The 48,579-nt window shown below is 65.4% G+C and carries 51 protein-coding genes and 1 pseudogene; 34 read left to right on the top strand and 18 right to left on the bottom strand.

What is annotated here, in order from left to right; translation table 11 throughout:
• Together VGN62_RS16120 and VGN62_RS16115 are read left to right on the top strand one after the other, a co-directional pair.
• Positions 1–382: acyl-CoA dehydrogenase family protein (locus VGN62_RS16120; RefSeq protein ID WP_327455719.1), on the top strand; the 382-nt coding region annotated here is incomplete at its 5' end.
• Positions 383–447: 65 nt separating this feature from the next.
• A complete protein-coding gene (locus tag VGN62_RS16115) occupies positions 448–1,011 on the top strand; it encodes a cupin domain-containing protein (RefSeq protein WP_327455717.1) in 564 nt (187 codons plus the stop codon).
• On the opposite strand, the gene VGN62_RS16110 is transcribed toward VGN62_RS16115, so the two are convergent.
• Together VGN62_RS16110 and VGN62_RS16105 are read right to left on the bottom strand one after the other, a co-directional pair.
• On the bottom strand, positions 968–1,279 hold the full coding sequence (locus VGN62_RS16110) for an alkylphosphonate utilization protein (RefSeq protein ID WP_327455715.1): 312 nt from the start codon (positions 1,277–1,279) through the stop codon (positions 968–970). The two genes, VGN62_RS16115 and VGN62_RS16110, sit on opposite strands and share 44 nt — an antisense overlap.
• A 3-nt stretch (positions 1,280–1,282) precedes the next feature.
• Positions 1,283–2,032: a methyltransferase gene (locus VGN62_RS16105; protein WP_327455713.1), complete on the bottom strand. Its 750-nt coding sequence runs from the start codon at positions 2,030–2,032 to the stop codon at positions 1,283–1,285.
• Between the two features lie 140 nt (positions 2,033–2,172).
• Between VGN62_RS16105 and VGN62_RS16100 the strand changes: the two genes are divergently transcribed.
• Positions 2,173–3,912, top strand: coding sequence for a D-aminoacylase (locus VGN62_RS16100; protein WP_327455711.1), 1,740 nt, complete (start codon positions 2,173–2,175; stop codon positions 3,910–3,912).
• Between the two features lie 16 nt (positions 3,913–3,928).
• On the opposite strand, the gene VGN62_RS16095 is transcribed toward VGN62_RS16100, so the two are convergent.
• Both VGN62_RS16095 and nhaA read right to left on the bottom strand, forming a co-directional pair.
• Entirely contained in the window at positions 3,929–5,272 is a 1,344-nt protein-coding gene (locus VGN62_RS16095) for a hypothetical protein (RefSeq protein WP_327455709.1), read from the bottom strand.
• A complete protein-coding gene (gene nhaA, locus VGN62_RS16090) occupies positions 5,272–6,555 on the bottom strand; it encodes a Na+/H+ antiporter NhaA (protein ID WP_327455707.1) in 1,284 nt (427 codons plus the stop codon). The genes VGN62_RS16095 and nhaA overlap by 1 nt, the downstream gene beginning before the upstream one ends.
• Positions 6,556–6,692: 137 nt before the next feature.
• Here nhaA and VGN62_RS16085 point away from each other — a divergent pair, with 137 nt between their 5' ends.
• From VGN62_RS16085 to VGN62_RS16065, 5 genes are all read left to right on the top strand, one after another.
• Positions 6,693–8,114: a glycosyl transferase family protein gene (locus tag VGN62_RS16085; protein ID WP_327455705.1), complete on the top strand. Its 1,422-nt coding sequence runs from the start codon at positions 6,693–6,695 to the stop codon at positions 8,112–8,114.
• Positions 8,115–8,331: 217 nt separating this feature from the next.
• The gene (locus VGN62_RS16080) at positions 8,332–9,240 is read left to right on the top strand and encodes a hypothetical protein (RefSeq protein ID WP_327455703.1); all 909 of its coding nucleotides are present in this window, start codon (positions 8,332–8,334) and stop codon (positions 9,238–9,240) included.
• Positions 9,241–9,345: 105 nt separating this feature from the next.
• Positions 9,346–10,254, top strand: a complete 909-nt coding sequence (locus tag VGN62_RS16075; RefSeq protein WP_327455701.1) for a sulfite exporter TauE/SafE family protein — start codon at positions 9,346–9,348, stop codon at positions 10,252–10,254.
• Positions 10,251–11,021 (top strand): TIGR02186 family protein, encoded by a 771-nt coding sequence (locus tag VGN62_RS16070; RefSeq protein WP_327455699.1) that lies wholly within the window; start codon positions 10,251–10,253, stop codon positions 11,019–11,021. The genes VGN62_RS16075 and VGN62_RS16070 overlap by 4 nt, the downstream gene beginning before the upstream one ends.
• Positions 11,022–11,110: 89 nt before the next feature.
• On the top strand, positions 11,111–12,820 hold the full coding sequence (locus VGN62_RS16065) for an ATP-binding protein (protein ID WP_414713291.1): 1,710 nt from the start codon (positions 11,111–11,113) through the stop codon (positions 12,818–12,820).
• A gap of 59 nt (positions 12,821–12,879) precedes the next feature.
• On the opposite strand, the gene VGN62_RS16060 is transcribed toward VGN62_RS16065, so the two are convergent.
• Together VGN62_RS16060 and VGN62_RS16055 are read right to left on the bottom strand one after the other, a co-directional pair.
• Positions 12,880–13,266, bottom strand: a complete 387-nt coding sequence (locus VGN62_RS16060) for a VOC family protein (protein WP_327455697.1) — start codon at positions 13,264–13,266, stop codon at positions 12,880–12,882.
• A 42-nt stretch (positions 13,267–13,308) separates the two neighbouring features.
• Positions 13,309–14,448, bottom strand: a complete 1,140-nt coding sequence (locus VGN62_RS16055; RefSeq protein ID WP_327455695.1) for a cell wall hydrolase — start codon at positions 14,446–14,448, stop codon at positions 13,309–13,311.
• A 163-nt stretch (positions 14,449–14,611) separates the two neighbouring features.
• Between VGN62_RS16055 and VGN62_RS16050 the strand changes: the two genes are divergently transcribed.
• A complete protein-coding gene (locus VGN62_RS16050; RefSeq protein WP_327455693.1) occupies positions 14,612–15,124 on the top strand; it encodes a hypothetical protein in 513 nt (170 codons plus the stop codon).
• Positions 15,125–15,156: 32 nt separating this feature from the next.
• On the opposite strand, the gene dmeF is transcribed toward VGN62_RS16050, so the two are convergent.
• Together dmeF and VGN62_RS16040 are read right to left on the bottom strand one after the other, a co-directional pair.
• Positions 15,157–16,077 carry a CDF family Co(II)/Ni(II) efflux transporter DmeF gene (dmeF, locus tag VGN62_RS16045; protein WP_327455691.1) on the bottom strand — a complete coding sequence of 307 codons (921 nt, stop codon included), beginning with the start codon at positions 16,075–16,077 and terminating at the stop codon, positions 15,157–15,159.
• Positions 16,078–16,087: 10 nt separating this feature from the next.
• A complete protein-coding gene (locus tag VGN62_RS16040) occupies positions 16,088–16,363 on the bottom strand; it encodes a metal/formaldehyde-sensitive transcriptional repressor (protein WP_327455689.1) in 276 nt (91 codons plus the stop codon).
• A gap of 180 nt (positions 16,364–16,543) precedes the next feature.
• On the opposite strand from VGN62_RS16040, the gene chrA reads away from it, so the two are divergent.
• The 8 genes from chrA to VGN62_RS16000 all read left to right on the top strand — a co-directional run bounded on the left by chrA (position 16,544) and on the right by VGN62_RS16000 (position 24,779).
• A complete protein-coding gene (gene chrA / locus VGN62_RS16035; protein WP_327455687.1) occupies positions 16,544–17,725 on the top strand; it encodes a chromate efflux transporter in 1,182 nt (393 codons plus the stop codon).
• Positions 17,726–17,869: 144 nt separating this feature from the next.
• On the top strand, positions 17,870–18,415 hold the full coding sequence (rimP, locus tag VGN62_RS16030) for a ribosome maturation protein RimP (RefSeq protein ID WP_327455685.1): 546 nt from the start codon (positions 17,870–17,872) through the stop codon (positions 18,413–18,415).
• Positions 18,415–20,040, top strand: coding sequence for a transcription termination factor NusA (gene nusA / locus VGN62_RS16025; protein WP_327455683.1), 1,626 nt, complete (start codon positions 18,415–18,417; stop codon positions 20,038–20,040). The genes rimP and nusA overlap by 1 nt, the downstream gene beginning before the upstream one ends.
• Complete coding sequence (locus VGN62_RS16020; RefSeq protein ID WP_327455681.1) at positions 20,021–20,791, top strand: DUF448 domain-containing protein; 771 nt, start codon at positions 20,021–20,023, stop codon at positions 20,789–20,791. Before nusA ends, VGN62_RS16020 begins: the two co-directional genes overlap by 20 nt.
• Before the next feature lie 17 nt (positions 20,792–20,808).
• Entirely contained in the window at positions 20,809–23,370 is a 2,562-nt protein-coding gene (gene infB / locus VGN62_RS16015) for a translation initiation factor IF-2 (RefSeq protein WP_327455679.1), read from the top strand.
• A gap of 36 nt (positions 23,371–23,406) precedes the next feature.
• The gene (locus tag VGN62_RS16010) at positions 23,407–23,958 is read left to right on the top strand and encodes a DUF1697 domain-containing protein (RefSeq protein ID WP_327455677.1); all 552 of its coding nucleotides are present in this window, start codon (positions 23,407–23,409) and stop codon (positions 23,956–23,958) included.
• Between the two features lie 3 nt (positions 23,959–23,961).
• Entirely contained in the window at positions 23,962–24,372 is a 411-nt protein-coding gene (gene rbfA, locus VGN62_RS16005) for a 30S ribosome-binding factor RbfA (RefSeq protein ID WP_327455675.1), read from the top strand.
• A complete protein-coding gene (locus tag VGN62_RS16000) occupies positions 24,369–24,779 on the top strand; it encodes a hypothetical protein (protein WP_327455673.1) in 411 nt (136 codons plus the stop codon). Before rbfA ends, VGN62_RS16000 begins: the two co-directional genes overlap by 4 nt.
• On the opposite strand, the gene VGN62_RS15995 is transcribed toward VGN62_RS16000, so the two are convergent.
• From VGN62_RS15995 to VGN62_RS15985, 3 genes are all read right to left on the bottom strand, one after another.
• Positions 24,757–26,184 (bottom strand): wax ester/triacylglycerol synthase family O-acyltransferase, encoded by a 1,428-nt coding sequence (locus VGN62_RS15995; protein WP_327455671.1) that lies wholly within the window; start codon positions 26,182–26,184, stop codon positions 24,757–24,759. The two genes, VGN62_RS16000 and VGN62_RS15995, sit on opposite strands and share 23 nt — an antisense overlap.
• 64 nt (positions 26,185–26,248) lie before the next feature.
• Positions 26,249–26,620: a DUF1971 domain-containing protein gene (locus tag VGN62_RS15990; protein ID WP_327455669.1), complete on the bottom strand. Its 372-nt coding sequence runs from the start codon at positions 26,618–26,620 to the stop codon at positions 26,249–26,251.
• On the bottom strand, positions 26,601–27,092 hold the full coding sequence (locus VGN62_RS15985) for a group III truncated hemoglobin (RefSeq protein WP_327455667.1): 492 nt from the start codon (positions 27,090–27,092) through the stop codon (positions 26,601–26,603). The genes VGN62_RS15990 and VGN62_RS15985 overlap by 20 nt, the downstream gene beginning before the upstream one ends.
• 79 nt (positions 27,093–27,171) lie before the next feature.
• Between VGN62_RS15985 and VGN62_RS15980 the strand changes: the two genes are divergently transcribed.
• From VGN62_RS15980 to pnp, 8 genes are all read left to right on the top strand, one after another.
• Entirely contained in the window at positions 27,172–27,603 is a 432-nt protein-coding gene (locus VGN62_RS15980; protein WP_327455665.1) for an Rrf2 family transcriptional regulator, read from the top strand.
• 42 nt (positions 27,604–27,645) lie between these two features.
• Entirely contained in the window at positions 27,646–28,248 is a 603-nt protein-coding gene (locus VGN62_RS15975; protein WP_327455663.1) for a thymidine kinase, read from the top strand.
• Positions 28,241–28,780, top strand: coding sequence for a GNAT family protein (locus tag VGN62_RS15970; RefSeq protein WP_327455662.1), 540 nt, complete (start codon positions 28,241–28,243; stop codon positions 28,778–28,780). The genes VGN62_RS15975 and VGN62_RS15970 overlap by 8 nt, the downstream gene beginning before the upstream one ends.
• 2 nt (positions 28,781–28,782) lie before the next feature.
• The gene (locus VGN62_RS15965) at positions 28,783–29,118 is read left to right on the top strand and encodes a hypothetical protein (RefSeq protein WP_327455660.1); all 336 of its coding nucleotides are present in this window, start codon (positions 28,783–28,785) and stop codon (positions 29,116–29,118) included.
• 143 nt (positions 29,119–29,261) lie between these two features.
• Complete coding sequence (locus VGN62_RS15960; protein WP_327455658.1) at positions 29,262–29,669, top strand: DUF6491 family protein; 408 nt, start codon at positions 29,262–29,264, stop codon at positions 29,667–29,669.
• An 85-nt stretch (positions 29,670–29,754) separates the two neighbouring features.
• Entirely contained in the window at positions 29,755–30,711 is a 957-nt protein-coding gene (gene truB / locus VGN62_RS15955) for a tRNA pseudouridine(55) synthase TruB (RefSeq protein WP_327455656.1), read from the top strand.
• Between the two features lie 25 nt (positions 30,712–30,736).
• Positions 30,737–31,006: a 30S ribosomal protein S15 gene (rpsO, locus tag VGN62_RS15950; RefSeq protein ID WP_327455654.1), complete on the top strand. Its 270-nt coding sequence runs from the start codon at positions 30,737–30,739 to the stop codon at positions 31,004–31,006.
• Positions 31,007–31,198: 192 nt separating this feature from the next.
• Complete coding sequence (gene pnp, locus VGN62_RS15945; protein WP_327455652.1) at positions 31,199–33,493, top strand: polyribonucleotide nucleotidyltransferase; 2,295 nt, start codon at positions 31,199–31,201, stop codon at positions 33,491–33,493.
• An 88-nt stretch (positions 33,494–33,581) separates the two neighbouring features.
• Here pnp and VGN62_RS15940 read toward each other — a convergent pair whose 3' ends face one another.
• The 4 genes from VGN62_RS15940 to VGN62_RS15925 all read right to left on the bottom strand — a co-directional run bounded on the left by VGN62_RS15940 (position 33,582) and on the right by VGN62_RS15925 (position 35,844).
• Positions 33,582–34,046 carry a nucleoside deaminase gene (locus tag VGN62_RS15940; protein ID WP_327455650.1) on the bottom strand — a complete coding sequence of 155 codons (465 nt, stop codon included), beginning with the start codon at positions 34,044–34,046 and terminating at the stop codon, positions 33,582–33,584.
• A gap of 152 nt (positions 34,047–34,198) precedes the next feature.
• Complete coding sequence (locus VGN62_RS15935; RefSeq protein WP_327455648.1) at positions 34,199–34,732, bottom strand: SRPBCC family protein; 534 nt, start codon at positions 34,730–34,732, stop codon at positions 34,199–34,201.
• Entirely contained in the window at positions 34,729–35,115 is a 387-nt protein-coding gene (locus tag VGN62_RS15930; RefSeq protein ID WP_327455646.1) for a metalloregulator ArsR/SmtB family transcription factor, read from the bottom strand. The genes VGN62_RS15935 and VGN62_RS15930 overlap by 4 nt, the downstream gene beginning before the upstream one ends.
• A gap of 48 nt (positions 35,116–35,163) precedes the next feature.
• Positions 35,164–35,844 (bottom strand): hypothetical protein, encoded by a 681-nt coding sequence (locus VGN62_RS15925; protein ID WP_327455644.1) that lies wholly within the window; start codon positions 35,842–35,844, stop codon positions 35,164–35,166.
• A gap of 125 nt (positions 35,845–35,969) precedes the next feature.
• Between VGN62_RS15925 and VGN62_RS15920 the strand changes: the two genes are divergently transcribed.
• The 9 genes from VGN62_RS15920 to ligA all read left to right on the top strand — a co-directional run bounded on the left by VGN62_RS15920 (position 35,970) and on the right by ligA (position 46,358).
• The gene (locus VGN62_RS15920; protein ID WP_327455642.1) at positions 35,970–38,030 is read left to right on the top strand and encodes a TonB-dependent receptor domain-containing protein; all 2,061 of its coding nucleotides are present in this window, start codon (positions 35,970–35,972) and stop codon (positions 38,028–38,030) included.
• Positions 38,030–39,148 (top strand): PepSY-associated TM helix domain-containing protein, encoded by a 1,119-nt coding sequence (locus VGN62_RS15915; RefSeq protein ID WP_327455640.1) that lies wholly within the window; start codon positions 38,030–38,032, stop codon positions 39,146–39,148. The genes VGN62_RS15920 and VGN62_RS15915 overlap by 1 nt, the downstream gene beginning before the upstream one ends.
• A 53-nt stretch (positions 39,149–39,201) precedes the next feature.
• Entirely contained in the window at positions 39,202–39,924 is a 723-nt protein-coding gene (locus VGN62_RS15910; RefSeq protein ID WP_327455638.1) for a peptidylprolyl isomerase, read from the top strand.
• A gap of 61 nt (positions 39,925–39,985) precedes the next feature.
• Complete coding sequence (locus tag VGN62_RS15905; RefSeq protein ID WP_327455636.1) at positions 39,986–40,780, top strand: outer membrane protein assembly factor BamD; 795 nt, start codon at positions 39,986–39,988, stop codon at positions 40,778–40,780.
• Between the two features lie 47 nt (positions 40,781–40,827).
• Entirely contained in the window at positions 40,828–42,498 is a 1,671-nt protein-coding gene (gene recN / locus VGN62_RS15900; protein ID WP_327455634.1) for a DNA repair protein RecN, read from the top strand.
• Complete coding sequence (locus VGN62_RS15895) at positions 42,495–43,181, top strand: GNAT family N-acetyltransferase (RefSeq protein ID WP_327455632.1); 687 nt, start codon at positions 42,495–42,497, stop codon at positions 43,179–43,181. Before recN ends, VGN62_RS15895 begins: the two co-directional genes overlap by 4 nt.
• On the top strand, positions 43,178–43,576 hold the full coding sequence (locus VGN62_RS15890) for a putative quinol monooxygenase (protein ID WP_327455630.1): 399 nt from the start codon (positions 43,178–43,180) through the stop codon (positions 43,574–43,576). The genes VGN62_RS15895 and VGN62_RS15890 overlap by 4 nt, the downstream gene beginning before the upstream one ends.
• Positions 43,573–44,181 carry a hypothetical protein gene (locus VGN62_RS15885; RefSeq protein ID WP_327455628.1) on the top strand — a complete coding sequence of 203 codons (609 nt, stop codon included), beginning with the start codon at positions 43,573–43,575 and terminating at the stop codon, positions 44,179–44,181. The genes VGN62_RS15890 and VGN62_RS15885 overlap by 4 nt, the downstream gene beginning before the upstream one ends.
• Positions 44,178–46,358 carry an NAD-dependent DNA ligase LigA gene (gene ligA, locus VGN62_RS15880; protein ID WP_327455626.1) on the top strand — a complete coding sequence of 727 codons (2,181 nt, stop codon included), beginning with the start codon at positions 44,178–44,180 and terminating at the stop codon, positions 46,356–46,358. Before VGN62_RS15885 ends, ligA begins: the two co-directional genes overlap by 4 nt.
• 353 nt (positions 46,359–46,711) lie before the next feature.
• Here ligA and VGN62_RS15875 read toward each other — a convergent pair whose 3' ends face one another.
• From VGN62_RS15875 to VGN62_RS15865, 3 genes and pseudogenes are all read right to left on the bottom strand, one after another.
• On the bottom strand, positions 46,712–47,533 hold the full coding sequence (locus tag VGN62_RS15875; RefSeq protein ID WP_327455624.1) for a hypothetical protein: 822 nt from the start codon (positions 47,531–47,533) through the stop codon (positions 46,712–46,714).
• Positions 47,478–48,344 carry a hypothetical protein gene (locus VGN62_RS15870; protein ID WP_310088291.1) on the bottom strand — a complete coding sequence of 289 codons (867 nt, stop codon included), beginning with the start codon at positions 48,342–48,344 and terminating at the stop codon, positions 47,478–47,480. Before VGN62_RS15870 ends, VGN62_RS15875 begins: the two co-directional genes overlap by 56 nt.
• 54 nt (positions 48,345–48,398) lie before the next feature.
• Positions 48,399–48,579, bottom strand: a pseudogene (locus tag VGN62_RS15865) (DNA polymerase III subunit epsilon); the annotation flags it as partial.

Below are 48,579 nucleotides of genomic sequence, written 5' to 3'. Positions count from 1 at the left end.
CGGCGAGGCGCTGGCGAAGAACCAGGCGATCCAGTTCCCGCTCGTCGAGCTCGCGACGCAGGCCGAGATGCTCCGCCTGCTCATCCGCAAGACCGCGTGGGACATGGACAACACGGAGCACAAACAGGTCGAGCGCACCCTTTCCGACAAGGTCAGCATGTGCAACTACTGGGCGAACCGCCTCTGCTGCGAAGCCGCCGACCGCGCCATGCAGGTCCATGGCGGCATCGGATACTCGCGCCACAAACCGTTCGAGCACATCTATCGCCACCACCGCAGATACCGCATCACCGAAGGCGCCGAAGAAATACAAATCCGGAAAGTCGCTGCCTATCTGTTCGGATATCTGGGGCCAGGAAAAGATACGATCGGAAAGCTTTGACCGGGATGGACTCTCCTTGTCCGGTTGCGGCATGATCGGCGCAACGAACGGATGAGGAGAGAGCCATGGCCGAAGCCGACCGCGCGAAGGATGCGACGTCGTTCCGGGTGTTTCGCGGAGCCGACGCGCCCGACCTCAACGAAACCGACAAGATGACGCTCGCTGGACTGACGCCGATCGTCGAGGCGGGCATCGGCCGCTGGGTCGAAGCCGGCGTGGGCGAAGGCAATATCACGAAGGTGCTGTTCTCGCTCCCGCATATGAGCCTGACTTATGCCTGGTTCAAAAGCGGCTTCGCCCTGCCGCTGCACAGCCACAATGCCGACTGTCTCTATTATATCATCGCGGGCTCGTTGAAGCTCGGGACCGAGGAACTGGGCGCAGGCGACGGCTTCTTCGTCGGCAGCGACGTGCCTTACACGTACAAACCTGGCCCCGATGGCGTCGAGGTGCTCGAATTCCGGACGGTCGAAAGCTTCGACATGAAATTTCAGGGCCGGACCGAAGCCTATTGGGACAAGGTCGTTGCCGGGATGGATCCGCGCGGCCCAACTGGAATTCGGAAACCCCGCCTTCCGGGCGTGCCTAGCGCTTCCGCACAAATTCCGCGCGCAAGACCAGTCCCTTGATGCCGTCGTGGCGGCAGTCGATTTCCTGCGCGTCGCCGGTCAGGCGGATCGATTTGATCACCGTGCCGACCTTCAACGTCTGCCCCGCGCCTTTGACGGTCAGATCCTTGACCAGCACGACCGAGTCTCCGTCGGCCAGCAAATTGCCGACCGCATCACGCACCTCGGGACCGGCGGCTGCGGTGGCGTCGCGCGCGGCGATATCGCCGGCGGACATCCACTCGCCGCTTGCCTCGTCATAGACATAGTCTTCGTCGTCGCTGCTCATCTCTTATCCCGGTTTGCGAAAGCGCAGCGTGAACTGGTCCGTCTTGCCGCGAATCTTGTCGTCGAAGACATTGGCGCTACGCGGATCGGCGGGGCGGCGATAGAGGTCACTTTCGGCTTCGAGCTTGAAGCCCGCCTTTGTCAGCGTCGCGACCACCGCATCCTTGTCGATCCGGTGCAGGCTGTCGGACAAGGTCGTGCCGGTGCCTTTTGCGGCGCTATGGTCGACGACGACCAGCGTGCCGCCGGGCTTGAGCGCCGCGAACAGCGCCGCGCTCGCCTTGTCCCCGGTCCCTGCGGGGAAGGGCTTGAGGTACAGGCCGTGGAAATTCTGCACCGTGATGATCGTGTCGAGCGGTTCGGGAAAGGCGGGCGCCGCGAACGGCCCGGCGACGGCGTCGACATTGACATAGGCGGCGTCGACCGCGGCCTGATCGTCGCCATATTGTTTCTTGAACGCGATGAATTCGGCGGGCTGGAAACCATAGACCTTGCCCGACGGGCCGACCGCCGCGGCGAGCAGGCGGGTGACATAACCGCCGCCCATTACATAGTCGCCGACCTTCTGCCCGGGCTTGACCTGCGCGAAGGCGAGCAGTTCGGCGGGCTTGCGCGCCGCGTCGCGGGTCCGGTCGGCGGCGGGGCGTGCCGGATCGGCTAGCGCAGACTTGTGGCTGGGGGCGGCCGACTCTTTGGCGGCGAGCGGGATCGCCGAAACGGCGAGCATCAGGGCGAGGGTAAGCGGGCGGATCATGACAGCGACTCCCATGCTGTTGATCAGGTCATCATAGCGGTTTGCCGCGCGCCCCGCGCGCATATTTGCATCTCGCGATTTTGATGATAGGTTTCTTCGTGAAACTAAAAAATCTGGCCAAAAAGCTTGGGAGAGCGGACATGCATGATCTGGTGATTCGCGGCGGCACCGTCGTCGATGGTTCGGGCGGAGCGCCCTTTGTCGCCGATGTCGCGATCGATGGCGACCGCATCGTCGCGGTCGGCGAAAACCTCGGCGCGGCGCGCGAAGAGATCGACGCCGCCGGCAAGATCGTTACCCCCGGCTTCGTCGACGTCCACACCCATTATGACGGGCAGGCGACATGGGATGCCGAAATGGCGCCGTCGAGCTGGCACGGCGTCACCACCGTCGTGATGGGCAATTGCGGCGTCGGCTTCGCTCCCGCCAAGCCCGACCGCCACGACTGGCTGATTTCGCTGATGGAGGGTGTCGAGGATATTCCCGGCACCGCGCTCGCCGAAGGCATGTCGTGGGACTGGGAGACCTTCCCCGAATATATGGATGCGCTCGAACGGCTGCCGCGCACGGTCGATGTCGCGTGCCACGTCCCGCACGGCGCAGTGCGCGCCTATGTGCTCGGCGACCGTGAAAAGCCGGGCGCGATCCCGACCGACGAGGACATTGCCGAAATGTCGCGCATCGTCGAGGAAGGCGTTCGCGCGGGCGCACTCGGCTTCTCGACCAGCCGCACCGTGCTCCACAAGTCGATCGACGGCGAGCTCGTCCCCGGCACGACCGCGACCGCCGAGGAGTTGATCGCGATCGGCCGCGCGATGGGGCGTGTCGGTTATGGCGTGTTCGAGATGGCGAGCGACATGAAGCGCGAGTGGAACGAGTTCCAGTGGATGGGCGATTTGAGCCGCGAGACCGGATTGCCGGTGACCTTTGCGGCGCTGCAATCAATCGCCAAGGAATTGCCGCTCGAGGAACAAATCTCGGAAATGCGCAAACAAAATGCGACCGGCGCGAATATCGTTGCGCAGATCGCGCTGCGCGGCAACGGCGTGATCATGGCGTGGCAGGGGACGGTGCATCCGTTCCGCTTCAAGCCCGCGTGGAACGAGATCATCGACCTGCCGTGGGAGCAGCAGCTCGCGAAACTGAAAGACCCGGCGTTCAAGGCGCGGATGATCGAAGAGGAGAATATCTGGCCCGAAAGCGACATCATCGACTTCCTCAAGGTCGTCGCGCTCGGTTGGCCGGTGCAGTTCGAGATGGACCCCGATTTCAACTATGAGCCGAAGATGGACGAGAGCATCGCGGGCCGCGCCGCGGCGGCGGGCGTCTCGCCGGCCGAATATGCCTATGACCTCTTGATGAAGGACGACGGCAAGGGCTTCATCTATTTCCCGATTTTGAACTACCGCGACGGCAACCTCAATTTCCTCGAGGACCTGCAGGCATCGGACGACACGGTGAACAGCCTCTCGGACGGCGGCGCGCATTGCGGCACGATCTGCGACGCCGCCTCGCCGACCTTCATGCTCCAGCACTGGGTGCGCGACCGCAAAGGCCATCGCATCGCGCTTGAACATGCGGTGAAGCGCCAGTGCCGCGATACCGCGTTGCTCTATGGCCTCGAAGATCGCGGCGTGCTGGCGCCCGGTTATCTCGCCGATTTGAACGTGATCGACATGGACGCGATCAAGCTCGGCAAGCCCTGGCTCGCGTTCGACCTTCCCGCGGGCGGCAAGCGCCTGCTGCAAAAGGCCGACGGTTATGTCGCGACCGTGAAGTCCGGGGTCGTGACCTTCCGCGATGGCGCGATGCAGGGGCCTACCCCCGGCGGCGTCATCCGCGGCCCGCAGCGCGTCGAAATGGCGATGGCGGCGGAGTAATCCGCCGCCTCGGGCGTCACCGCCCCAGCAAATCCGAAGGCAATGTCGGTTCGCTGACGATCTTTGCCATGCGCCGCCACATTTCGTCGCGCGACGGTTTGCCGCGCTCGACATAAGCGCGGACCATCGTCTCGCCGAGGCCGTAGTTGATCACATAGCTGCGATACTGGTCGGTGAAGCTCACCGACTGTTCGGCGCGCTTGGCCGAGACGAGCAGATATTTCTGCGTCAGCGCGACCGCGGTCGGGCGGTCGATTTCGCCGTCGAGATATTGCTGCGCGATTGTCAGCCGCGCGCCCGACGCGCGTTTGATCGCGGCGAGCAGCTGCCAGTAGCGATTGTCGGACGGCACCGCGATCTCGGCAATCGGCATCAGTACATCGCGTTCGGTGTCGGCCTTGCTGCTTTCGGGGAAGGCGAGGTCGATGCCGTAGTTGGCGCTTCCCTCGGCGATCAGGCTTTGCGGGCTGTAGAGCGGATAGACGCTGAACTCGCTCCAGCCGCGCTCCTTCACCAGCTTTTCCTCGAGCTTCATGTTGAGGAGGTGATGACCGGGGTAGCCCTCGTGACAGCCGAGATCGAGCGCGCGCGACAGGCGGATTGGCAGGTCGGTGTTGACCTGGATCAGGCTGTGATAGCCGCCCTGGTAATAATTATAGCCGCTCCAGCTCTTGCCGGTGACAAATTCGAGCCGGAAGCTCTCGCCTTCGGGCATTGGGATATGCGCCATGCTGCGCCCGCGGCAACGCGCGATCGCCGCGTCGAAGGTCTTTTGCAACCGCTCCTTCGGGATGGTGAAGGCGTCGAGATAGGCCTCGACGCGATCCGGGAGGGCGCCGTTGCCGGGCACGAGCGCCTCGATCTTCGCGAGTTCGGGGTCGTAGCTTGCGAGCGGCTTCAGCCGCGGCCGCACGCCGAACAGCCTTTCGGCTTCGTCGGCGAAGGCGAAGCGCGTACCCTGCATCATCTGCAGCCGCGTTTCGGCGGCGCGAAGCTGGGCGCGCAGGAACGTCGCGCGGCGGCGTTCGAGCGGGTCGGGGATGCGCCGCGCCGCGAGGTCGATCTGTGCCATCAACTCGCGCGTTGCGGCGAGCAGCGCAGGCTTGTCGCGCGGTGCGGCTTCGGCGGCAGCTTTGAGTTCGGGCGGACCGTAATAGGCGTCGATATAGCCCGCCTCGTGCGTCCCGATTTCGAGCGTCAGGCGCAGATAGGCGGCCGCAATCTCGTCGAGCGCCTTGGTCGAGGCGGCGGTGCGGCGCACGTCGAGCGTCGCGACCCCGGGTTTCGGCGGCGTTTTTGTTTCGTTTGCGGCACAGCCCGACAGGGCGGCAAGCAGCGACAGGATGACGAATTTGCGCATCAGTCCGCCATAGCGCGCGTTTCGGAGGTGTCACGCACATCGCCGTCTGCGGCGATCTCGGCATCCGATTCGCTTTCGACTGCCCCATGTTCGGGATGCGGCGGCGCGAAGCGGAGCACCGCGAAGCCCGCCAGTGCTGCCGCGAGCGACCCCATCAGGATTCCTATCTTCGCCTCTTCGACCAGCAGCGCGTCGCCGGGGAAGGCAAGGCCGCCGATGAACAGGCTCATCGTGAAGCCGATGCCGCACAGCATCGCGACGCCATAGACCTGCAGCCAGGTCGCGCCGCGCAGCTTGCCCGCGATGCCGAGCTTGACCGACAGCCAGACGCTGCCGAAAATGCCGATCTGCTTGCCGAGGAACAGCCCCGCCGCGATGCCGAGCGGCAGCGGCGCAAAAAGCTGGTCGACCCCGATCCCGCGGATATCGACCCCGGCATTGGCGAAGCCGAACAGTGGCACGATGGCAAAGGCGACCCACGGGTGGAGGCCATGTTCGAGCCGGTGGAGCGGCGAGGTCGCGCTGTCGGGGGCGCCGGGGGTGTGCTCGAACGGGATCGCCATCGCGGCGAGCACCCCGGCGATCGTCGCGTGCACGCCCGACAGCAGCATTGCGTACCAGAGGAAAACGAACATCAGCAGGTAGAGCGGCAGGCTCCGCACGCGCATCCGGCCCATCGCGAACATGACGCCGAGGATGGCCGCGGCGGCGGCCAGGGCAACGAGGTTGATCTTCGCTGTGTAGAACAGCGCGATGATCGCGACCGCGCCCATGTCATCTACGATCGCGACAGTGACGAGGAAAAGCTTGAGCGAGGTCGGGGCGCGCTTGCCGAGCAACGCGAGCACCCCCATCGCAAAGGCGATGTCGGTCGCGGCGGGGATCGCCCAACCCTGCGCGAGGCCGGGCGTGCCGCCGGCAAAGCCCATATAGAGGACTGCGGGCACCGCCATCCCCGCCGCTGCGGCAATGAAGGGCAGCCGCCGCCGGTCCCAGCTCGCGAGCCGCCCGTCGACGAACTCGCGTTTGATCTCCAGCCCGACGAGCAGGAAGAAAATCGCCATCAACCCGTCGTTGATCCACAGGTGGACGGTCATCGGTCCGAGCTTGTCGGTCAGGACGGGGCCGGTTTCGGCGTGAATCGCGTCGTGATACAGCGTTCCGAGCGGCGAATTGGCGACAATCATCGCCAAAATGGCTGCGAAAATGAGCAGCATGCCGCCCGCACTTTCGCTTTCGAGAAAATCGCGCAACGCGGAGCGGGGCGGAAAATCGCGGCTCATGGGTGAAGTCATTCCTTGGTTCGTTCCGGGACGGCGAGGTTAACTAACGAGGGCTACCCCGCTTTACAAATTCCCGTCGGTCATTAGCACTATCGGCTTGGATGACGTCATGTCACCGGTGGGGGCGGGCTAGCAGGGTGGAGCTGTCGACCGCATGGCTGGAATGGCTGGTGCTCGGGGCTGGCTACGAACTGATGCTGTTCGCGTCGGTCGGGATCCTGCTGATCGGGCTCGACGACCTGCTGTTCGACGCATTTTGGATGGCGACGCGCCGCCGCGGGATCGACCGCGTCGATACACCGCCGCTCGACGGCCGGTTCGCGGTCTTCATACCCGCGTGGGACGAAGCCGCGGTGCTGCCCGCGATGCTGCGCCGTACTCTCGGCGCATGGGACGGAGAGGATGTCCGCCTTTATGTCGGCTGCTATCCCAACGATGCCGCGACGCTCCTTGCCATATCGCCGCTGATTGCTCGCGACCGGCGGCTGCGGCTCGTCATCGGGGGCCGCGACGGGCCGACGACCAAGGGCGATAATCTCAACCGCTTGTGGGCGGCGCTGGGCGAGGACGAGCGCGCGGAGGGCATGCGCTTTGCCGCCGTGGTCCTCCACGATGCCGAAGATCATGTCCATCCCGGCGAGCTCGCCCTGTATCGCCGCCACCTTGGCGAAAATGCCATGGTGCAAATTCCGGTGGTGCCGCTCGTCGCGCGCGGCTCGCGCTGGGTCGGCGGGCACTATGGCGACGAGTTTGCCGAAGCGCATGGCAAGGAACTGGTCGTTCGCTCACGCCTCGGCATGCCGCTGCCGTCGGCGGGGGTCGGCTGCGCGCTGACGCGCACCGCGCTGGCGCTGCTGGCGATTGAGCGCGGCGGCGATCCCTTTCGCTGCGACAGCCTGACCGAGGATTATGAGGTCGGCATGGTGATCGGTGCCTATGGTCTTGGCGCGCGCTTCGTCGAAGCGACCGGGCCGGCGGGCGACCGGATCGTGTCGCGCGGCACCTTTCCCGGCTTGGTCGATGCCGCGGTGAAGCAGAAGGCGCGCTGGGTCGCGGGGATCGCGCTGGCGGGCTGGGATCATCTCGGCTGGCCGGGATCGCGGCAGGCCGGGGACAGGCTTTCTTCCGGTCGCGCATGGCTTGCGCGCTGGATGTTGTGGCGCGATCGCCGCGCGCCGCTCGCGGCGCTTGTCCTGCTCGCCGCTTATGCCGGGCTGATTGTCACCGCGATCGGTTGGGCGGGGCAGGAGCTGCTGAGTTGGACGGCAGCCCCGCTCGGCGACGGCATGCGGTTGCTATTGGCGTTCAACGCGATGCTGCTTGGCTGGCGCATGGCGATCCGCGCCCATTTTACGGCGCGCTGGTACGGCTGGCGCGAAGCGGCGCTGGCGCTGCCGCGCGCCTTCGTCGCCAATGTGATCGCGATGCTCGCCGCGCGGCGCGCGGTCGTGCTCTACTGGCGGATGCTGCGGTCGGGCGAGGTCGTCTGGGACAAGACCCCGCATGAGGACAATGAGGGCGCGCCCGGCGACGCGCTCGCACGGGTGGTGGTGCGATGATGGTGCGCCGCGCCGACGCGCGCCGCGATGCGCCGGCATTGCGCTTCCTGCTGCTGTGCGTCGGCGGCTGGATTGTCCTGCGGGTCATGATGCTGTGGAATCCCGCCCTGTCGTTGCCCCCCATGCGGCAACGGCGCCATGGATGCCGCCTTCCCCCTTTGCGGTCAGTACCGTTCCATACGACCGGCCCCCAATATCCGGGACGCGGGCGCCGGCAGTGACGGCGCGACCGGTTGCGATTTCGGTGCCGCCTTCCGCGATGGCCAGCGTACCCGCGCCGGTCGATGACGAAGCCGTCTTGAGGGGACTCGGGGCCGACCGTCACAGTCTTCGCCTCGCGCTGATGGCGCGGCTGTTGCCGCCGGCGCCCGGCGGCGCAACGCGTGCGGCCGTCGGAACCGGCAGCGCCTTCTTCCCCTTTTCCCCAGCGACGCGGGTGGAGCCGGGGCAGGGCAAACCCTTCTGGATCCGGCGACAGCTGTCGAGCTGGTCGCTCGGCAGTTGGCTCTATCTGCGCGACGGGTCGGGCAATGCGCCCGATGCGATCGGCGCGGCGAGCCAGCTTGGCGGAAGCCAGGCCGGGCTGCGCCTCGCCTATGGTTTTGGCGAGACGGGTCGGGCGCGCGCCTATGGCCGCGCAACGATCGCGGTCCAGCGGCCCGCGCAGCGCGAGATCGCGTTCGGCCTCGCCTTTGCGCCGCTAGCGCGCCTGCCGGTCGATGTCGCGATCGAACAGCGGGTCGCAGTCGGGAAGGAAGGACGCACGGCGTTGGCGGTCATGGCGAGCGGCGGGGTGTCCGCGGTCGCACTGCCCGCCGGCTTCCGGCTCGACGCTTATGCGCAGGCGGGGGTCGTCGGGACGCGGCGACGCGACGGGTTCGCCGACGGCGCAGTCGTCGTCGATCACCGTCTCGGACCAGACGAAACCACGCCGCTGCGGCTCGGCGCGCTGGCCGCGGGGGCGGTGCAGCCGGGCGCGGCGCGTGTCGATGTCGGTCCGCGGCTGACGTTGCGCGTTCCGCAAGTGGGCGAGGGCGGCCGCATCGCGCTCGACTGGCGCCAGCGGGTCGCGGGCGATGCGCGCCCCGAAAGCGGGCTTGCCCTGACCCTCGCCGCCGACTTCTGATCCAGCGTGAAATAAGGCGCGACAGCCGATTCCCCACCCCGGAAAAATGGTCTAGGGTCCTTGGAATCGGCGCGCATCCGGCGCCGCGGACGTTCGTCGGAGCCCATGGACCTTTACCTCCCAGTCGCCAATCTGTCGGTCAACGCGCTGGTCATCGTCCTGCTTGGCGGTGGGGTCGGTTTCCTGTCGGGGATGTTCGGCGTCGGCGGCGGGTTCCTGACCACGCCTTTGCTCATCTTCTACGGCATCCCGCCGACGGTCGCTGCGGCATCGGCGGCGACGCAGGTGACGGGCGCGAGCGTGTCGGGGGTGATGGCGCATCTCGAGCGCGGCGGTGTCGACCTGCGTATGGGCGGTGTGCTCGTCGCGGGCGGCTTGCTCGGTTCGCTGATCGGCGCGGGGCTGTTCGAACTGCTCACCGCATGGGGCCAGATCGATACGGTGATCAACATCCTCTACGTCGCGCTGCTCGGCATCGTCGGCACGTTCATGGGGCGCGAGGCGTGGGGAAGCTACCGCGCGGTGAAGGCCGGATTGCCCGCACCCGCGCGCAAGCGGCGCCACCATCCGATGGTCGCCAACCTGCCGATGCGCTGGCGCTTCTATCGTTCGGGCCTCTATATCTCGCCGCTCGCTCCGCTGCTGCTCGGCCTGGTCGGGGGTGTGCTGACGATGCTGCTCGGCGTCGGCGGCGGTTTCATCATGGTGCCCGCGATGCTCTACCTGCTCGGAATGGGTACGCAGGTCGTCGTCGGCACGTCGCTGTTCCAGATCCTGTTCGTGACGATCGCGACGACGATGGTTCACGCGCTGACCACGGGCGCGGTCGATATCGTGCTCGCGGGGCTGCTGCTGCTCGGCAGCGTGATCGGGGCACAAGTCGGCGCGCGTTTCGCGCAAAAGGTGAAGCCCGAATATCTGCGCATGGCGCTCGCCGCGATCGTGCTGCTCGTCGCGCTGCGCATGGGGGTCGACCTGTTCATCCGCCCCGAAGAAATCTACACGGTGCAATGACGCGCGGCATCGCCTTGATCCTTTGGGCGGCGGCGTTGTTCCTGCCCGCGGCAGCGCATGCGGCCGACCCGCGGCTGGTGCCCGACGTGTCGAGCCGCGCGATCGACATCCAGTACAGCTTTACCGGGGAGGAATTGCTGCTGTTCGGCGCGATCCTCTATCCCGGGCAGCGCCTGCCCGACGACCGCGCCGACATCGTCGTCGTGCTGAAGGGGCCGGTCCGGCCGATCATCCTGCGCGAAAAGCGGCGCGTGGCGGGCATCTGGGTCAATGCCAGCAGCATTCGCCTGCGCACGTCGCCCGGCTTCTACGCGATCGGATCGTCGCGGCCGATCGACAAGCTGGTCGATGAGCGGACGGCGGCGATTTTCGAGCTGGGCCTGGCCAATCTGTCGATGTCGCCGAGCGGGTTCTCGGAAGCGAAGAAGCTCGAACGTTTCGAGGCGGGCCTGACCGACCTCTACCGCCGCTCCGGCCTCTTCGTCGAAAACCCCTCCGCCGTCGAGATCACCGAAGGCGTGCTCTATCGCGCGCGCATTCCCGTTCCGGCGCGCGTTCCTGTCGGCACCTATCGCGCCGAAACCTATCTGATCAGCCGCGGGCGCGTCCTCGCGGTCGCCTCGCGCGATGTCCAGATCCGCAAGGCGGGCTTCGAACGCTTCGTTGCGCTCGCGGCGCAGCGCCACGGCTTTCTTTACGGCTTGTCCGCAGTGCTGCTTTCGCTCGTGCTTGGATATGGTGCTTCGGCGATCTTCCGTCGCCGCTAAAAGGAGCCGGGCAGCCTTAAGTTCACAGCCTATTTACCCTCGTCTGCGATACCGGTGTCCGGGACCATGATAGAGGCGGGGACGAATTAATGGACATGCAGGGCGGATTCAGCGCCGGGGATTCGACGGCGGCACAACATGTCCGGCTTGCCGGCGGCGGCGTCGCGGCACCGGTCGCGCCGGCGATCAACCATCATCGCGACGACCTGATGATCGGCGAAGTGATCGATATTTCGGGTTCTGCGTCGCGCATCCTGCTTGACGCGGCGACGATCGCAAAGCTGGCTACGTCCACCGACGCTGCGGTGGCGATGGCCGGCCAGGTCGGCGCGCAGGTCAAGGTTCGCGTCGGCAATGTCTGGCTGATCGGCAGCATCCGCGACCAGCAATTGCACGAACGCGGCGAAGGGTTGATCGTCGCGACGATCGACTTCCTCGGCGAAGGCGACGAGGAAAAGATCACCGGCCGCATCCATAATTTCCGGCGCGGCGTCACCCGCTACCCGATCCCGGGCAGCCAGGTCTTCGCCGCGACCAGCGCCGACCTGAAACAGATATATGCCGCCGACGAACGCGCGCATGTCGAAGTCGGCACCGTCTATCCGACCAAGGATATTCGCGGATCGCTCTACATCGATGCGATGCTGGGCAAGCATTTCGCGCTGCTCGGATCGACCGGTACGGGCAAATCGACGAGCGCCGCGCTGATCCTGCACAAGATTTGCGAGATGGCACCGCAGGGCCACATCCTGATGATCGACCCGCACGGCGAATATTCGGCGGCGTTCAAGGGGATTGGCGCGCTGTTCGACGTCGACAATCTCGCGATGCCCTATTGGCTGATGAATTTCGAAGAACATTGCGAAGTGTTCGTGACGAGCGAAGGCCGCGACCGGCAGAGCGACTGCGACGTGCTCGCCAAATGCCTCCTCCAGGCACGCCAGAAGAGCCGGCTTGCCGAAGGCATGACCAAGCTCACGGTCGATTCGCCGATTCCCTATCTCCTGTCGGACCTGCTCAGCATCCTGACCAACGAGATGGGCAAGCTCGACAAGGCGACGTCGAGCGCGCCGTTCATGCGCATCAAGGGCAAGATCGAGGAAATGCGCGCCGACCCGCGTTATAATTTCATGTTCTCGGGCATGCTCGTCGCCGACACGATGGCGAACTTCATCGGCAAGATTTTCCGCCTGCCATCTGACGGACGGCCGATCTCGATCATCGACGTGTCGGGTGTCCCTTCGGACATCACCAGCGTCGTCGTCGCGGTGCTGTCGCGCCTGACCTTCGACTATGCGATCTGGTCGCGCGGCGAACCGCAGCGTCCGATCCTGCTCGTCTGCGAGGAAGCGCACCGTTACATCCCCGCCAAGGACATCGGGCAGGGGCAGGCCGTCCGCAAGGTGCTGGAGCGGATCGCGAAGGAAGGCCGTAAATATGGCGTCTCGCTCGGTTTGATCACCCAGCGCCCGTCGGATCTGGCCGAAGGCGTGCTATCGCAGTGCGGCACGATCATTTCGATGCGCCTCAACAACGAGCGCGACCAGCATTTCGTGAAGGCGGCGATGCCGGAAGGCGCGCGCGGTTTCATCGATTCGATCCCCGCGCTGCGCAACCGCGAGTGCATCGTCTGCGGCGAAGGCGTGTCGATCCCGATCCGCGTCTATCTCGACACGCTCGAAGAGGAAAAGCGGCCGGCGTCCAGCGACCCGCTCTTCTCCAAACTGTGGCGCGAAACCGGCGGCGAGGCCGAAATCCTCGAGCGCGTCGTCAAGCGCTGGCGCAGCCAAGGGCGCTGATTTTCTCCGCCTGACGGGGAGCGGGCCGGTGTCGCGTCTGGCGTTGGCCAGACAGAACATCAGCTTTTCGGCGGTTCCCACAATTCGATCGGATTGCCTTCGGGATCATGCACCCGCGCAAAGCGGCCGACCGCGGGATCGTCCCACTCATCCTTGGTGATCACCTCGTCCCCCGCGTCGTGGAACGGGGCGAGCACCGCGTCGAGATCGTCGACACGCAGGTTCAGCATATGCTGTTTGTCGGCGGCGAAATAATCGGTGTCGCCCTTGAATGCGCTGAACACCACCGGACCGGCGGTGACGTTCCACACCCATTCGTTGACCGGTCCGGTATCGTCGGCATTGCAGCCGGCGCCGATACCCAGCCGTTCGCGATACCATGCGTTGAGCGCGTCGGGGTCGCGCGCCCGGAAAAACAGTCCGCCGATGCCTTTGACATGTCCCATGGAGAGCTCCCGTCGTGAGGGTGGCAGCCTAGGCCGAAAGCGTCAGCGTTTCCACTCTCCGCTGCCGCGGAACTCTTCGCGAACCTGACCCGACTGGTTGAGCCGCGGATCAGCATAGGTCGGCGCGGCGGGGGCCGTAACGGGCGGCGGGGCCACGGGGGCCACGGGGGCCGCGGGCGCCATCGCGCCCGGCAGCGGCGCGGCGGCGACATCGGGCAAGGGCGCGGCGGGACCCGTCAGCATCGGAGCGGGGCCGGCACCGGGAGCGAGCCCCTGGCCCTTCAGGATCGCCAGTTGCTGCGCGAGCGGCAGATAGGGACCCGGAACGGGTTCGCGGCCGAGATAGGGCGCGCGGAATGCGTCGGGCATTCCCCAGCGCCCGCGCCAACGGTGGAAGATATGTGCGCCGACGATGTTGGTCATCACAAGGCTCTTGCCCCAGCGCGGCCAGATCGCCTGCGTGTGATAATGGGTCGCGAGGCCCACTTTCGGGAAGACGTAACCGCCTAGCGCGGCCGATGCGATGCGGCTCGCGCGCAGCCAGTTCGGCTTGCTTGGGCTCCGCGCCATCGCGCCGTCGCAACTGAAGGTAAACTGGCACACGCCCGCGCGCTGCGATCCCTGGAAGACGACGCCGCACACGGTATTCGGAAAGCTCGGGTGGCGGACGCGGTTAATCACCGTCTGCGCGACGCCGCGCATCCCGTCATCGGTTTCGGATGCGGCCTCATAATAGATGGCGGCGGTCAGGCAATAATGCGCACGCTCGCGGTCGAGCGCGGTCACACCGCGGAAAACATAGGGTTTCGCGGGCGGCCCGACAAAGGCTTCCTCGCGCAGCAGCGCTGGGTCGGCGGGGGGCAAGGCGGCGGCATCGCCATAGCCGACGCTGTCGGGATTGGGCAATGTCGGGTCGATCTTCAGCGCCGCCTCATAATCCTCGGCATTCATGATCGCCCAGCGCGCGGGGTCATAGGCCCTGAAATTGAGCGGCACCGAGACGCTGTATGGGCCGAACACCGCGGGCGGCCGCAATTGCCCGCTCGACAAGAGCAGTGCGAAGCAAGCCACCACGACGACCGCAATGATCGCCGCCCAAAAGGTGCGCCCCGGCCCAGCCGGTTTTTCCGGCACCGGGTCGCGCCAGCTCGGGCGGGCGCTCAGGTTCAGTTCGGGCTTCATGCGTATGTCAAATTCCGTCGCGTCCGCCGCGCGCGATTCGCGCGGAGGGCATCGCGGCTCATCCTATACGCTGAAACGCCAACAAAATGTTTCACCATCTATGCGATCGCCCGCGGCGGGCGGCGTTAGCCGTTTGTTGAGGGGGTCATGCCAGACTGGCGCCATGACTGGTCCCGCTATCCCGTCCTATCGGCGCAGCGCGCGGAGCGACTGGCGAATGTGGTTGCTGCTCACCGTCGGCCTGATCTTTTTCGGGACGGCATCGACGATCGATCCCGCCGAAAATTGCAGCGAAGATGGCCGCGAATGCGCCCCATGGCTCGTGCCGCTCGCGGGAGGATTCGGTGCGCTCATCGCGCTCGGCGCCGGGCTCAACATGCTTGCCAATCCGAACCGCGGCAGTCTGCTCGACCCGGAGACTGGCGATCTCGTCTGGTGGCAGGGGCGCATCGGGGACGCGGGCGGCGACGAGGGGCGCATCCACCCCTCGCGCATCGGCAGGCTGCGCATCGTCCGGCAGGACGAAAGCGACGACGCGGTGCATCTCTATGACCTTGAGGGCAATCGGCTGTTCTGGTTCAGCGAAGAGGTGATCCCCTGGCCCTATGATCGCTGGGCCGAACGGCTGGCGGCGCACTGGCCGCACATCGAAATCGAACGGATCGACGAGGGGTAGTCTGTCGAAGCGCGCTGACCCGCAGCATATGTTCAGCGTATTTCGACGGTCAGATGCTCGATTTCGTGCACTGGCGCGACGCGCTGGCAGATGGTTTCGCGGGTCGTGCCGACCACGCTGATGATCGCCGAATGCGCCCCCGGACCGACGCGCCAGACGTGAAGGTCGGTGATCGTGGCGTCGCCCGGTCCTTCGACCAGCGCACGGATCTCGGACTCGATCGCGGCGTCGGTCGCATCGAGCAGCACCGCGCCGGTATCGCGCATCAGCGAAACGGCCCAGACCGCGATGACGATCGACCCGACGATCCCCATCAGCGGGTCGAGCCACACCCAGCCGAGGTAGCGTCCGCCGAGCAAAGCGGCGATTGCAAGCACCGAGGTCAGCGCGTCGGCGACGACATGCAGATAGGCCGAGCGGAGATTGTTATCGCGCTCATGGTGATGGTCATGCGCGTGCGTCTCGCCGTGGCCATGATCATGCGCGTGGTCGTGACCATGCCCGAGCAGCAGCGCGCTGACGATGTTCACGCCGAGCCCGATCACCGCGATGATCGTTGCTTCGGTGAAGGCGACGGGGCGCGGGTCGAGCAGGCGCGTTACCGATTCGAATGCGATGCCCAGCGCGACGATGCCGAGCACCAGTGCCGAGGCGAAGCCGGCGAGGTCGCCGACCTTGCCGGTGCCGAAGCTGTAGCGGCGGCCATAGGCGTGGCGTTTCGCATAGGCATAGGCGATCGCTGCAATGCCGAGCGCGCCGGCGTGCGTCGCCATATGAAAGCCGTCGGCGAGCAGCGCCATCGAGTTGAACGCGAGCCCCGCTGCAATCTCGCCGACCATCATCACCGCGGTCAGCGCGACGACCCACAATGTGCGACGGGCATTCTCGTCGTGCCGCTTGCCGAGGAAGACATGATCGTGGGTCAGCGCGTCGATTTCGCTGTCGAGCGACATGGATGGTCCCCTATTTCGTATAGCGGCGGATGACTGCGAGCAGCTCGTCGCCGCCCTGCGCGCGGTCGGCATCCGACAGCCCGGGTGCAACGAGGTGCGATTGGAGATGATCGGCGACGAGTTCGTCCATCAGTCCGGCGATCGCCCCGCGCACGCCAGCGACCTGATGCAATATCGTCGCGCAACCCGCCTCGTCGGCGATGGCGCGCTCGATTGCGGCGACTTGCCCCGCGATGCGGCGGGTCCGGGCCAGCAATTGATCCTTGTTGGTGCGAGTGTGCGACATAGGATACCCCCCTATCCTATATTGCAAGGTCGCGCAACGGTGCTGAAAGGCAAAGTTTCTTCCCTCGCGCGGCGGCCATGCTAAGTATCGCGGCACGGGCCGTGCGGACGCCCGTCCAGACGGCTTGCTGTCCAAGTTCCGCTCCAATATGCCGCATTTGCGGCAAGGAGCGCGCTTGCCATGACGAATATCGAAGCTTCCCCGCCGCCGCTTTCTCTCCTTCAGCTCTTTCTGCGCTTTCTCCGCTTCGGCTTCTTCGCTTTCGGCGGCCCGGTCGCGCAGATCGCGATGGTGAAGCAGGCGCTGGTCGAGGAAGAGCGCTGGATCAGTCCCGAGCGCTTCAACCGGCTGCTCGCGGTGATGCAGATATTGCCCGGGCCGGAGGCGCACGAGCTGTGCGTCCACCTCGGCATGGTCGCGCGCGGGCGGATCGGCGGGCTGTTCGCGGGGCTGGGGTTCATGCTGCCGGGCTTTGTGCTGATGCTCGGCGCGGCGCGGCTCTACAAGGACTGGATCGTCGGCAATCCGGCGATGGCGCCTGTCTTCCTCGGCGTGCAGATCGCGGTGCTTGCGATCATCCTGCGCGCGGCGCAGCGGATCGGGGCGCATATACTCGAGGACGAATTGCTCTGGCTGCTCGCCGCAGCGGCGCTCGGCGCGACGCTGGCCGGGGTGCCGTTCTGGATTCCGCTGATTGCGGCGGGATTGATCTATAGCTTTGCCGCGCGGCCCGTCGTGGCGGCCGCGGTGTTCGTCGCGGCGGCACTGCTGGCGTTTGTCGTTTCGGACGCGGCTCCGGCGCTCGCGATTACCGTTTCCGCGAGCGAGGCGGGTGTCGTCGCGCTGTTCATCGCCGGATTGAAAGGCGGGCTGCTGACCTTTGGCGGTGCCTATACGGCGATCCCTTATGTGCGCACCGATACGGTGGGGCGCGGCTGGCTGTCCGATGCGAGCTTCCTCGACGGGGTCGCGCTCGCGGGGATGCTGCCCGCACCGCTCGTGATCTTCGCGACCTTTGCCGGCTATGTCGCGGGGGGCTTTCCGGGGGCGGTCGCGATCACTGCGGGCATGTTCCTGCCCGCCTTTGCCTTTTCGATGATCTTTTTCGAGCGGCTCGAGGCGGTGGTCGAGAATCCGGCGCTGCACCGCCTGCTCGGCGGCGTCGCCGCGGCGGTGGTCGGGGTGATCGCGGCGACCTTGCTCCAGCTCGGCTGGGCGACGACACTGCGCGTGTCGAACGTCGCCGGCGGTGTTGCCATCTTCGTCGCGGCCATCGCGGCGGTGATGTTGATCAAGGGAAAATGGGCTGCGCTGCTGCTGGTGATCGGCGCGGGCATCGCGGGATGGCTCTTGCATCCCTGAGCCCGCATTCCCCCTTGCCGACTCACGCGCCAAAGCCTATATGCGCCCTACTTCTTGACATGGTTAGCCAGTTGGGACGTCGGGGCCGCGGGCCGCGGCGGCTATACCCACATGCTTTCCGGTCATCCGAATTGGGAATTTTCATTGGCCGATCTCGACGTCCTGAATGCGATCATCGCGCCCGAAGCCGAGGCGATGGGCCTTGCGCTCGTGCGCGTCGCCTTTTTTGGCGGTGAGAGCGACCCGACGCTGCAGGTGATGGCCGAGCGCCCCGACACGCGCCAGCTGACGATCGACGATTGCGCCGACCTGTCGCGCCGCATCTCGGAGCGTCTGGACGCGCTCGAGGAAGCGGGCAAGGACCCGATCGACATCGCCTACCGGCTTGAAGTGTCGTCGCCGGGCATCGACCGGCCGCTGACGCGCCGCGCCGACTTCGCCGACTGGGCGGGACACGAGGCGAAGATCGCGCTCAAGGAAAAGCGCGACGGGCGCCAGCGCTTCAACGGCGAGCTGATCGGCATCGACGGCGATACCGTCACGATTTCGGATAAGGAAGGGGTGGAACACAAGCTGCCGTTCGACGCGATCGACACGGCGAAGCTCGTTCTCACCGACAAATTGATTGCCGCAACCGTCCCGCTCTCGATCGAGGGCGCCGACGAAATGGAAGAAGAAGGACAGGACTGATGGCCACTGCCATTTCCGCCAACAAGGCCGAGCTGCTCGCGATTGCCAACAGCGTCGCCAGCGAGAAGATGATCGACAAGGGCATCGTCATCGAGGCCATCGAGGAAGCGATCCAGCGCGCCGCGCGCGCGCGTTACGGCGCCGAAAACGACATTCGTGCGAAGCTCGATCCGCAGACCGGCGACCTTCGCCTGTGGCGCGTCGTCGAGGTCGTCGAGGCGGTCGAGGATTATTTCAAGCAGGTCGACCTTGCCGCCGGCCAGAAGCTGCAGAAGGACGCCAAGATCGGCGACTTCATCGTCGATCCGCTGCCCGCGGTCGACCTTGGCCGCATCGACGCCCAGTCGGCGAAGCAGGTCATTTTCCAGAAGGTCCGCGAAGCCGATCGCGAGCGCCAGTATCATGAATTCAAGGACCGTGCGGGCGAGATCATCACCGGCGTCGTCAAGTCGGTCGAATTCGGCCACATCGTCGTCAACCTCGGCCGCGCCGAAGGCGTCATCCGCCGCGACCAGCAGATCCCGCGCGAACTGATGCGCGTCGGCGACCGCGTCCGCGCGCTGATTCTGTCGGTGCGCAGCGAAACGCGCGGGCCGCAGATTTTCCTGAGCCGCGCGCACCCCGACTTCATGAAGAAGCTGTTCGCGCAGGAAGTGCCCGAAATCTACGACGGCATCATCGAGATCAAGGCCGCCGCCCGCGATCCGGGTTCGCGCGCGAAGATCGGCGTGATCAGCTATGATGGCTCGATCGACCCCGTCGGCGCTTGCGTCGGCATGAAGGGCAGCCGCGTGCAGGCGGTCGTCCAGGAAATGCAGGGCGAAAAGATCGACATCATCCCCTGGTCCGAAGACACCGCGACCTTCGTCGTCAACGCGCTCCAGCCCGCGACGGTGCAGCGCGTCGTCATCGACGAGGATGACAGCCGCATCGAAGTCGTCGTTCCCGACGACCAGCTGTCGCTCGCTATCGGCCGCCGCGGCCAGAATGTCCGTCTCGCCAGCCAGCTCACCGGCAGCCAGATCGACATCATGACCGAGGCCGACGCGAGCGAGAAGCGCCAGCGCGAATTCGTCGAACGCTCGACGATGTTCCAGGAAGAGCTCGACGTCGACGAAACGCTCGCACAGCTGCTCGTCGCCGAAGGCTTTGGCGAACTCGAAGAAGTCGCCTATGTCGGCATCGACGAACTCGCGAGCATCGAAGGCTTCGACGAGGAACTCGCGCAGGAACTGCAGAGCCGCGCTGCCGAAGGCCTCGAACGCCGCGAAGAAGCGTCGCGTCAGGAACGCCGCGCGCTCGGCGTCGAAGACGCGCTGGCCGACATCCCGCACCTGACCGAAGCAATGCTCGTCGTGCTTGGCAAGGCCGGGATCAAGACGCTCGACGACCTCGCCGATCTCGCCACCGACGAACTGATCGCGAAGAAGCGCACCGACAATCGCCGCGGCCCGCCGCGCAGCGAGCGCGCCGAGGACAAGGGCGGCGTGCTTGGCGAATATGGCCTGAGCGAAGAACAGGGCAACGAGATCATCATGGCGGCGCGCGCGCACTGGTTCGACGACGAACCGGAAGCCGACGCACCGCAAGCCGGGGAGGCCGCCGATGCGGACCCCGCGCAATGATCAGCTGACCGAAACCGACCGCGCAAAGGGGCGCGGCCAGCATGTGCCCGAGCGGCGCTGCGTTATCACCGGCGAAGTTTCGCCGGCGGAGCAGCTCGTGCGCCTCGCGCTCGGCCCCGACGGCACGATTGCGCCCGACGTCCATGGCAAGGCGCCGGGGCGCGGCGCGTGGATCGGCGTCGATCGCGCGACGCTCGAAGCCGCACAGGCGAAGGGCAAGCTGAAAGGCGGCCTGGCGCGCGCGCTTCAGGACGGCAATTTCACCATCCCCGACGACCTCGGCGCGCGCATCGAGGCACAGCTCCAGCGCGCGACGCTCGACCGGCTCGGGCTGGAATCGCGGTCGGGCACCCTGCTCAGCGGCAATGAAAAGATCGAAACCGCGGCACGAAAGGGGCAGGTTCGCCTGCTCCTCCATGCCAGTGACGCGGGCGAGGACGGGCGCAAGAAACTGGCGCAGGCGTGGCGCGTTGGCGAAGACGACGAGGGGTCGGGCCGCGAGGGCCTGGTCTTGCCGGTGGACCGCGGCACCCTATCTATGGCATTGGGGCGCGAGAATGCTGTGCATCTGGCGTTGACCGACGCCCGCGCCGCGGACCGGGTGCTGGCACATTTGAGCCGCTGGCAGTTTTTCACAGGATGGAGTAGGGACGCGGCCAACCGCGATTCCGACCCGCATGCCGCGTCAGTCTCTGGCGAGGAAAAAATTGGGGCGTTGCCGACCAGCGACGCCGCTTCGGACGCGTTTTGAAGGAATGATGGTTTTCGATGAGTGACGAACAGGACAAACCGACCCTTAGCCGCAAGCCCCTCGGGCTGAAGCGGACGGTCGAGGCCGGGCAGGTGCAGCAGCAATTCAGCCACGGGCGCCGTAATACGGTGGTGGTCGAGGTGAAGCGCCGCCGCGTGCTGGGCCGTCCGGGCGAAGCCGCCCCGGCACCCGAGGTCGAAGAGGTCGAGGCCGCTCCGGCGCCCGCACCGGCTCCCGCTCCGGCACCCGCGCCCGCTCCGAAGCCGGCAGCGCCGCGTGCAAGCGAGAACGACAGCCTGATGACGCGTCAGGAACGCCAGGCGCAGCTGCTGCGCGAGGCCGAGGAAGCGCGCATGAACGCGCTCGAGGAAAATCGCCGCCGCGACGAAGCCGCGCGCGCGCGCGCCGCCGAGGAAGAAAAGGCGCGTGCCGAAGCGCGCGTCGAGCAGGCTGCCGCCAAGGCCGCCGCTCCGGCGCCCGCTGCGCCCGTTGCTGCCGAACCCGCCGCCGAAGCCCCCGCTGCGGCTGCCGAGCCGCAGGGCGAGGCCGCTGCTGCGCCCGCGGCGCGACCCGCGACCACCAGCGCTGCCCCCGCGCCGCGCCGCTTCACGCCCGTCGAGGCGCCGAAGCGCCCCGAACCCAAGCGGCCCGAGCCGAAGGCGACCCGTGGCGGCGACAGCCGCCGCCAGTCGGGCAAGCTGACCGTCACGCGCGCGCTGAACGACGATGAAGGCGCGCGCGCGCGCAGCCTCGCGGCGCTGAAGCGCGCCCGCGAAAAGGAAAAGCGCTCGCACATGACGTCGTCGGGTCCGCGCGAGAAGCAGGTCCGCGAAGTCGTCGTGCCCGAAAGCATCACGGTGCAGGAACTCGCGAACCGCATGGCCGAAAAGGGCAGCGACCTCGTGAAGGCGCTGTTCAAGATGGGCATGCCCGTCACGATCAACCAGGCGATCGACCAGGATACGGCCGAACTGCTCGTCACCGAGTTCGGACACGAGATCAAGCGCGTCAGCGAAGGCGATATCGATATCCGTCATGACGAGGATGTCGACGATGCCGCGCAGCTCAAGCCGCGCGCACCGGTCGTTACGATCATGGGTCACGTCGACCATGGCAAGACCAGCCTGCTCGACGCGCTCCGCGGCGCGAATGTGCAGGCGGGCGAGGCCGGCGGCATCACGCAGCATATCGGCGCCTATCAGATCAAGACGCCCGATGGCTCGCTCGTCACCTTCCTCGATACGCCGGGCCACGAAGCCTTTACCGAGATGCGCCAGCGCGGTGCGAACGTCACCGACATCGTGATCCTCGTGGTCGCGGCCGACGACGGGCTGAAGCCGCAGTCGATCGAGGCGATCAACCATGCGAAGGCGGCCGGCGTGCCGATCATCGTCGCGATCAACAAGGTCGACAAGGAAGGCGCCAATCCGCAGCGCGTCCGCGAACGCTTGCTCGAACATGAGCTGGTGGTCGAGGAAATGGGCGGCGACGTCCAGAATGTCGAAGTGTCGGCGCTCAAGAAGACCGGTCTCGACAAATTGCTCGACGCGATCGCGCTCCAGGCCGAGATCATGGAATTGAAGGCGAACCCCGATCGCGCTGCCGAAGGCACGGTGATCGAGGCGAAGCTCGACAAGGGCCGCGGGCCCGTCGCGACGATCCTCGTCCGCCGCGGGACGCTGAAGGTCGGCGACATCTTCGTCTGCGGTGCCGAAAGCGGCCGCGTCCGCGCGCTCGTCGACGACCATGGCAAGCAGATCAAGCAGGCGACGCCGTCGATGCCGGTCGAAGTCCTCGGCCTCGGCGGGGTGCCGATGGCGGGCGACACGCTGACCGTCGTCGAGAATGAGGCGCGTGCCCGCGAAGTGGCGGCCTATCGCCAGGAACAGGCGACGCGCAAGCGTACCGAACAGGCGCCGGTCAGCCTCGAAGGCATGTTCTCGGCGCTCGCCGACAAGGCGAATGTCATCGAATATCCGGTCATCGTCAAAGGCGATGTGCAGGGCAGCGTCGAGGCGATCGTCAATGCGCTGAACAAGCTGTCGACCGACGAGATCCGCGTCCGCGTGCTGCTCTCGGGCGCCGGTGCGATCACCGAAAGCGACGTGACGCGCGCGGCCTCGACCGGCGCGCCGATCATCGGCTTCAACGTCCGTCCGAACGCGAAGGCACGCGAGATCGCAGCGCGCGAAAAAGTGCGCTTCATGTATTATGACGTCATCTATCACCTCACCGCCGACGTGGCGAAGGAGATGGCGGGCGAACTGGGTCCGGAGCGCATCGAAAATGTCGTCGGCCGCGCCGAGGTCAAGGATGTCTTCCCCGCCGGCAAGCGCGACAAGGCTGCGGGCCTGCTCGTGCTCGAAGGTGTCATCCGCAAGGGGCTCCACGCGCGTCTCACCCGCGACGACGTCATCATCTCGGCCACGACCATCTCGTCGCTCCGCCGTTTCAAGGACGACGTCGCCGAAGTGCGCGCGGGCCTCGAATGCGGTGTCGTGCTGGCGGATACGAACGACATCAAGGCGGGCGACCACCTCGAAGTCTTCGAAGTCGAACTGCGCGAACGGACGCTGTAACCAGCGTCCGCTCCGCAGAGCGGTGGAGGCACCGGCATGGCTCGCTATGTGGCGCTATTCGGCAGCATCAACGTCGGCGGCAACCGGCTGACGATGGCCGATCTGCGCGCGGCGTTCGAGGCCGAGGGGTTCAGCCGTGTCGAAACCGTCGTGGCGAGCGGCAATGTGCTGTTCGACCATGACGCGCGGCCGACGCGCGGGCTCGAAGAGAAATTGTCGATGATGGTCGAGGACCGCTTCGACATGACGAGCGCGGCGCTGGTGCGCAGCCGCGACGAACTCGCCGCGGCGATCGCCGACAATCCGTTCGCGGGTACGAACGAGGACAGGATCGTCCATACGATGTTCCTCGACGGGCAACCGACCGCCGAACAGTTCGACGCGCTGGCGACCGACCACCGGGTGCGGCCGAACGAGCGGCTCGCGCTCGGCGACCGGGCGCTCTATATCGATTTCGGCGACGGCGCGGCCGACAGTAAGCTGCACGCGCGGTTGATCGAACGGCGGCTGGGGCACAAGGGCACTGCGCGCAACATGCGCTCGATCGCGCGGATCATCGCGAAACTGGACGAAGAGGCAAAGGGTTAGGCGATGAAGACCGAAAAGGACCGGAAAAAGGATGGCGGCCCGTCGGTCCGCGTGCTTCGCGTCGGCGAACAGGTGCGCCACCTCCTCTCCGAAATCCTCGCGCGCGGCGACGTTCATGACGACGTGCTCGCGACGCATCCCGTGAGCATCACCGAAGTGCGCATGTCGCCCGACCTGCGCCATGCGACGGTGTTCGTGAAATCCTTGCTCGGCAAGGACGAGGAAGCGGTGCTCAAGGCGCTGCGCACCAACACCGCCTATCTGCAAAAGACTGTCGCGTCGAAGGTGCGGATGAAATATGCCGCGAAGCTCAAATTCCTGTCGGACGAAAGCTTCGACGAGGCGAGCCATATCGAAAAACTGCTGCGCGACCCGAAGGTGGCGCGCGATTTGGAGGACAGGGACGCCGAATGACCGCAATCCCTGCGCCGCAATCTATCGAAATTGGCGGCGAGATTTTGTGGGAATTGCTGTTGGTCGGACCGGGGCCTCGTCCAACGCGAGAGACCGGTAAGCTGAGCGAGATTCTCGATCGGGGTCTATGGGCGCGTTCGCAGGGTACGGATTCCGACGGCGATTGGGATGAAGTCGAGCCGGCTTCCGCGTGGCGATACTGGTATCAAGCCACACGCCCCGAGCCTGACCAGCGCTTCATTGTCGAGGCGATTGGCGAGGCGCCGCTGATCTTTTCGATAAATTCCACCAGCTCCGAACTGACCGCGATCGTCGCTCGTTTTTTCCACGATCATTGTGGCGGAACGCTGATAGCCGACGCGGAGCGATCGACGCGACTAAGAGCTATTTCCCCTTCGGCGCCTTGATCCCTGCGGCCTGCTCCAGCTCGACCAGTGCTTCCTCCAGATAGTCGATCATCCTTTGCGCGTGCGGCACGCTTCGCCGGCACGCGGTGATGCCGAAGTCGATATTCTTGAAATTCGACACCTGCGTGATGTTCATCGCCATGCCGTCGACCGGGATGCTCGCGGGATACATTCCGTCGAGGCGCGCGCCGTTCCAGTACATCTGTTCGCGCGGGCCGGGGACGTTCGAAATCGTCACCGAATAAGCGGGGAATTTGTCGGCCGTGCGCGTCAGCGCGGTGAGCATCATCGGGAGGCTGGTGATCGCGGTATAGAGCTGGATCTGCGCCGCGGTCATCGCGCGGAGCTGCGCCTTCGCCGAATTCATCGATTCCTGGATCATCGCCATGCGCGTCGCGGGATCGTCGATATGCGTCGCGAGATTCGCGGTGACCGACGCGACCGAATTGCCCGAATCGATATCGTCCTTCGGCCGGATCGACACCGGCGCCATGGCTTTCAATGGCTTGTCGGGCAGCTCGTTGAGCGATTGCAGATATTTGCGCATCGCCCCCGCGCACATCCCGAGCACCGCGTCGTTGATCGTCCCGTCATAGGCCTTACCCATCGCGCGGACGCGCTCCAGCGACCAGCTTTGCGCGACGAAGCGGCGCGCGCCGGTGATATTGCGATTGAAGCTGGTCCGCGGCACGCCGGAGAAAGGAGTGACGAGCCCGTCGCCGCCGATGCCGAACATCGCCGCGAGATACTGGTTCATCGCCTTGGTCACGCCGACGCTGTTGCCCCATTGCTCCTTCAGGAAGTCGCCGATCGCCTTGATGTCGGTCAGGCTGGGGCGCGTCGGTTTCTTTGGCTGCGGAAAGAGGCGCTTGTAGGCTTCATAGGCTTCGACCGAGAGCGGCGATGCGGTGCGGCGTTCCTTCGGGTCCGCCGACAGCATCGAATTGTAGAAATGGATGCTCGCCGCCCCGTCCATCAGCGCGTGATGCACCTTTTTGAAGGTCGCGATCTGGCGGTTCGGCAGGCCCGATATCAGCGTGATTTCCCACAAGGGCCGCGTCCGGTCGAGCAGCCCCGAATGAAGCCGCGACGCGAGTTCGAACATTTCGCGATAGCGTCCCGGTTTCGGCAGCGCGGCGGCGCGGACGTGATAGTGCATGTCCATGTCGCGGTCGGGTTCGAGCCGGATCGGGCCATATTGGCCGAGGGGCGTTAGCTTCAGCACTTCGCTGAACGGCCGCCGAAGGCCCTCGGACTGGCGAAGCAGCGCGAGCTGGTCGTTCAGCCAGTCGGTCTCGTCGACCCCGTCGGGCAAGGTATAGAGGTTGATGCCCCCGATGTGCATCGGCATCTCGCGGCTTTCCCCCCACAGGAACATCGCGTCGGTCACCGGCATCAACCGCATGGCAGCTCTCCCCACTGTTTATGCTGCATCTTTTGCGCGCAGCATGACAGCGGACACGGGCGAGTCAAGCGGGCGGGGCGGCGGCTTTCGGTCCCGGACACGCCGGCTGCCTCCAAAAGGCAATCGTGATCGTAACGGGACCCCGGCGTTCGACGTGGTGCGGGACGAGCGGCGGGACGAGAATGACCTCTCCCACCTGCAGTTCGCATCCGCCGCCCGCTTCATCGTCCCAGCAGAAACCGATCGCCCCCGCTTCGACGGTCAGAAGCCCCCACGCGCCGGCTTTCAGATTGTGCGTTTTCAGCAGGCCGGCGGGGATGTGCCCGGCGTCGAAGGGGCCGATCGTTCGATAGGGATGGGCATCGCTTGGAAGGGGCGGGCCGCGGTCGGCCCGGACGATCCGTCCAGGCAGCGGATCAATCGGGGGCCGGGACATGCGGCAGCTCGACTTTCCTCGACAAGGCCTGATCACGGTCGCGATGGACCCAGATGCCCGTGAGCAGGCTTTCGGCGATCATCCGCGCCTTGGCGCCGATGTGGCGCGCAGCTTCGGGCGACGGCGCGATGTCGTTCAAGGTGGCGTAGAACAGCGCGAGCCAGTGTTGGAAATCGGCTTGATCGAGCCCCGGGATGGCGAGATGTTTGACCATCGGATTGCCCGAGAAGTTGGCGGCGCTAAGCAGGATCGACTGCCAGAAGCGGTTCATCTGGCCGAGGTGGCGGGGCCAATCATCGATCCGCGGCTCGAAGATCGGGCCAAGCACCGCGTCGGCGCGAACCGCCGCGTAGAAATGATCGACCATCGCGGCGATGAACGCCTCGTCGATCCCCATGGCGCGCGCGTCGTCGCGGCGGCGCTCGCGCGCGGCAAGGCTGTGGGGATGGGCGCGGGAAGGGGGGCTGGCCATGGCAAGGACTCGATAAGTGGTATCTGAAATACCATTTATTCGCGGTTGATAAAAAATCAATATTCAATATACCTATTTTATGCGGCTCAGCCTTCACAGCGATTACGCCCTGCGCATCCTGATGGCCCTCGGCGCCACCGGCGAACTGATGTCGGTCGACCAGATCGCCGGGCATTATGGCGTGTCGCGCAACCATCTGGCGAAGGTCGCGCAGCGGTTGCAGGCGCTCGATTATGTCGCGACCCAGCGCGGGCGTGGCGGCGGGATGCGGCTGGCGCACGACCCGGCCGCGATCAACGTCGGAACGGTGGTGCGCCAGTTCGAAAATCTCGACACGCTGGTCGAATGCATGGACCCCGCGACCTCGACCTGCCCCGTGCGCGGGGGGTGCGGGTTGCAGGGGGTGCTCGGCGGCGCGTTGGCCGCCTTCCTCCGCCACCTCGACGACTATACGCTTGCCGACCTGCTGCCGCAGCCCGCCCGGTTTCGCGTGCTGCTGGGCGCGGCCTAATCGCCCGTTGCATGGCGCCGCGAAGGCGGTAACAGCAGCATCATGGCCAAGCTCTATTTCTACTATGCCAGCATGAACGCCGGCAAATCGACGACGCTGCTGCAGGCGGACTTCAACTATCGCGAGCGCGGCATGGAAACGATGCTGTGGACCGCCGCGCTCGACGACCGTTACGGCGTCGGTCAGGTCACGAGCCGCATCGGGCTGATGGCCGAAGCGCATAAGTTCGATCCCGACAGCGACATGTTCGCCGCGGTGACCGCCGAGCACCGGGAGCGCCCGCTCGCATGCGTGCTCGTCGACGAAGCACAGTTCCTGACGCGCGCGCAGGTGCTGGGCCTCGCGCGGCTCGCCGACGAGGTCGGCATCCCGGTGCTCTGCTATGGCCTGCGCACGGATTTTTCGGCCGAGCTGTTTCCCGGGTCGGCGGCGCTGCTCGGCATCGCCGACGCGCTCGTCGAACTGAAGGCGGTGTGCGAATGCGGGCGCAAGGCGACGATGAACCTGCGCGTCGACGAACAGGGACGCGCGGTGGTCGAGGGCGCGCAGACCGAAATCGGCGGCAACGACCGCTATGTCGCGATGTGCCGCCGCCACTTCATGGCGAAACGGCGCGAAGCCGCGGAAGCTCTCGCCAATGCTTGATCGTCTCTATGTCGACCTTACCGACGGCGACCTCAAGCTCGTCAAGCTGACCGAAGCGCACCGCGAGGCGCTGCGCGTCGCCTGCGCCGCCGACGCCGATGTCTGGACGATCTATTCGTCGAGCTTCGGCCCCGGTCATTTCGACAAGAGCTTCGACACGCTGATCGGCGGCGCGGGCCGGATGCCATACGCGATCCTCGACGGCGACAGGCTCGTCGGCATGACCGCCTGGCTGCGCCCCGACTGGTCGGCGCAGACGGTCGAGATCGGCAACAGCTTCATCCACCCCGATGCGCGCGGGACGGGGTTCAACGGCCGCGTCAAGCGCCTGATGCTCGACCATGCCTTTGCGGCCGGGATCCGGCGCATCGAATTTCGCATCGACGAACGCAACAAGCGGAGCCAAGCCGCCGTCGCCAAGCTCGGCGGTACGAAGGAAGGCGTGCTGCGCTCCGAACGCATCACCTGGACCGGCTATGTCCGCGATACCGGCCTCTGGTCGCTGCTCGCCGATGAATGGGCGTCAGCATAGATATGGACGCCGTCCAGATCCTGCTGAACATTGCGGTGATCGTTGCAAATGGCCTGGTCATTCTTGCGATCGGGTGGTTCATCGACCGCAGGCACAGTGCGTTCTGGGAATCGAGCGATGGCATTATCCGGGCGACAATTGTCGCGTCGATTTCCGCAACGGGCCTGTGGTTTCTGGGGCTCCTCTTTTTTGGCGACGGAATCAATCTGTTCGGGACCGCGCTGATGGGCGGCACTGGCGGCGCGATTGCCATGCTGGGTGCGATCATCCTGTATCGCCGGCGGAGGTCGCGACCGGCCCATCGCCGGACCGACGCGCTGCGCGATACCTTTTCCTGAAAAGCCGGACGGGTCTGCCGTCCCAGATCTGACCAGCGGGCGTTCGTCGATGAACCCCGACTGACCCCTGGGTCAGCACCGGTTCAGGATCGGTCTGCTAGGGCGCGCGCCATATGCCGGGTGGGACGATAGAAAGACTCGACATGAAACAGAAACTCGCACTCTCCTTGGCCGCCATGCTGCTTCCCCTTTCTGCGGCGGCGGCCACCGAGCCCGCAAAGGAACCGCGCGAACTCGGCGTCGAGTCGAGCATCGTGTTCCCGAGCGACAGCACCATCCGCAACTGGCAGGCCGACCGCGACCGCGGCATCTGGATCGAAGGGCGCCGCGGCGAATGGTATTATGGAACCTTCGCCGGCATCTGCCGCGACATCGATTTCGCGCAAGCGATCGGCGTCGAAACGCGCGGCGCCGGGCGGCTCGACAAATTCGCCTCGATCGTCGTGCGCGGCGAGCGCTGCCTGCTGTCGTCCTTCGTGACGTCGGCACCGCCGCCGACGAAGGCGGAGCGCAAGGCGGCGCGCGAAGCCGAAAAGGCGGCGCAAAATTGACAGCCGCCGACCCGCGACGTCTCGTCTGCCGCATTTTACGAAGCATCAGGTTTTACCCGACCTGAAAATGCTCTAGCGGCGCGGGATGAACGGCTGGATCATCCTCGACAAACCTGTGGGGCTCGGCTCGACGCAAGCGGTGGGCGCAGTGAAGCGCGTGTGCCGCGAGGCGGGGCTGGGCAAGGTCAAGGTCGGCCATGGCGGCACGCTCGACCCGCTCGCGTCGGGTGTGCTGCCGATCGCGCTCGGTGAGGCGACGAAGCTTTGCGGCCGGATGCTCGACGCGAGCAAGGTCTATGATTTCACCATCGCGTTCGGGACCGAGACCGCGGGACTCGATGCCGAGGGCGAGGTGGTCGCGACGAGCGATGTCCGGCCCACCCTCGCCGAAATCGAGGCAGTGCTGCCGCGCTTCACCGGCCCGATCGAGCAGGTGCCCCCCGCCTATTCCGCCATCAAGATCGACGGGCAGCGCGCCTATGACCTCGCGCGCAAGGGCGAAGCGGTCGAGATGAAGGCGCGCAGCGTGACGATCCATTCCCTTCGTCATGCCGGACTTGATCCGGCATCCGTGCCCGCGGCCGTCGGATGGACCCCGGATCAAGTCCGGGGTGACGAGGGTGGGGCAGGGCGGCTTGAATCGATCACCCTCACCGCGCATGTCTCGAAGGGCACCTATATTCGCAGCCTTGCGCGCGACATTGCATATGCGGTTGGCAGCGTCGGTCATGTCACGATGCTGCGACGCACGAAAGCGGGGCCCTTTGCGCTCGAACAGGCGATTTCGCTGGACAAATTGAATGCATTCGGCCAAGGGGCCGCCCAATCAGAAGTATTTCTGCCGCTCGAGGCAGGGCTGGTCGACATCCCGGCTCTGAACCTTTCCCCGGAAGCGGCAGGGGCGATCCGTCAGGGTCGTGTCTGGACCGGGGTAAGCGCGGATGACGGGCTCTATTGGGGAAGGGACAGCGAAATGCGTCCCGTTGCCCTGGTCGAGGTTTTGGCGGGAACGCTGAAAGTTGTCCGGGGCTTCAATCTGTAAGCAGGATGTTCGAGGAAAAGAAAATATGTCGATTACCGCAGAGCGCAAAACCGAAGTGATCAACGACAACGCCCGTGCAAAGGGCGATACCGGTTCGCCGGAAGTCCAGGTCGCGATCCTGACCGACCGCATCAACACGCTGACCGATCACTTCAAGGCGCACCACAAGGACAACCACAGCCGCCGCGGCCTTCTGATGATGGTCAACAAGCGCCGCAGCCTCCTCGACTATCTGAAGAAGAAGGACGAGGCCCGCTATCAGGCGCTGATCGCGAAGCTGGGTCTTCGCAAGTAAGAATTTCTGGCGGCCCCGGATTTCCGGGGCCGCTGTCATATTGGTCCCGCGCAAAGTGCCGGGCCACAGGGCTGCTCCCGCATCCGGCGGGACCGCCATAGGGGCAGACAGACGCCCTACACCGCCCCGGGCCGGATTGCCCGGAATCAGAGGCCCCGCCCGGCATAGGGCCTGGCGGGCGAAGGAAACCACATGTTTGACGTGAAAAAAGTATCGATCGAGTGGGGCGGTGAAACGCTGACGCTCGAAACGGGCAAGGTTGCCCGCCAGGCCGACGGCGCCGTGATGGCGACGCTGGGCGAAACGGTCGTCCTGTGCGCCGTGACCGCCGCGAAGTCGGTGAAGGACGGGCAGGACTTCTTCCCGCTCACCGTCCACTATCAGGAAAAATATTCGGCCGCTGGGCGCATCCCGGGCGGCTTCTTCAAGCGCGAACGCGGCGCGACCGAAAAGGAAACGCTCGTCAGCCGCCTGATCGACCGTCCGATCCGCCCGCTGTTCCCCGAAGGTTTCTACAACGAAATCAACGCCATTGCCCAGGTTCTGAGCTATGACGGCCACAATGAGCCCGACATCCTCGCGATGGTCGCGGCCTCGGCTGCGCTCACCATTTCGGGCGTGCCCTTCATGGGCCCGATCGGCGCCGCGCGCGTCGGCTATATCGACGGCGAATATATCCTGAACCCGACCGATGCGCAGGTTGCCGAAGGCGACCTCGACCTCGTCGTCGCCGCGACCTACGACGCCGTGATGATGGTCGAATCCGAAGCCAACGAGCTGTCGGAAGAGGTCATGCTCGGCGCCGTCCTGTTCGCGCACGACGCGTGCAAGGAAGTCGTCAAGGCGATCGTCAAGCTCGCCGAACAGGCCGCCAAGGATCCGTGGGAAGTCGCCTCGGGCGACGACAATGCCGCGATCAAGGACAAGCTCAAGAAGCTCGTCGGCAAGGACATCGCCGCCGCCTACAAGCTGACCGACAAGTCGGCCCGCTCGAACGCGCTCAACGAAGCGCGCGCGAAGGCGAAGGAAAGCTTCGCTGCAGACGGCCTCAGCCCGCAGGAAGTCATGGCCGGCATCAAGCTCGTCAAGAAGCTCGAAGCCGAAATCGTCCGCGGTGCCATCCTCAAGGACGGCAAGCGCATCGACGGCCGCACGACGACGCAGATCCGTCCGATCGTCGCCGAAACGCACTTCCTGCCGCGCGCGCACGGCTCGGCGCTGTTCACCCGCGGCGAAACGCAGACGATCGCGACCTGTACCCTTGGCACCAAGGATGCGGAGCAGATGATCGACGGCCTGAACGGCCTGTCGTACCAGAACTTCATGCTGCACTATAACTTCCCGCCCTATTCGGTCGGTGAAGTCGGCCGCTTCGGCGCCCCGGGCCGCCGCGAAGTCGGTCATGGCAAGCTGGCATGGCGTGCGCTGCACCCCGTGCTGCCGACGAAGGACGAGTTCCCCTACACGATCCGCCTCACCAGCGACATCACCGAGTCGAACGGCTCGTCGTCGATGGCGTCGGTTTGCGGCGGCAGCCTCGCGATGATGGACGCCGGCGTGCCGATCAAGCGTCCCGTTTCGGGCATCGCGATGGGCCTGATCCTCGAAGGCAAGGATTATGCGATCCTGTCGGACATCCTCGGTGACGAAGATCACCTTGGCGACATGGACTTCAAGGTTGCGGGTACTGCCGACGGCATCACCACGATGCAGATGGACATCAAGATCGCGGGCATCACGCGCGAGATCTTCGAAGCCGCTCTGAACCAGGCGAAGGACGGCCGCGCGCACATCCTCGGCGAAATGGCGAAGGCGCTGGGCGAAACCCGCAGCGAGCTGTCGGCGCACGCGCCGCGCATCGAGACGATGCAGATCGACAAGTCGAAGATCCGCGACGTCATCGGCACCGGCGGCAAGGTGATCCGCGAGATCGTCGCGACCACCGGCGCCAAGGTCGACATCGACGACGAAGGCCTGATCAAGATCTCGTCGAGCGACCTCGACCAGATCGAAGCCGCGCGTAAGTGGATTTCGGGCATCGTCGAAGAAGCCGAAGTCGGCAAGATCTATGACGGCAAGGTCGTCAACCTCGTCGATTTCGGCGCGTTCGTGAATTTCATGGGCGGCAAGGACGGTCTCGTCCACGTCAGCGAAATCGCCAACGAGCGCGTCGAGAAGGTCGCCGACGTCTTGTCCGAAGGCCAGGAAGTCAAGGTCAAGGTCCTCGAGATCGATCCGCGCGGCAAGGTTCGCCTGTCGATGCGCGTCGTGAACCAGGAAACCGGCGAAGAACTCGAAGACACCCGCCCGCCGCGCGAACCGCGCGGCGACCGCGGTCCGCGCCGTGATGGCGGCGATCGTGGCCCGCGTGGCGGCCGCGACCGCGACCGCGGTCCGCGCCGCGACGGCGGCGACCGCGGTCCGCGCCGCGAGCGCAGCGAAGGCCCGGAAGACCAGGGCCATGTGCCCGACTTCCTGAAGGACTAAGCCCTTCGGCTATCGGAAAATGAGAAGGGGCCGCGAAAGCGGCCCCTTTTTTGTCCCCATTGGGGTGGGGAGTGGCCGACACGTAGGATCACCCCTGCCGCTGCCGCCATCCAGCATAAAGATCGGGCTTGCCCTCCAGCCGAACGGGCAGGTGGCGGATGTTCATCGCCTGCTCGGCAAAGGGTTTCGCGAGGTCCGCATAGATCGCCGCGGTCGACAGGCCGTGAGGTTCGCCGTCCTCGTTCGAATAGGCGTAGGTTACGGCTTCGATCCCGGCGAGGCGCATCGCCGCCATGCACATCGGACAGGGGTGCCCGCTTGCAAACACCGCGCAGCCGCGAAGGTCTGGGCCCAGCGTTTCGCTGGCGAGCCGGATGGCGTTGAGTTCGGCGTGCGACGTCGGATCGCCGGTCTCCAGTATCGCGTTCACGCCCGTGGCGACGATCTGTCCGTCGCGCACGATCACCGCGCCGAACGGGCGGCCGCCTTTCTCCGCATTGGCATAGGCGAGCGTGATCGCTTCGCGCAGCCAGGTTTCACTGTCGTCCGCCATCCGTCCTCTGCTCCGGTCCGAGTCCGGCGTTGAGAAATGCCACGATCTTCGGCCAGCTGTCGATACGCGCCGGATCGACGCCCATGCAAGCGATGCAGAAAGGCGCGCGGGACGATGCCCCGCGCGCCTTCGCCGGCCGAAATATCGCGATGTCAGCCGAACAGCCGCTCGGCATATTCGGTGCGCAACCGGGTCCAATTGTCCCAGTGCGGCGCCGCCTCCGAACCGCGCGTCCGCGCTTCGAGCACGTCGAGATGCGCGTGCCAGCCCGCGCTGACGTTGAGCCGCACCTCGGGATCCTCGATCCGCTTGTGGACGATGGTGAGCAGCACCTCGTCGCCCTTCTCCTCGAGCGTGAAGGTCACGCCGCCGGTGCTGCCCCAGCTGATCGAGAGCAGGTGCGGCGCGTCGATTGCGACGACCTCGCACAGCATCCGGTGCTCCTCGCCAAAGCCGTCGGGGCGCGTCCCGGGCGGGTCGGTGAGTTCGTCGTTGCGCCACACCAGTTCGACCGGCGCGCCGACGCTCGTTTCCATCGCGCCCGCGGCGAGCCATTGGCGGCGGAGGTCACCGTCGGTCAGATAGGCCCAGATCCGGTCGACCGGGCCGGGGAGCAGGCGCGCGATCGTCAGCGTCGCGGGCTCGGTGAGCAGGCCGTAGCGGTCTTGGTCCAGCATCGTCGTCATCGTTTTTCTCCTTCTTTCCCGGGGAGGGGCTTCTTGGGGGGCGGGGGCGGCGCGGCATCTTGCGCGCGCAGGATTTTTTCGAGCGTGTCGAGGCGACCGGTCCAGAAGCGGCGATAGATGCCGATCCACTGGTCGGCGCGCATCAACGGGACGGGGTCGAGGCTGCAGACATGGGTGCGGCCGCGGACGTCGCGGCGGATCAGCCCCGCCGCTTCGAGCACCTTGATATGTTTCGACGCCGCCGCGAGCGACATGGCGAAAGGTTCGGCAAGCTCGCCGACCGAGCGTTCGCCGGCAGCAAGTTCACCGAGCATCGCGCGGCGCGTCGCATCGCCGAGCGCGTGGAAGATCGTATCGAGGGTGTGCGAATCATGTTCAACCATATGGTTGAATATGAAGCATCCGATTTAATTGTCAACCGATTGGTTGAATTATTCTGCCTCGATCCCGGCGATGCGGTTTCCGGCATCCTCGCGATAGAGCGACCAGTCGGCGGGGCATTTGTTCACGGGCTTCGGCAATCCCTGCATCCCCTCGGTGACCCAGCAATCGTTGAAAATCGAGCAATAGCAGGCGCGCACCTTGAGCTTCCACCGTTCCTTGTTGAACGCTTGCCACACCTTTTCGGACGCCGGGGTGCGCGGAAAGCTGACGAACTCGATGGTTTCGCCCGGCCGCGCGGCGATCCCGGTGGAGGGCGAGGTGGAAAAGCGCAATTCGGGCTTGCCGGGTCCCGTACAGCATGTCCTGAGCAGCTCGATCGGGGTGGTCATCGGCTTGCCTTCATAGCGGATTTCGATGGGACCAAGGATCGCGGGGCCGACGCCATTGTTCGTCAGCGTCAGCGCAATATCCTGATTGCCTTCCTTGTCCCCATTGCTCGTCCCGAAGGTGACGAAGGGCATCACCCCGCCGGTCTGCATCTTCTGCGTCGCGTCGGCCTGGACGAACGCGAAATAGGCGAGCGCGAGCGACGCGATCAGTGCGGGCAGGCCGATCAGGAAATGCGCGATCGTGATCAGCGGCAGGTAGCGCAGCAGGCGCGAACCGATTTCAGCGGCGCCGGGGGGCGTTGGTTCGGGCGCGGCATCGGCTTTCGGCGTCTCGGTCATCGGTCTCTCCGTTTTGGCCCCGCTGCCTACCGCGACTTTTCCGCTTTTCCAATCGGCCGCGTTGTTGACAATGATTCGCAATATCGACTAGTTCGCCCGCGAACACCTAAACTGTGGGGGGCATGATGAAAATTCGCACCAAGATCCTGATGAGCTGCGCCACGGCGCTCACGCTGGCGAGCCAGGCTGCGCAAGCACAGGAAGGTGAGATCGAAGCGACCGGCGATATCGTCGTCGTCGGCGCGCTGACCGATGTCGAGATCGATCGCGAGGAAATCGAAGTTCTTCAGGCGAACGATCTCGCCGATCTGTTCCGCAATGTCCCATCTGTCGCGGTCGGCGGCGGTGTCGGCCTCGCGCAGAAAATCTATGTCCGCGGGCTCGAGGATTCGCTGCTCAACGTCACCATCGACGGCGCGCCGCAGCGTGGCACATTGTTCCACCATATCGGCCGCGTGACGATCGAGCCCGAAATCCTTGAAACCGTCGACGTACAGGCGGGTCCGGGCGAGGCGACCGCCGGCTTCGGCGCGGTCGGCGGTGCGATCCGGTTCCGCACGCGCAACGCCGTCGACATGCTGCAGGACGGCCGCGATATCGGCGGCATCGCCAAGGCGGGCTGGTTCAGCAACGATGGCTACAAGCTCAGCGGCACCGTCTATGGCCGCATCGCGGGCGACATCGGCATCCTTGCTTCCTACGTCCATGTGAACCGCGATCCGTACAAGGATGGCGACGGGGTGCGCCAGCTTGCGACCGGCGCCGAACAGAATCTCGGCTTCGTCAAGGTCGGCGGCGACCTCGGCGGCGGGCACCGCGTCACCGCCAGCTATGAACAGCGCCGCGAAAGCGGCCGTTTCGGCCAGCGTCCGAACTGGCCGGTGCTCGCAGGTGACCGGCTCTTCGAGGCGAAGGGAAAGCGTCAGACCGCGATCCTCAACTATGGTTTCCAGGGCGACAGCGGCGTCGGCATCGAAGCGACCGGCTATTGGACGCGAACCAATTTCACGCAGGACCGTTTCGATCGCTGGGGCCTCTATGGCGCCGAGATCGAGAGCTATGGCTTCGATGTGCGCGCGAAACTCGCCGTCGCCAACCACGATATCACCGTCGGCGCCGAACATCGCCGCGACGCGGTGACAAGCGAATATCTCGCCGATCCCGCGATGTGGCAGCCTTGGGCGTGGGATCCCAATATCGGCAGCTTCACCGAAAAGGGTTCGCTGATGGGCGTTTATATGCAGGATCATTGGCGCGTAGCCGACCCGCTGCTGATCAGCTTCGGCGCGCGTTACGACGCTTATGATCTCGACCAGAAGACCTATCGCACCGGCACCCGGAGTGACGGGCTCAGCTTCAACGTCGGTGCAGAGTTCGAGATCGTTCGCGGTCTCAGCCTCAACGCCGGTTTTGCCGAAGCATTCCGCGGCAAGGAAATCGGCGATGCCTTCACGCTGGAAAAGCGCCCCGGCCGGCTGTCGCTGTCGCCGACGCTGCGCCCCGAACGTGTCGACAACCTTGAAGGCGGCGTCAAATATGACCTTGGCGGGTTTACCGCTTCGGCGGTCTATTACGAGATGACGATCAAGAATGTCATCCTCGACCAGCTCGGCCGCGATGCCTCGCAGCCGATCCAGGACGCGGTCTATTATGAAAATGTTGGCAAGTTCAAATCGAAGGGTGTCGAACTTCGCGCCGGCTATCGCACCGGGCCGTTCAGCATCGACGCCTATTACAACCATTATGATTCACGGCTCAACGGTAACCGGATCGAGGGCTATGAGCATATCGCGCTCGGCAATTCGATGGGCGACAATTGGGCGGTCACTGCGGGTTTCCAGCCGAGCGACCATTTCAATTTCCGCGCCAGCCTGACGCGCTATGAGGACCTCAACAATATCGAGGTGCTGTTCCGCGAAGTGCAGCTTTATCCAGCCGACGTTCCGACGACCCAATTCATCGATAAGCCCGGTTATACGACGGTCGACCTGTTCGGCAGCTGGCGTCCGTTCGGCTCTGATCGCCTCGAGTTGCAGGCCGCCGTCTATAACCTCTTCGACAAGCGCTATATCGCGCATGCCAGCGTTGCGGACTACGGCCAGCTCGGTCTGCCCGACTATGCGATCGTGTCGGGCCTGCCCGAACCCGGGCGCAACGTTCGCCTGACCGCATCCGTTCGCTTCTGATGGCGGGTGCGGCGGTCCGTCGGCGGCCGCGCCACGCCCTCAAACTGTGGCATCGCTGGTTCGGCCTCGTCGCCGGGCTCTGGCTCGCGTTGCTCGCGATTACCGGCATCGCGGTCACCTTCTACGACGAGCTCGACAGCGCGCTCAACGCCGATTGGCGGACGGTCCCTGCATCGGACAAGGTCGCCCCTATCGATGATGCTGTAAGAAAGGCTGAGCGCGCGCTGCCGGGCTTTGCGCCGAACATGATCGAGTTGCCGGGCGATGCCGGCGACAGCCTGTGGATGATGGGCCGCGCGCCCTTCGGCGGATCGCCCCGGCCGGTGCAGGTCTTCGCCGATCCGCGCGACGGATCGGTGCTCGGCTGGCGCGAGAGCGGCGCGATCAAGTTCGACCGGCGGCACGCGATGGACATTGTCTATGGCCTCCATATCGATCTGCTCGCCGGGCCGTGGATGACCTGGTTCTTCGGCCTCGTCTCGCTGCTGTGGGTGATCGATCACGGCATCGCGGCGGCGCTGTCCTTTCCGAAGGGGATGCACTGGCTGCGCGCATTCCGGACCGAAGGGCGCCGCGGCAGCCTGAAGCGCCTGTTCGATTCGCATCGCGCGTGGGGTCTCTGGTTCCTGCCGGTGACCCTCGTCCTCGCGGTTACCGGCGTGACGCTGGCGTGGCCCGACGATAGCCGCGAGGCGGTCGGACTGGTCTCGCCGATCACCGGGCGCCTCCATGAAAGCATGGCCGACGTTCCCGAAACAGCGCCTGCGATCGACATCGACGCCGCGATGGCGCGCATCGTCGGCGATAAGCGCGGGCGCGTTCACAGCGTCCGCATTTTCCCCGACCATGGCGTCTATGCCGTGCGCACCTTCGACGCGCGCGACCGCGACGATCAGGGGCGGCTCTGGCACTATGTCGCGATGGACGACGGCCGGGTCACCGGCACGCGCCACGACAATGGCACGACCGCGGGCGACGAATTCTTCGCCTGGCAATATCCGCTCCACTCGGGGAAGGCCTTTGGCCTTGCCGGGCGGCTGCTCGTCCTCGGCGGCGGTGTCGTCACGCTCTGGCTCTGTCTCAGCGGCATCAGGCTCTGGTGGCGCCGGCGGCGCTGACGGGTAGGGAAAAAGGCTCGCACGCCTTGCCGCTTTGCGCTTAATATCGGCCCATGCTGACGACGATCCTTCCCGCCCTTGTCCTGTCTGCCGCCCAGCCGGCCCCTGCGGTCGTCCCGCCGCCCCCGCCGCCGCGTGCCGGGCCGGTTCGGCCGATGATGGCACCGCCGCCGCCCCCGCCGCCGCTGCCCGTCCCGCAAATATCCGACACGCGGCCCTATGTCGCGCTCGTCACCGACGCGGGTACGATCACCGTGCGGATCGAGAGCAAGCGCGCCCCGGTCACCGCCGCGAACTTCCTCCGCTATGTCGATGCGAAGCGGATGGACGGGTTCAAATTCTATCGCTCGACGAAAAGCTGGGGCCCCGCGAACCAGTTGATCCAGGCGGGCAATCGCGGCGATGCGCGCAAAAATTTTCCGCCGATCGCGCATGAGCCGACGAAAGCGACGGGGTTGACGAATTGCAAGGGTGCGCTGTCGATGGCGCGGCTCAACCCCGGCGATGCGACGAGCGACTTTTTCCTGCTGCTCTCGGACATCAAGGGCTTCGATTCGGATGCGGTGGGCGGCGACGGAGCGGGTTTTGCGGTGTTCGGCGAAATTGTCGGCGGCGCCGACGTCGCGGCGTCGATCTTCAACGCCCCGATCTCGCCGACCGCGGGCGAAGGCGTGATGGTCGGGCAAATGCTCGATCCGCAAGTGACGATCAAGACCGCGCGCCGTGTTCCCGCGCCCGCCAATGCCCCGAAGGGGTGTGTCGTCAAGGCGGGGTAAAGCTGCGCCCGACCCCTATCATTTATTTTGCGTTCATCCGCGCTGTGGCTATACCGCGCGCATGACTCGATTTGCCCCTTCGCGCGCGACCGTGCGCCTGCTCGCCGCCGCGCTCGTGATCACCCCCATGCTGGCGGCCTGTGCCGGGGGCGGCAATGTGAAGAAGGATACGCGTTACGTCGCGCGCGACGTCAACACGCTGTACCGCGCGGCGCAGGACCGGCTCGATCGCGGCCAGTACGGCCTCGCCGCCGCGCTGTTCGACGAGGTCGAGCGCCAGCACCCCTATTCGCCCTGGGCGCGCCGCGCGCAGCTGATGAGCTCGTTCAGCTATTATATGGATCGCGAATATACCCCGGCGATCGAAGCGGCGCAGCGTTTCCTCGCGATCCACCCGGGCAACAAGGACGCGCCCTACGCCTATTATCTGATCGGCCTCAGCTATTATGAGCAGATCAGCGACGTGACGCGCGACCAGAAGATTACCCAGCAGGCGCAGGCCGCGCTCGGCGAAGTCATCCGCCGCTATCCCGACAGCCGCTATGCGTCCGACGCGCGGCTCAAGGTCGATCTGGTGCAGGATCACCTCGCGGGCAAGGAAATGGAAATCGGCCGTTTCTACCAGCGCAGCTCGAACTGGCTCGCGGCGTCGATCCGTTTCCGCGAGGTCGTCGACAAATATCAGACGACGAGCCACGCCCCCGAGGCGCTCTATCGCCTGACCGAATGCTATCTGGCGCTCGGCATCCCGACCGAAGCGAAAAAGTCGGCCGCGGTGCTCGGTGCCAACTATCCCGGCAACGAATGGTACGAGCGTGCGTACAAGCTGATGCAGAAGAACGCCCCGAGCGCCTGATCGCGCCGGGAATAGATTCTGCCTTTGTTCTGCGGTAAGGACGGCCCGTGCTCACCGCTTTGTCCATCGCCAATATCGTGCTGATCGAACGGCTCGACCTCGATTTCGAGGCCGGGCTGGGCGTGCTGACCGGCGAAACCGGTGCGGGCAAGTCGATCCTGCTCGACGCGCTCGGCCTCGCGCTCGGCGCGCGCGCCGACAGCGCGCTGGTGCGGCAGGGGGCCGACAAGGCACAGGTGACGGCAAGTTTTGCCGCGCCTGCGTCGGGGACGAAGCTGGCCGCGTTGCTCGCCGATAATGAGATCGCGATGGAAAGCGGCGAGCCGCTGCTGATCCGCCGCACGCTGAAGGCCGATGGCGGCAGCCGCGCCTTTTTGAACGACCAGCCCTGTTCGGCGGCGCTGCTGCGCGAAGTCGGCACCCATCTCGTCGAAATCCATGGCCAGCACGACGACCGCGGCCTGCTCGCGCCCGCCGGGCACCGCGCGCTGCTCGACGCCTATGCGCGCGCCGACACCCGCGGCGTTGCCGCTGCCCATGCGGCATGGCGCGCCGCCGAGGACAAGCTCGCCGCCGCGCGCGCCGCCATTTCCGAAGCCGAACGCGACCGCGAATGGCTCGAGCATTGTGTTGCCGAACTTCAGGCGCTCGCGCCGCAGCCCGGCGAAGACGCCGAACTGTCCGAAGCGCGCGCGGCGATGCAGAAGGGCGAACGCCTCGCGGGCGACCTCGGCGCGATCATGGAGGCGTTCGAGGGCAGCGAAAGCGGTCCCGCGCTGCTCCGCGGCGCCGCGCGGCGGCTCGACCGCCTCGCGGGCGACCATCCCTTGCTCGCCGAAGCGCTCGCGGGGCTCGACCGCGCGATCATCGAGGCCGACGAGGCCGAGACCAAGCTCCACGAAGCCGCGCGCGCGATGGAATATGACCCCGAACGGCTCGAAGCGACCGAAACGCGATTGTTCGAACTGCGCGCGATGGCGCGCAAGCATGGGTGTCAGCCCGACGAGCTCGCCGAACTCGCAGGCACGCTCGCGGCGCGACTCGACGCGATCGAGGGCGGCAGTGCGGGGCTCGCCAAGCTCGAAGCCGCGGTCGCCGAAACCGCTGCCGCCTACACTCACGCCGCGACCGCGCTCTCGGGCCAGCGCAGCAAGGCTGCGACGCGCCTCGACACCGCGGTCGCGGGCGAACTGGTGCCGCTGAAACTCGACGCCGCACGCTTCCAGACGCTGCTCGAACGGTTGCCCGCCGAACGCTGGGGCGCCGACGGGATCGACCGCGTCGAATTCCTCATCTCGACCAACCCCGGCGCGCCCTTCGCCCCGCTCGCGAAGATCGCCTCGGGCGGCGAACTTTCGCGCTTCATCCTCGCGCTCAAGGTCGCGCTGGCTGAAGAGGGCGGCGCTGACACGATCATCTTCGACGAAATCGACCGAGGCGTCGGCGGCGCGGTCGCGAGCGCGATCGGCGAACGCCTCGCAAGGCTCGCGGGCGCGGGGAAACAGCTCCTCGCCGTGACCCACAGCCCGCAGGTCGCGGCCAAGGGCGCAGCGCATTTCATCATCGCCAAATCGAGTGAGGGTATTGTCACGCGCACGAGCGTCCACGAACTCGACGAAGCCGGCCGCCGCGAGGAAATCGCCCGGATGCTGTCGGGCGCCGAGGTGACCGACGAAGCGCGCGCGCAGGCCGAGCGGCTGCTGGAGGTTGCGGCATGACCGCGCCGCACCCGCTCGACCGCCCCGTCTGGAGCATGCTTACCGGGCGGCAGGCGCATCTCGCCGAGGGCGACGCGCGCGCGGTGCGGATCGACCGTGGCTATGGCGTGTTCGGTGTCGCCGCCGACCCCGGCGCCGAGGCACAGGCGGCGCTCGCCGCGCTGGTGCCCGACGACGGTGAAATCTGGATCGTCGAGGGCGAACGCTGGCCGGTCCCTGCGGGCACGCGCGAGGTGAAGCGCGCGGTGCTTGCGCAGATGGTGGCCGAAGGTCCGCCGCCCGTACCGCGCGACGGCGAACCTGCGATCCTTGCGCTCGATGAGGAGGATGCGCCCGAAATGGCGGCGCTTGCCGAGCACGCAAAGCCCGGCCCCTGGGGGCCGAAAACGCACCGCTACGGACCCTTTTTCGGTGTCCGCGAGAACGGCCGCCTGCTCGCGATGGCGGGACAGCGCATATTGGTCCCCGGCATGGCCGAGGTCAGCGGGGTGTCGACGTGGGAAGACTGCCGCGGACGCGGGCTTGCGCGCGCGCTGATCGGTCATGTCATGCGTGAAATGGTGGCGCGGGGCGAACAGCCCTTCCTGCACAGCTATGCCGACAATGCCGGCGCGATCGCGCTCTATGAATCGCTCGGTTTCCGTATCCGCCGCGAGGTGCATGTGCTGGCGATCGCGAAATGATGAACCGGCGCGAGCATCTCGGCGCGATGCTGGCGATGGCGGCGGCGCTGTTGCCGGCGGGTCAATTGCAGGCGCTGGAGGCGCGAATGGAAGAGCTTGTTCCCGAATATGGCCTGATCGGCCAGATGCTGGCGCTGCCCGGCAAACGCGCCGAACTGGTCGCGATCCTCGGTGAAGGCACCGGCGCGATGCCGGGCAACATGGGCTATCTGATCGGCGAGGACAGCGCGAACCCCGATGCGATCTGGATCGTCGAATTATGGGAAACTAAAGCTGCGCATGCCGCGTCGCTAGGGCTTCCCGCAGTGCAGGAGGCGATCAGGAAAGGTCGCCCGCTGATCGCCGGATTTGGCACTCGCGCCGAGTTCAAGCCGGTGGCAAAGACGATAAAATGAGCGTCCCTCTTTATAATAACGACGATGATGATGCAGAAACGATGCAGCAGAAGCAATTGCGCTTCTACGCGCTAATTGGACTTTGCATTTCTAGCTATCAATCGATTGAAGACAGGTTGGAAGATGTCTTCAAATCATGTCTCAAAATGGATGCGGCAGCTGCGAGCGGCATATTTTCCGTCGCGAAAGGGCTGGAAGATAGATGCAGGCTGATCACATCAGCGATGCTGACGCGTAATTCAAACCTTCAAGGATTATGGGATGACTTGAGAAAAAGAATAAAATTATCTGCCGATAAGCGAAATCAAATAGCTCACGCGACGAGTGTCTTTGTTGGACGAGGGGTTGTGATCGACGCAGATGAAAATGGCGATCACCATATTATCGGGTTTACGAAGCCCCACTCCGAAATGAACTTAGAAAAGAAAACGCCATCAGGCATGGCTCGCTGGGATATGGCTATGCTTCGAGCCGAGCATGAAGATCTTCACGAGTTGTCGCGCAATATGACGGTGCTTTTCCGCATCTTAGAAGATGGAAAACTGGACCGGCCTTTTGATGATTGGTGGAAGCACCCACTGATTGAAGGGGCGATAGAAGGATGAAAATGTCCCAAGCCGAAGCCGCCAATGAACTGATGCGGCTCGCAAAGCAGATCGCCTATCACAGCAAACGCTATCATGCCGAGGATGCGCCGGAGATTTCGGACGCCGATTATGACGCGCTCGTCCGCCGCAACAACGAACTCGAAGCCGCGTTCCCGGCGCTGATCCGCGCCGACAGCCCGAACAACCAGGTCGGCGCCGCGGTCGAGGCGTCGCCGCTCGCCAAGGTCACCCACGCGCAGCGGATGATGAGCCTCGACAACGCCTTTTCGGGGGAGGATGTCGAGGAATTTGCCGCGCGCGTCCGCCGCTTCCTGAACCTTGGCGCGGACGAGGTTGTCGCGCTGACCGCCGAGGACAAGATCGACGGCCTGTCCTGCTCGCTCCGCTACGAGAAGGGCCAGCTCGTGCAGGCGGCAACGCGCGGCGACGGCAACGTCGGCGAGGATGTGACGCCGAATGTCGCGACGATCGCCGACATACCGCAGCGGCTTGCGGGCGACGTCCCGGACGTTTTCGAGATTCGCGGCGAAGTCTATATGGCGAAGGCCGATTTCGCGGCGCTCAACGAACGGCTGCTCGAAGAGGGCAGGGCGCTCGCGGTGCAACGCGAGGTGGAATTCGATCCCGCCACCGTCCGCCAGTTCGCCAACCCGCGCAACGCCGCCGCCGGATCGCTGCGCCAGAAGGATGCGAGCGTTACCGCGTCGCGCCCGCTGCGTTTCCTCGCGCACGGATGGGGCGAAGTGAGCGCGCTTCCCGAGACGACGCAGTGGGGCATGATGAAGCGGATCGAAAGCTGGGGCGTGCCCGTCTCGCCGCTGCTGAAACGCTATGAATCGGTCGTCGATGTCCTTGCCCATTATGCCGACATCGAGCGCGCGCGCGCCGAGCTGCCCTATGACATCGACGGCGTCGTCTACAAGGTCGACCGGCTCGACTGGCAGGCGCGGCTGGGTTTCGTCGCGAAGGCTCCGCGCTGGGCCATCGCGCATAAATTCCCCGCCGAACGCGCGCAGACCACATTGGAGGCCATCGACATTCAGGTCGGCCGCACCGGCAAACTCACCCCCGTCGGACGGCTTGTCCCCGTCACCGTCGGCGGTGTCGTCGTCTCGAACGTCACGCTCCACAACCGCGACGAGATCGGCCGCCTCGGCGTGCGCCCCGGCGACCGCGTCGTCATCCAGCGCGCGGGCGACGTGATCCCGCAGGTCGTCGAAAACCTCACCCGCGAGGAAAATCGCGCCCCGTACATCTTCCCCGACCATTGCCCGGTTTGCGGCAGCGAGGCGGTCGCGGAGGAGGGTGAGGTCGATGTGCGCTGCACCGGCGGCCTGATCTGCAATGCGCAGAAGTTCGAGCGCCTGCGCCATTTCGTCAGCCGCGGCGCGCTCGATATCGAGGGGCTGGGCGAAAAGAGTATCGCCGAATTCCTCGAACTCGGCTGGCTCGACAAGGGACCCGCCGACATCTTCCGCCTGAAAAGCCGCCGTGCTGACTTGCTCGGGCGCGAGGGGTGGAAGGAAAAGTCGGTCGACAATCTCTTCGCCGCGATCGAGGCCAAGCGTGCGCCCGACGCCGCGCGGCTGCTTTTCGGGCTGGGTATCCGCCACGTGGGTGCGGTGACCGCGCGCGATTTGCTCAAGGGGCTCGGCGATATCCGGCGCCTTCCCGAAAAGGCGGCCGAAATCCACGCCTATCTCGACGAAAATCCGCAGGTCGAGGGTGAGTCGGACGGCAAATATATGACGCGCCGTGTCGAGGCATTCAAGGCGATCCTCGAAGTCCGCGCCGACGGCATCGGCCCGGCCGTGGCCGAGGCGCTCGCCGATTTCTTCCACGAACCGCACAATCGCGAACTGTGGGACGACCTTCTCTCCGAAGTGTCGCCCCCGCTCTACGTCGTCGAAACGCGCGAGAGCGAGGTATCGGGCATGACGGTGGTGTTCACCGGCAAACTCGAGACGATGAGCCGCGACGAGGCGAAGGCGCAGGCCGAGGCGCTCGGCGCCAAGGCCGCGGGCAGCGTCAGCGCCAAGACAGACCTTGTCGTCGCGGGCCCCGGTGCCGGATCGAAACTCAAGCAGGCGAGCGCGCTCGGCATCCGCGTGATCGACGAGGCTGAGTGGGCGGAGATCGTCGCCGCGGCAGGCCCTCGGACAACCTTACCCTGACCCGCTACAAGGTTAACGGCCCAATGATGCGTAAGTGGGCGTCATGATCGGGCTGTATTAGTGTCGTGGGATGTGGAAAAGCTGCTCTTCTAATTCGCTTCCACGCAACGGTCGAGGTTGCTCGCGGAGAAACCGCATCCTGTCTCAGAACGAACTGGCCTCGCGCAGTAGCAGCCGCCCGGGGATTTGGTTGGACGCGTGTAGGATACAGAACACTCCGCCCATGCCGTCAATTCCCCCGACGGGACTTGCCCAGCGGCAGGAGATGCCGATCTTTACGGCGGTCAAATTTGGTGTTGCGCGTAACTTCCGCGGATCGACCATGTCAAAGCTGTTTTTCCTGCAACGATCGGTCACCGAGACAGCCCGCCCGCGCCGACGATGACCGACAACAAATGACTTGTCAGCGCCGACGCGCCCTTACCGTAGGCGATTTCACCCCAATCATCCCAACGGTGCACCCGCTCGGCGAGCCAAGCGAAGAGGTCATCACGCGATTTTGCATCGGCGAAGGACTGCGACCACGCGATATTGCGCGTCGGCATCCGCGCGCCAACCTTAAGTCCGGTCAACGTCACCAGGTATCGACGTCCCAAATCTTCGCGCGCGAACAGATGGCGACGAAACCCAACCTGCTGCTCAAAGGCGACCAGCGCCCGCTCTCGTGCCTCGGCGTCCAGTTCCTTGCTCGCACTTACCGCAGCGACAACCGCCGACATTGGCAAGCGCTCGAATTCCGGCTCGCGCGTGGCCTGCAGCATCATGAGGACCGACTTGCCCAATAAGGTCAGTCCTCCGTCGAAAAAATTCCTCTCGTTCGATTTCCCGATCATTCCGATGCTGGCGAGCCAGCACTGATAGAAACGCCAGAACATCATGTCCCCGCGAAAGATGTCGTGCTGACGCTCTTCGCCGCACCACATCGATTTTATCGCGGTCATCACCCTCAGCATCAGTTCGTGCTGTTCGGGCGCGAAGTGGACCGATGGGAAGCCAAGCTCGCCTACCCAGAATGCGTCCCTGACGCTCGCCCAATTTCGCCCGGATGCATCCTCGTAGCCGCGCGGATTGGCTCGAAGCCACCAGCCCCAAGGGAGTTCGCCGACGTGACGCTCAAAGTCAGCCACGGCGAGCCCCACGACCAGGATCGAGGCCGAGCGGCGGCGGCGCGCCATCGCGCGCGGGCGCCGCGCCTCCTTCAGCGATCGCTCGCAGCTGAGCCGCGAGGGCAATTGTTTCCCTGACAACATAGGCGTCGTCACGATATATCCGGGCAAGCTCCGACGACTTCGATCCGGAGGAATTCGGCCGATCGTTCGGAATAAGATCGTAGGCATGATCGCAACTGAAGCCGAACCACCACGCATGCGAATCTTCGACCCGGTGGTCGGTTGCGTGTTCTACCGGATGGTAGACCGCCGGTCGTAATGTCACGTGGCAGATGCGGCGCGCCTCGACGGCTATTCGACGCGTTGGACTTGGCCCTTCCTCGCACAGTCGTGAATAGGTCAAACCGCCATGCACATCGATCCCGATGTCCGGCGGAACTGCGTTGGCATCCCAGCCCCAGAGAGGGTGATCCTGGGGAATGCCGACATATCCGCAGAGAAAGCCATCGTCCGTGTTACGCAACATGATGCAGTCATAGCCACTCACCTCGTCGCGCCAGCTGACCTTGTCCGCCTCTCCGAGCCACGCGCCCTTGCCACCAGGCCGCGCGGCCTGATCGTAGAATATTTCTTCTGCGGGAACGACGCATTCGCGGGTTGCATAGGCGCGGCCGGTGACGAGACCGACGCCGCCTTCTCGCGCGACATCGCCTCCAGCGCCGATTAGTTTCGCCAGAGCGAGTTCGGAGTCGACGATTGACAGCAGCGTGTCGTCCGTAGCGGGCACGACCGCAAGCGTGGCAGCCTTTCGTTTGACGGGCGCCTTATGCCTGCCGGTCGGGACGAGCGCGGTGGACTTGGTGGACTTTTTTTCCATGCCTTTTCTCCAGTCTAATAAGGGGTATCGCTGCACATAGTTCTGGGCCGAGCATCATGGCGATCGCTTCGATGACGCTGTCGGCGCGTAGCGCTCCCGCCACGTCAGCCGCTCGATGATCGGTCCAAGAGCTCGGGGATTGGCCTCCATCGAGTAGACATGACTGGCGAGCCACCATTCCTCCTCGGCGCGACGGGCGTCGGGCACTTCTCGCCACCAGCATTTCGGATTGCTC

The sequence above is a fragment of the Sphingopyxis sp. genome, assembly GCF_035998905.1.
Classification (GTDB): Bacteria; Pseudomonadota; Alphaproteobacteria; order Sphingomonadales; family Sphingomonadaceae; genus Sphingopyxis.
This window is presented reverse-complemented; position numbering and strand designations above follow the sequence as displayed.

Coding starts and splice junctions, on each gene's coding strand:
- VGN62_RS16115 (WP_327455717.1), top strand. CDS start 448: ATGGCCGAAGCCGACCGCGCGAAGGATGCGACGTCGTTCCGGGTGTTT.
- VGN62_RS16110 (WP_327455715.1), bottom strand. CDS start 1,279: ATGAGCAGCGACGACGAAGACTATGTCTATGACGAGGCAAGCGGCGAG.
- VGN62_RS16105 (WP_327455713.1), bottom strand. CDS start 2,032: ATGATCCGCCCGCTTACCCTCGCCCTGATGCTCGCCGTTTCGGCGATC.
- VGN62_RS16100 (WP_327455711.1), top strand. CDS start 2,173: ATGCATGATCTGGTGATTCGCGGCGGCACCGTCGTCGATGGTTCGGGC.
- VGN62_RS16095 (WP_327455709.1), bottom strand. CDS start 5,272: ATGCGCAAATTCGTCATCCTGTCGCTGCTTGCCGCCCTGTCGGGCTGT.
- nhaA (WP_327455707.1), bottom strand. CDS start 6,555: ATGAGCCGCGATTTTCCGCCCCGCTCCGCGTTGCGCGATTTTCTCGAA.
- VGN62_RS16075 (WP_327455701.1), top strand. CDS start 9,346: ATGGACCTTTACCTCCCAGTCGCCAATCTGTCGGTCAACGCGCTGGTC.
- VGN62_RS16070 (WP_327455699.1), top strand. CDS start 10,251: ATGACGCGCGGCATCGCCTTGATCCTTTGGGCGGCGGCGTTGTTCCTG.
- VGN62_RS16065 (WP_414713291.1), top strand. CDS start 11,111: ATGGACATGCAGGGCGGATTCAGCGCCGGGGATTCGACGGCGGCACAA.
- VGN62_RS16060 (WP_327455697.1), bottom strand. CDS start 13,266: ATGGGACATGTCAAAGGCATCGGCGGACTGTTTTTCCGGGCGCGCGAC.
- VGN62_RS16055 (WP_327455695.1), bottom strand. CDS start 14,448: ATGAAGCCCGAACTGAACCTGAGCGCCCGCCCGAGCTGGCGCGACCCG.
- VGN62_RS16050 (WP_327455693.1), top strand. CDS start 14,612: ATGACTGGTCCCGCTATCCCGTCCTATCGGCGCAGCGCGCGGAGCGAC.
- dmeF (WP_327455691.1), bottom strand. CDS start 16,077: ATGTCGCTCGACAGCGAAATCGACGCGCTGACCCACGATCATGTCTTC.
- VGN62_RS16040 (WP_327455689.1), bottom strand. CDS start 16,363: ATGTCGCACACTCGCACCAACAAGGATCAATTGCTGGCCCGGACCCGC.
- chrA (WP_327455687.1), top strand. CDS start 16,544: ATGACGAATATCGAAGCTTCCCCGCCGCCGCTTTCTCTCCTTCAGCTC.
- nusA (WP_327455683.1), top strand. CDS start 18,415: ATGGCCACTGCCATTTCCGCCAACAAGGCCGAGCTGCTCGCGATTGCC.
- VGN62_RS16020 (WP_327455681.1), top strand. CDS start 20,021: ATGCGGACCCCGCGCAATGATCAGCTGACCGAAACCGACCGCGCAAAG.
- infB (WP_327455679.1), top strand. CDS start 20,809: ATGAGTGACGAACAGGACAAACCGACCCTTAGCCGCAAGCCCCTCGGG.
- VGN62_RS16010 (WP_327455677.1), top strand. CDS start 23,407: ATGGCTCGCTATGTGGCGCTATTCGGCAGCATCAACGTCGGCGGCAAC.
- rbfA (WP_327455675.1), top strand. CDS start 23,962: ATGAAGACCGAAAAGGACCGGAAAAAGGATGGCGGCCCGTCGGTCCGC.
- VGN62_RS16000 (WP_327455673.1), top strand. CDS start 24,369: ATGACCGCAATCCCTGCGCCGCAATCTATCGAAATTGGCGGCGAGATT.
- VGN62_RS15995 (WP_327455671.1), bottom strand. CDS start 26,184: ATGCGGTTGATGCCGGTGACCGACGCGATGTTCCTGTGGGGGGAAAGC.
- VGN62_RS15990 (WP_327455669.1), bottom strand. CDS start 26,620: ATGTCCCGGCCCCCGATTGATCCGCTGCCTGGACGGATCGTCCGGGCC.
- VGN62_RS15985 (WP_327455667.1), bottom strand. CDS start 27,092: ATGGCCAGCCCCCCTTCCCGCGCCCATCCCCACAGCCTTGCCGCGCGC.
- VGN62_RS15980 (WP_327455665.1), top strand. CDS start 27,172: ATGCGGCTCAGCCTTCACAGCGATTACGCCCTGCGCATCCTGATGGCC.
- VGN62_RS15975 (WP_327455663.1), top strand. CDS start 27,646: ATGGCCAAGCTCTATTTCTACTATGCCAGCATGAACGCCGGCAAATCG.
- VGN62_RS15970 (WP_327455662.1), top strand. CDS start 28,241: ATGCTTGATCGTCTCTATGTCGACCTTACCGACGGCGACCTCAAGCTC.
- VGN62_RS15965 (WP_327455660.1), top strand. CDS start 28,783: ATGGACGCCGTCCAGATCCTGCTGAACATTGCGGTGATCGTTGCAAAT.
- VGN62_RS15960 (WP_327455658.1), top strand. CDS start 29,262: ATGAAACAGAAACTCGCACTCTCCTTGGCCGCCATGCTGCTTCCCCTT.
- truB (WP_327455656.1), top strand. CDS start 29,755: ATGAACGGCTGGATCATCCTCGACAAACCTGTGGGGCTCGGCTCGACG.
- rpsO (WP_327455654.1), top strand. CDS start 30,737: ATGTCGATTACCGCAGAGCGCAAAACCGAAGTGATCAACGACAACGCC.
- pnp (WP_327455652.1), top strand. CDS start 31,199: ATGTTTGACGTGAAAAAAGTATCGATCGAGTGGGGCGGTGAAACGCTG.
- VGN62_RS15940 (WP_327455650.1), bottom strand. CDS start 34,046: ATGGCGGACGACAGTGAAACCTGGCTGCGCGAAGCGATCACGCTCGCC.
- VGN62_RS15935 (WP_327455648.1), bottom strand. CDS start 34,732: ATGACGACGATGCTGGACCAAGACCGCTACGGCCTGCTCACCGAGCCC.
- VGN62_RS15930 (WP_327455646.1), bottom strand. CDS start 35,115: ATGGTTGAACATGATTCGCACACCCTCGATACGATCTTCCACGCGCTC.
- VGN62_RS15925 (WP_327455644.1), bottom strand. CDS start 35,844: ATGACCGAGACGCCGAAAGCCGATGCCGCGCCCGAACCAACGCCCCCC.
- VGN62_RS15920 (WP_327455642.1), top strand. CDS start 35,970: ATGAAAATTCGCACCAAGATCCTGATGAGCTGCGCCACGGCGCTCACG.
- VGN62_RS15915 (WP_327455640.1), top strand. CDS start 38,030: ATGGCGGGTGCGGCGGTCCGTCGGCGGCCGCGCCACGCCCTCAAACTG.
- VGN62_RS15910 (WP_327455638.1), top strand. CDS start 39,202: ATGCTGACGACGATCCTTCCCGCCCTTGTCCTGTCTGCCGCCCAGCCG.
- VGN62_RS15905 (WP_327455636.1), top strand. CDS start 39,986: ATGACTCGATTTGCCCCTTCGCGCGCGACCGTGCGCCTGCTCGCCGCC.
- VGN62_RS15895 (WP_327455632.1), top strand. CDS start 42,495: ATGACCGCGCCGCACCCGCTCGACCGCCCCGTCTGGAGCATGCTTACC.
- VGN62_RS15890 (WP_327455630.1), top strand. CDS start 43,178: ATGATGAACCGGCGCGAGCATCTCGGCGCGATGCTGGCGATGGCGGCG.
- VGN62_RS15885 (WP_327455628.1), top strand. CDS start 43,573: ATGAGCGTCCCTCTTTATAATAACGACGATGATGATGCAGAAACGATG.
- ligA (WP_327455626.1), top strand. CDS start 44,178: ATGAAAATGTCCCAAGCCGAAGCCGCCAATGAACTGATGCGGCTCGCA.
- VGN62_RS15875 (WP_327455624.1), bottom strand. CDS start 47,533: ATGGCGCGCCGCCGCCGCTCGGCCTCGATCCTGGTCGTGGGGCTCGCC.
- VGN62_RS15870 (WP_310088291.1), bottom strand. CDS start 48,344: ATGGAAAAAAAGTCCACCAAGTCCACCGCGCTCGTCCCGACCGGCAGG.